Here is a 57469-nt window from a genome sequence, read left to right on the forward strand (position 1 = left end):
GGTGGTCGTTGTCCTTGCAGGTGATCGGAGCGGCTTCCTTGCGAGCGGTGATGGTCAACAGACCGCCGGATACCTTGACGTTCTCCGGACGATCCACCAAGCAGGCGACTTCTTTGTTTCCGTCGCCGTAGGTGGACCTGTCGTCGACATTCCAGGCGTCACGGTTGATCACTGTTCCGTTGAACTCGTCCGACCGGGCCAGGTTCCAGCCGGCAGGCGCTCCGGCTGGCGCTGGGGCGACTGCGGAGGCCGGTTGTGCCGCAGGGGCGACCGCGGATGCCGCAGCGGAGGTTTCGGTCAGGGCCACATCGTCGATGACGATCGAGCTGCGGGGCGCAAGGCTGGCGCCGTCGACGTTCACGTCCAGCGACGTACCTGTCCTGGTTGCTGTGAAGCTGGTGGTGATCTGTCGTGCGCGCCGCAGGGGGGCTTTTCGCCCGTGCGATGGTTTCACGCCGGCCATCCGACCTCAAATCGACACCCCGTTCGGGGTATTTCACAGGTTCACCCGGCCCGTGAACGCCGTCGGAAAACTGAGCGGTGCAGAGCTGAGGCCTAGACCGCAGGCCTTCGATTCGGCAGACTTTGCTCCATGACGCACACCACGGGTGCGATCCGAACACCCGACCACAGGTTGCGAGTCTTCGTCAGCTCCACCCTGAAGGAGCTCGCCCTCGAGAGAAAGTTCGCGCGCCTCGCGATCGAACGTCTCCACCTCGCGCCCGTCATGTTCGAGCTCGGCGCCCGCCCGCATCCGCCGCGAGACCTCTACCGGTCGTACCTGGCACAAAGTGACGTCTTCGTGGGCCTCTACGCGGAACGGTACGGCTGGGTGGCCCCTGGCGAGACGGTCTCCGGCCTCGAAGACGAGTACAACCTGGCATCAGACCTACCGAAACTCATCTACATCCGCGAGCCGGCACTGCAGCGGGAGGACCGGCTCGTCGAACTGCTCAACCGGGTGCGAGACGACGACAAGGCGGCGTTCAAGACGTTCACGACGCCGCAGGAGTTGCGAAAGCTGCTGGAGGCCGACCTTGCCACCCTCCTCGCTGAACGGTTCGACCAGAGCCGGACAGCGCCCATCGACACCACCACGACACCCGTCATCCTTCCCGAGCGCACGACTGCTCTGCCAGCGGCGCTGACGGAACTCATCGGCCGGGATACAGAGCTCGACGCGGTCGACACCCTGTTGAAGAGAGACTCGGTCCGCCTCGTCAGCCTGATCGGGTCCGGTGGGATCGGCAAGACCCGGCTCGCCGTCGAAGTGGCGAACCGGGCAGGAGGAGCAGCGGGTCCCGACCTGGAGATCACCTTCGTCGATCTGTCGTCCGTGCACGATGCCGCGCTCGTGCCCAACGCGATCGCGGAAGCACTCGGGGTGCTCGACACCGGTGATGAGCCCCTACTCGTCAAGCTGAAGACGGCGCTCCGCCAGCGCCGCATGCTCATTGTGATCGACAATTTCGAGCAGGTTCTCGCCGCCGCCCCGACGCTGATCTCGCTCCTGGCTGTCGCACCTGGGGTGAAATTCCTCGTCACCAGTCGCTCACTGCTGCGGGTGACCGGTGAACACGCCGTGGAGGTCGGCTCGCTTGCCCTGCCAGACACGGCGCGCAACCTCGAGACGATGACGGCGATGCAGTCACCATCGGTGGCCCTCTTCGTCGAACGGGCCCGCGCGGTCAAACCGGATTTCGGGGTGACGCCCGAGAACGTCGACGCCATCGCCGCGATCTGCATCGCGCTCGATGGAGTTCCTCTTGCCCTCGAACTCGCTGCGGCGAGAATCCGGATGCTTCCCCCCGCCGCGATCCTTGCCAGACTCGACCGGCGCCTGTCGCTCCTCTCGGGAGGCGCGCGGGATCTGCCGCTCCGCCAGCAGGCGCTGCGCAGCACTATCGAGTGGAGCACGCAACTTCTCGGCGCCGATGAGAAACGGCTGCTGGCACGGTTGGGAGTCTTCGCCGGTGGATTCTCCCTCGACGCCGTGGAGTCGGTGGCGGGTGACGGATCGGATGCCGGCGCAGACACAATGACGGCACTGAGCGTTCTCGTCGACACCAGTCTCGTGCGTGAACTTGACCGCGGCGACCGCCCCTACTATTCGATGCTGGCTACCGTGAGGGAGTATGCGCTCGAACAGCTGGAGGCCTCAGGCGAGCTCGACGCCGCCAGGGCCGCCCACGCCCGTTACTTCCTCGGTCTGGCCGAGTCCATGGAGGACGATCTCGAAGGCTCGGGACAGCACGATGTCATCGCGCTGCTCAACGACGACCGCGACAATCTGCGGGCGACCGCACGCTACTTCCTCGATTCGAACGACATGGTTACCCTCGCCCGATTCACGTGGTGTCTCCTCATCTACTGGTGGGTGGGCGGGCTGCTCGGCGAAGTTCGCGCGTGGATGGACGAGGTGCTCGCATCCCGGGAACCGCTGCCCGAACGCACCAGGGCGATCGCGCTGTACTTCACCCGGTCGATCACGCTCTGGCACGAAGCCAACGACCGAGTGATTCCCGGGCTCACTGAAAGCGTCGAACTCTTCCATCGCATCGATGATCGGGTCGGCGAGGGATTCGCCCTCATCTTTCTTGCCCTGGCTCTGGTGGCCGACCGGCGCCCTGACACCGATCGGGCCGAACAGTTTCTATCCCGAAGCGTGCAGCTGCTGCGGAACGCCGGGTACCGGTGGGGCGAGGCGATGGCGCTCGTCACGCTGGGGCGGCTTGCGCTCATCCAGAACGCCGTCCCGGATGCGATCGAACACTTCGAGCAGAGCCTCACGCTCACCCGGAAAGGGCACGACGACCTCGGAACCACGGTCGCGCTCCAGCACCTGGGATGGGCCCAGTTCGTCAACGGGAAAACCGTCGACTCACGCCAGCTTTTCGAGGAGAGCCTGGCGACGGCCGCTCACATCGGGCACGCCGAAGGCGTCGTCTACGGGCTGGAAGGTCTCACAGCGATCGCAGCGGCCGGGCGCCAGTTGAAGCGTGCAGGACGGCTGCTCCACGCTGCGGACGAACTGCGGAAGCAGACGGGCCTCTACGGCGCCAACCGGTTCTCGTTCCACGAGCGGTACCTGGCTCCGCTTCTCGCCGGGGAAGACCGGGAGGCTCTCGAGAAGGTCCGAAAGGATGGCGACGCCCTCTCAGCTGACGAAGCCGTCGGCTACGCCCTGCACCAAGAGTGACGCGTCTCGTTCCTCGTCGAGCACAGTTCATCGGGCACCACGCCCGCGGAGTCAGCCCCGGATTCAATCAGACGTGGGGTGATGAACTGATTCGAGTTCTCGCTGGTACACCCGCACGTAGTCGACGTGGAACGCCGCAGGGAAAACGGTGTCTTCAGTCGGTGACCCGGGCCAACTGCCACCGACAGCGAGGTTGAGACGCATGTAGAACTTGTCGACGAAGGTTTCGTCGAGCCACGAGGTGGTGGACGAGTTGCGCTCGTACGTCTTCACGCCGTCAACGAACCACGTGATGGAGCCGGGCTCCCACTCGACCGCGTAGCTGTGGAATCCGCCTGCGGTGGTACCGGAAGGCAGGTCATAACCGGTGCTCTGCTTCGGACGCGTTCCCGCATAGTCGTAGTGAATGGTCTGCTTGATGCGATTGGCCTTGAAGGGATCGTCTTTGCCTGTTCCGACGGCTTCGAGGATGTCGATTTCACCGTTACTTCCGCTCGAGGGGCGCAGCCAGAATGCCGGCCAGAGCCCCTTGGAGGTGCCTTGCGTGAGCGGCGTCCTGGCCCTGATCTCGAAGCGGCCGTATTCGAAGTCCACCTTGTTCTTGGTGGTGAGCATGCCAGAGGTGTAGGAACGACCGTCCGGGAAACGCCTGTCGTTGTCCGAGCACGGGTATGGAGTGGCTTCCTCCCTTGCCATGATGCTCAGCACGCCCTCGGAGACTTTGACGTTCTCCGGACGATCCATCAAGCAGGACAGTTCCTCGTTCCCATCGCCGTACGTCGAGTTGTTTTCTACGTTCCACGCGTTCCGGTCGATCGATGTTCCGTTGAACTCGTCCGCCCAGGCCAGATGCCAACCATCGGCTTCCGGGCCCGGTTCTGGAGCAGGCGTCCGTGCCGGAGACCGGCCAGGTGCCGGAGTCGAATCCGCTGCGGGAGCCCGGCCCGATGCTACCGAGGAGGTGTCGACCAGGGTCACATCGTCAACGACGACCCCTTCTCCCGGAGCCAGGCGGGAGCTGACATGAACGTCCAGGGTGGTGCCAGTCCTGGTGGCCGTGTAACGGGTGGTGATTGGCGTCCAGGCGGTGTCTGCTCGCCATTGGAACGACTGCTCGCTGTCGATCACGTGGAAGGAAGCGTCCTCTTCGAGCAGTCGCAGGAGAACTCCCTGGCCGGCTCCTTCGACCTGGACCCAGGCCGTGGCCTCATAAGTGTGCCCCGCTACCAGGGCGGAACCCGAGTTGACGCTGTCGTTGAGCGTCACGGTGGTTGCTGCGCCGGAATCGTTGGTCATTCGAACGCCTTCACTGTTGTTCCGGCCGTCCGGGGTCGCTGCGAGGCGAGCGTTCTTCCCGGTCTGCCAACCCGTCGTTCCCGCAGAGAAGTCCCCATTGACCACCGAGACAGTCGACGGCCGGGTGGTGATCCCGGTCAGCGCCAACCCACCGACGGCACCGACGGCAGCCAGGGCTGCGGCGGCTACGGCGAATCTGACCCTGCGCTTCGCGGCGACATGACGTACTGCCGACATGCATCCTCCTCACCGGGGACGGGCCGGACGCGATCAGGCAAGGTGTGCGTGATCGCCAGGGTAGCGTTGCGGGCACACGCAGGGTAGCCGTCCGGCCGACAAGCTTCATTGCGCTTGTGAGATAATCTCACGTTGACTCCCGGATCCCAAGCGATCCGCTCTTACAGGGCGCTTTTACAGGCGAGAATCCCGGGTGCCATCAACGAAAACCTGGAGCGCGGGGAAACGCGCGGGAGCTACTCGTCGAGCGCGAGTTCCTTCGGGAGTTCGAAGTCGCGGGTGGAGAGCTCTTCGATGTTGACGTCCTTGAATGTCAGCACGCGTACGGACTTCACGAAGCGGTCGGACCGGTAGACGTCCCAGACCCAGACATCGTTCATCGTGATCTCGAAATAGAAGTCGTGCTCCGTGTCGCGACGGACCAGGTCGACTCCGTTGGCGAGGTAGAACCGTCGCTCCGTTTCGATCACATACTTGAACTGCGACACGACGTCGCGGTACTCCCGATACAGGGCAAGCTCGACCTCGCGGTCGTAGTCCTCGAACTCGTCTTCTTCCATGGTGCATCCATCCTACGCGTAGGCGCCGAGCCAGCTTTTCCTGTGCAGGGAGGTCACGCCGAGCGACCTGATGGCTTGCATGTGGACTTCGCTGCCGTAGCCTTTGTTACCGCTCCAGCCGTAACCGGGCGACACCATGTCAGAGGCGATCATCATGTTGTCGCGGTGTACTTTGGCGAGAACGGATGCCGCCGCAACTGACACACAATCCCGGTCCGCTTTGACCCGCGTCCGCACATCGAGCGGACTGGCCAGGAACGGATTGAGATAGTCCGAGTTGCCGTCAAGCAGGATCACACTGGCGGCGATGTCAACGCCCTGCTGATGGAGCAGCCGCAGGGCGCGCTTACCGGCGAGCCCGAGGCAGTGAATGATGCCCAGTTCATCGACCTCGCGCGCGTCGGCGAGCCCGACCGCCGAGGAGAGGACCCACTCACTGACGAGCGGTGCGAGATCGACCCGGCGCTTTTCGCTGAGCAGCTTGGAGTCCCGCAGACCGTCAGGGTGCGGCCCGCAATCCGGAGCGAGAACCGCCATGCCGACGGCGACCGGGCCGGCGAGTGCTCCACGGCCGACCTCGTCGCATCCGATCACGTAACGGGCTCCGGCACCGAAGAACTCGCGTTCGACCGCGTCGGTGGGATCAGACACGGCCATCATTTCACCGGCTCCGCATCGGGCACCCCAGCGAAAACCTCAGGGAAGTTCTCGAGCCAGCCCCAGTGCACCGTCGGCCAGCTGATGACGAAGGCGCGGCCGACGACGTTGTCGACGGGGACGAAGCCGTTACCGGGCTGTTCGCGGTTGTACCTGGAGTCGCGGGAGTTGTAGCGGTTGTCCCCCATCACCCACAGCGAGTTCTCCGGGACGACGACGTCGAACGGATCCTTGGAGACGTCCGTCGTGCCGGGTTGGAGTGTGACGTACGGCTCGGCAAGCGGCACATCGTTGACACTCATCTGGCCAAGAGCGTTACAGCACACCACATGGTCGCCTGGCAGCCCGATCAGCCGCTTGATGAGGTGGTCATCGCTGTCGGAGGCAGACAGTCCGACGAGCGAGAGTACCCAGTCGGCAGCAACGGTGAGCGGAGGAGCGTCGGGTTCGGGGCTCAGCGGCAACCAGCCGCCCGGGTCCCGGAACACGATGACATCGCCGCGCTCGAGCTCGACCAGGTCAGGGACGAGCTCGTTCACGAGGATCCGGTCGTCGACCTGCAGGGTCTCTTCCATCGACGCGGAGGGGATGTAGAACGACCGGACGAGGAAAGTCTTGACGAGGAACGACACGAGAAGCGCCACCACGAAGATGACCAGAATGTCGCGTAGGAAAAGCAGCGCCCCTTTTTGCCGGGAACGCCCTTGGGTGTCAGCGGATACGTCGTCCGCCGGCATTGTTGTTTCTGTCATTTAACCGCCCGAGCTCCCCACCAGTTTATCGGTGGGGAGCTCGGGGTCTGTTCACTTCGAACGGATCTGCGGGACTTAGTTGTCGCGCTTTTCCTTGATCTTGGCCTTCTTGCCGCGCAGTTCGCGGAGGAAGTACAGCTTGGCGCGACGGACATCACCGCGGGTGATGACCTCGATCTGCTCGATCACCGGGGAGTGAACCGGGAACTTACGCTCCACACCCACACCGAAGCTGACCTTGCGGACGGCGAACGTCTCGCGGACACCCTCGCCCTGGCGGCCGATGACGACGCCCTGGAAGATCTGGACACGAGAACGGTTGCCCTCAATGATGTTGACGTGCACCTTGACGGTGTCGCCGGCACGGAATGCGGGGATGTCGGACTTGAGGGATGCTGCATCGACACTGTCGAGGATGTGCATGATAGTTCGCTCTCTGTAACCGCCACAGGTCGACTACGAATTCAGGGATGATGGGGTGTGTCCGTCGCCCCGAGAAATCGAGGCAGTGGCGCTGGCTCCCCTGTGGCAGAGTCTGGCCGCGGCACAATCGTCTATTCTGCCATGAACGGCAGGCCGCACGCAAAAGCGCCCGTTCAGTCCTTCGGCGGAATCTGTGCTTCCTTGATCACGATCAGCTCTTCGCCGTCCCGGGCGAGCGGAGCATTCGGTCGCATGCGCGGCCGGGTGGCGATCCGCTCGAACTCAGCCATGGTCTGCTTCGCACGCTTCTTCGCATCCGTGAAGAACTCCCAGGAGACGACCCAGATCGCGGCAATGCCTGCGAGCACGCCGACGACGGCGAAGAGGTTGGAGGACGGACCGAAGAGCCCGAAGCCGATCACACAGGCCTGCCAGAGGCTGAGCACACCGACGTCGAGCCAGGAAACCGCTTTCGCACGGCGCACCGCCGGTCGCGCCCAGATCAGCCCGGCCACGATGAGCATCGTGACGAAGAGGACCGGCATGACGATCATGAGGACGAGGAACTCCCACCCGCCGCCACCGAAGATGCCCCAGCCGACAAGCGGCCAGATCGGCAGCGCGACCGCCGCGATGAACATCCAGGTGCGAAACGCCCGACGAAGAATCATGGCCCCAGCCTACGACCGGGTGCTGGGAGATTCCCGCTTCTGGCCCGCCTGCTCGAGAAGATCGGGGCGCACGCGCCGGGTTCGTTCCAGTTGCTGCTCATGGCGCCACGCCGCGATGGCGCCATGGTTTCCGCTGAGCAGGATCGGCGGAACGTCGAGGCCGCGCCATGACGACGGTTTGGTGTAGCTCGGCGCCTCAAGCAGCCCGTCCTCGTGCGATTCCTCCACGAGAGAGTGCGGGTTGCCGACGACACCGGGAATCAGGCGGCCGATCGCCTCGACCATCGCCATCACAGCGACCTCTCCCCCATTCAGCACGTAGTCGCCGAGGCTGACGAGTCGCACGCGCGCACGGGTCGCGGTGTGGTCGAACACCCGCTGGTCGATGCCCTCGTACCGTCCACAGCCGAACACGAGATGCGGCTCGGTGGCGAGTTCGCGCGCCATCTCCTGGCTGAAAACCTCGCCGGCTGGAGACGGGAAGATGACCAGGGGTCCGGCATCCGGCTCTGTGCCGGCGTCGAGGATGCCGTCGAGGCTGTCGCCCCATGGCTCAGGCTTCATCACCATGCCCGCGCCCCCGCCGTACGGGGTGTCGTCGACGGTCCGGTGACGGTCCGAGGTGGCGTCTCGCAGGTTGTGCACGCCCAGTTCGATGATCCCGGCCTGTCGCGCCTTGCCGAGCAGCGAGATGTCCAGCACATCGAAGAACTCGGGAAAAATCGTGACGATGTCAATGCGCATGCTAGAAATCCTAGGCGGATGCGCGTGGTCGTCAGACCGACTTCACCACGGTGAGCAACACGACGGAGTCCTCATCTGCCTCGAGGCTGTGGACCGCTTCGGGGATGGTGAGGAGGTCCCCGATCCATCCACCCCAGCTGTCCTTCCCGGCGACCAGCCGGACCCGGCCGACGAGTACCTGGATCGTTGCTTCGCCTGGACTCTCATGCTCGGAGAGCCGCTCGCCAGCTTTCAGCGCGATCAGAGTCTGCCGAAGCGCGTGCTCGTGGCCGCCGTAGATCGTCCGGGAGCTTCGGCCGCTCGACGCGGTCAGCGCCGACTCGAGTTCGGTGCGGGCCAGGGCGGTGAGTGATGTCTTCTGCACGGCGACTCTTTTCTCGTTCCAACCACTCTACGAGACGAAGGGAGCCGGCGATCGGTCAGTCGGCCTTGTCGCTCTCCGGCGACGGGGACTTCTCGTTCACACCGGAATCCGACGCATCCGGCTCGTCGGCGTCGGCGTCGGCGTCGGCGTCGGCGGCGACGCCCGGGTCAGCGGATTCGGGAACCGACACGTCGGCATCCGGCTCTTCGTCTTCCTCCGGGAGCTCTTCGAAGAGCCCGACGGGAGGGGTCACGGTGACGATTCCGCTCTGGATGTCGACAGCGGGAACAATTGCCTTGACGAACGGGACCATCACTTCACCGGTCGCCGTGGCGACGATGAGCAGGTCCTGCGCCGGGAAGTGGTCGACACGTGCGACGGTGCCGACTCTCTCGCCGTCGCGGTGCACAGCCAATCCCACGAGCTGGTGGTCGTACCAGGCGTCCTCTTCAAGGGATGCCTCTGAAGAGTCCTGTTCGATCCACAGGATCGCTTTCACGAGGGTTTCCGCCTGCGATCGGTCGGACACGCCAGCGAAGAATCCCACCGGGTGGCCGTTGTACCAGCGCAACTCGGTCAGGGTGAGGGTTTTCCCGTGCCAGGGCGATCCGGTCGGGACCTGGAGCGTGAAAACGGCCCCTGGCACGAACCGACGTGCCGGGTCGTCGGTGAAAAGCTCGAGTTTGATGGCTCCCTTGAGCCCGTGGGCTTTGGTGAGCCGTCCGACCCGGAGCTGGGTCTTCGGCGTTTCGGCGGTACTCACTTCAGGAATCGGTGTCGACGACGTCGACGCGAACGCGGCGACCATCGGCGAGGGCGGAGACGAGTGTGCGGAGTGCCTTTGCCGTGCGGCCCGAGCGGCCGATCACACGGCCGAGGTCCTCGGGGTTCACGCGAACCTCGAGGACCTCACCGCGTGGTGAGCTCTGCGCTACGACGGTCACGTCGTCCGGATTGTCAACAATCCCCTTGACGAGGTGTTCGAGAGCAGGTGCGAGCAATTGTTACGCCTTGTCTTCTTCAACGGCCGGAGCCGCCTCGGTCTCAGCCGGAGCTTCTTCCTTCACCGCGGGCTTTTCGGCCTTCGGCTTGAGGACGGGCTTCTTCTTCTCGTCTGCAACGAAAGGAACCTTGGGCTCCTTCGACCTGACGGTGGAGACGGCGTCCTTGTCACCCTTGAACTTGCCCCAGTCGCCCGTGAGCTTGAGGATGGCTTCGACCTGCGGGGTCGGCTGGGCGCCGACGGACAGCCAGTACTGTGCACGCTCCGACTTGACCTCGATGAACGAGGGCTCCTCGGTCGGGTGGTACTGGCCGATTTCCTCGATGACGCGGCCGTCACGCTTGGTGCGTGAGTCGGCGACGACGATGCGGTAGTACGGTGCGCGGATCTTGCCCAGGCGCTTCAAACGAATCTTGACAGACACAATTCTCCTGAAAGTTATTTGTTGTGTGATTGTGCTCGTCACCGGCTGCGTGGGGGCACACTCGGTCCGAAAGCTCTTATTGCTGCAGCGCCTGATTAGAGGGTCGGGCAAGTGCAGACTCGACTAACCATTCTGTCAGATAATCAGAGCCCGTGTGACCAGCTCCCGGTACGGATTTCACGACGAGACGCTGTGCCTCCACGCGAGCCACCGACGAACCGCTGCGATGTCTCGGTGCGGACCGCTGAGGCCGAGCGTGAACATGCTCGTGCTGAGCGCAAGCAGTTCCTCGTCAGCTGCCTCTGGTGTGCTCCGCCCAGGTACCGACCATGGTCGACGACTCGAAATGCATCCCGTTACGGTCGCCGCTCAACGGAAAGAAGTGATCCCAGTCGACGGGGATGTCGACACCCAGGTCTTCGCGCTGGGCGACGGTGTCGCGGATGGCTGGGTACGGGGCGTGCTGCGGGGCGATCTGCACGCCGATGCGAACAGGGCGGTTCTGCGCTGACGACGTTGCATCAGCCTGAGCCCGACGTGGAAGGATGAAACAGTGCCGAGCGGATGTCCGGCGGAAGCGGGGAACACGATCATGGGCATCGACTTCGCGAGGTCAGAGCGTTCAACGGTTGGCATCGAGTGGGAGCTCGCCCTCGTGGACCGCGACAGCGGGGACCTCGTGTCCGCGGCCGACGAAGTCCTCACCGCCCTTTGCCAGAGCGACGGATCGCCTCACCCGTACATCACCGGCGAACTGCTGCTGAACACGGTCGAGCTCGTGAGCTCCGTCCACACGACGGTTGCTGGCGCTGTCCGCGACCTCGACGGCCAGTTGCAGGAGTTGCGCGGCGTCACACACGGACGTGGCATCGACATCATCGGCAGCGGATCGCATCCGTTCGGCCAGTGGTACGACCAGCCGGTGGCCAACAAGGAGCGTTACCACAAGCTCATCGAGCGGACGCGGTGGTGGGGCAGGAACATGATGATCTGGGGCGTGCACGTGCACGTCGGCATCGAGGACCGCGACAAGGTCATGCCCATCCTCAACGCAATGCTCAGCTACATCCCGCACCTGCAGGCCCTCTCGGCGTCGAGTCCGTACTGGAGCGGCGTCGACACGGGATACGCGTCGAACCGTTCGCTCATGTTCCAGCAGCTGCCCACCGCCGGCCTGCCGTACCAGCTGCCCGACTGGGCGGCTTTCGAGGATTACGTCGCGGACATGACGAAGCCCGGCATCATCGACGATTACACGGAGGTGCGCTGGGACATCCGCCCGTCGCCACACTGGGGAACCATCGAGGTCCGGTTCTGTGACGGGGCGTCGACGCACCGGGAACTCGCGGCTGTCGCCGCGTTGATTCACTGCCTGGTGGAGCACCTGTCCACGCGAATCGACGAGGGCCAGCCTCTTCTCGTGCTGCAGCCCTGGTACGTGCGGGAGAACAAGTGGAGAGCGGCTCGTTACGGGCTCGACGCGAAAGTCATCCTCGACAACGCAGGCAACGAACGCCCGGTGACCGACGACATCCGGAACCTTCTTGTCACGCTTGCCCCGATCGCCGGGCGGCTGGGTTGCTCCGAGGAACTCGCCTCGATCGGGGAAATCCTCGATGAGGGGGCAAGCTACTCACGACAGCTCCGGGTCGCGGCGGCGAACAGCGGCGACCTCAGTGCGGTCGTGAAGGCGCTTGCCCGGGAACTGCGCGACGGATCGAAAGCCGTCCTCGACCTCTAATCGCGTCGGCCCGACATCCGTCAGCCGGCGATGATCAGCGACCGAGGAACTTCTGCAGGCTGGCGAGTTCTTCCTCGCTCGGCGCTGCGGTGCCTCCGGCACCAGCTGCGCCACCGAGTCCGAACCCGCCGCCGCTCGCGGCACCCGCAGGCTTGACGCCTGACGCCAGCGCCGCGTTCTCGGTGGCCCGCTTCGCCGGGTTGCCCGACTTCGAACCCTTCTTCTTCGGCTGCTGCTTGCGCGAACTGTTGCCGCCTCCACCGCCGGGGATAGGCCCCATGCCCGGAATTTGCGGAACCCCGCCCTTCGCAACGGTCTTCATCATCTTCGCGGCCTGCTCGAACCGGTTCACGAGGGCGTTCACCTCGGTGACCGTCGAACCGGACCCGCGGGCGATGCGCAGGCGCCTCGAACCGTTGAGCAACTTCGAGTTGCGTCGCTCGGCGAGGGTCATCGACTGGATGATCGCCTCGGTGCGGACGATCTCACGCTCGTCGAAGGCGTCGAGCTGCTGCTTCATCTGCCCCATGCCGGGGAGCATGCCCATCATCTTCTTGATGGAGCCCATGTTCCGCAGCTGCTGCATCTGCTTGAGGAAGTCTTCGAGGGTGAAGCTGTCGGTCGAGAACTTCTCGGCCATCGCCATGGCTTCTTCTTCATCGAAAGCGGCCTGGGCCTGCTCGATGAGGGTAAGGATGTCACCGAGGTCGAGGATACGGCTGGCCATCCGGTCGGGGTGGAACGGCTCGAAGTCGTCGAGTCCCTCCCCGGTCGAAGCGAAAATGATGGGACGGCCGGTGACGGATGCCACGGACAGCGCCGCGCCACCGCGGGCGTCACCGTCGAGCTTGGTGAGCACGACACCGGTGAAGTCGACGCCGTCCTGGAACGCCTTCGCCGTGGCGACGGCATCCTGACCGATCATCGCGTCGATGACGAAGAGGACCTCATCAGGGTTCACGGCGTTGCGGATGTTCGACGCCTGCTTCATCAGCTCGGCGTCGACGCCCAGGCGGCCGGCGGTGTCGACGATGACGGTGTCGTATTGCTTCGTGCGGGCGTAGACGATCGAGTCCTTCGCCACACGTACCGGGTCGCCGACACCGTTTCCCGGCTCAGGGGCATACACAGCGACACCGGCCTGCTGGGCGACGACGCTGAGCTGGGTGACGGCGTTGGGGCGCTGAAGGTCGGCGGCGACGAGCAGCGGCGTGTGGCCTTCTTTGGCCAGCCACTTCGCGAGCTTGCCTGCGAGGGTCGTCTTACCTGCACCCTGGAGACCGGCGAGCATGATGACGGTCGGCGGGTTCTTCGCGAACTCGAGCCTGCGCTGCTGCCCGCCGAGGATGGCGACGAGTTCGTCGTTGACGATTTGCACCACCTGCTGCGCCGGGTTGAGTGCTTTGTTGACCTCGTCACCGAGGGCGCGTTCACGGACTTTGCCGGTGAAGTCCTTGACCACGTCGAGCGCGACGTCGGCCTCGAGCAGGGCGCGGCGAATCTCGCGTACGGTCCCGTCGACGTCTGACGCCGACAACGAACCCTTCTTGCGGAGATTCTTGAAGGTCTCGGAGAGCCGGTCTGAGAGGTTTCCAAAAGTAGCCATTTGGTTCCCAGTTTACCGAGGGTTCGGGCGGTGTCGCGCCGAGAGCATCCGACACGCGCAAATGTATTATTGGACTGAGTACAGTTAATACTAAACTTCCTCCATGACCGAAGTTCTCGTCGCCGGATTGGCGCCACAGTATCTGCCGTACATCGATGGATGGGAGCTCCAGAGACGAACCCACCGAAGGGTCGTCGACGGGTCAGGGCCCGACACGTTGATCCTGTGCGAGCACAGCGACGTCTTCACCGCCGGGCGGCGCACCTCAGCGAGCGAACGACCCAGCGACGGCACACCAGTGGTCGACGTCGATCGGGGCGGAAAGATCACCTGGCACGGGCCGGGCCAGCTCACCGGCTACCCGATCGTGCGGCTGCCCGAGCCTGTCGATGTGATCGAACACGTCCGCCGGCTCGAGCAGGTGATGATCGACGTCGTCGGACGCTTCGGCGTCGACGGCAGACGAATCGACGGCCGTTCCGGGGTGTGGGTGAGCGGCCCGGGCGGCGACAACAAGATCGGCGCCGTCGGCGTTCGGGTCGCCGACGGCGTTGCCATGCACGGATTCGCACTGAACTGCAGCAACTCCCTCGATCCGTTCAGTCGGATCGTGCCCTGCGGCATCACTGACGCCGGGGTCACCACTCTCAGCCTCGAAACGGGCAGGGAGATCACACCGGCGGATGTCCTCGACAGCCTCGTCTCGATCTTTCTCGCCGGCGCGATTCCCGTTGAGACCGAGGATGCGGCATGAGTGCCTGTGGCGCCGGCGTTCCCGGCCCGGCGCTCCCCGGCAACGGTCGTAAGTTACTTCGTCTCGAGGTGCGTAATGCGGCGACCCCGATCGAGAAGAAGCCGGATTGGATCAAGACAAAAGCGAGAATGGGCCCGGAGTACGTCCGCCTGCAGAACCTGGTGAAGGACGAAGGACTGCACACCGTCTGCCAGGAGGCTGCCTGCCCCAACATCTACGAATGCTGGGAGGACCGGGAGGCCACCTTCCTCATCGGCGGTTCCCAGTGCACAAGGCGGTGCGACTTCTGCCAGATCGACACTGGCAAGCCAGCCGACTACGACACTGACGAACCGCGGAGGGTCGCGGAATCCGTCGCGGCCATGCAGTTGCGGTACGCCACCGTCACCGGTGTCGCCCGCGACGACCTGCCCGACGAGGGAGCGTGGCTGCACGCCGAGACGGTGCGTCGCATCCACGCCGAGAATCCGGGGACGGGCGTCGAGATCCTCGCCACGGATTTCTCGGGTAACCCCGATCTGCTCGGCGAGGTCTTCTCCTCACGACCTGAGGTGTTCGCCCACAACGTCGAAACTGTGCCGAGGATCTTCAAGCGCATCCGTCCTGCGTTCACCTACGATCGCTCTCTGGGGGTCCTGTCCCAGGCCCGGGCGGCAAAGCTGATCACCAAGTCGAACCTCATCCTCGGCATGGGTGAGACCGAGGACGAGGTCGCTGAGGCGCTGCAAGACCTCCACGACGCCGGAACCGACATCATCACGATCACCCAGTACCTGCGGCCGACGCCGAGACACCTGCCCGTCGCCCGGTGGGTGCGACCGGAGGAGTTCGTCGCTTTCAAGCAGATGGCCGAGGAGATCGGGTTCCTCGGCGTGCTCGCCGGACCACTCGTGCGCTCGTCCTATCGTGCGGGCAGGCTGTGGGCGCAGTCGATGCACCGCAAAGGCCTCTCGCTTCCTGCCGGACTCGAGCATCTGGCGGATCCCGGCCTCGGCTTCGCGCAAGCGGTCAGCTGAGCAGTTCGATCCCGACAGATTCACCGCGCATCGACAGATACACGACGAGGGCGAGGTCAGAGTTGTCGGGGTCGAATGCGAACTCGAACGACGCGAATGGCGCACTCTCTCCCGCCTGGTGCGGCGACACGGCCACGCGGACGAGCTGCAGCGAACGGATGATGTCGACGTCGTTGTCGCCAGAGTGATCGACAAGGAGATCGACCAGGCTGTCGCCCGTCTCCTCGACGGTCTGCTCGATGAACTGGGTGACGTCTGAGTTGCGGTCATCGACGTCGGAGAGCATCGCCTCGCGAGCGCGCAGGTCGAGTCCCTCAAGCGAGCTGATAACGCCGGCCGCGTTGTCGAGGGCATCCGGAGACAGACTCACCCCGCCAGGGGCGCTCAGGGACACGTCGACGGCCTGATCGCCGACTTCGACGGATTCCGACCAGTAAAGGCCTCCGCTCGCATCGGTTTCAATAGCCCCGAAGAAGTCGTGTTCGATCATCAACCAACCAGTTTCTGTGCGAAGACGTGCGGGGTGAAACCGGTGAGGTCATTGATTCCCTCACCCTGGCCGACGAGCTTGATGGGGATGCCCGTGCGCTCTTGAACGGCGAGGACGAAGCCGCCGCGCGCCGATCCGTCGAGCTTCGTGAGCACGAGGCCGGTTACTCCGGCATGCTCGATGAACGCTTCAGCCTGGGCGAGGCCGTTCTGGCCGGTGGTGGCGTCGAGCACGAGGAGCACCTCCGAGATCGGCGCCTGTTTCTCGATGACGCGGCGGATCTTCGAGAGCTCGTCCATCAGTCCGCTCTTGGTCTGCAGCCGGCCGGCGGTATCGATGAGAACGATCTCGATGCCGTTGCGTTTGGCGTAGTCGACGGTCTGGAATGCCACGGATGCCGGGTCCTGGCCATGCTGCTGCGGCCGGATGATGTGCGCTCCCCCGCGTTCCGCCCAGGTGGCGAGTTGCTCGACGGCGGCGGCACGGAAAGTGTCTGCCGCGCCGACGACGACGCTGCGCCCGTATGTGCCGAGGAACTTCGAGAACTTGCCGATCGTCGTGGTCTTGCCGACGCCGTTGACCCCGACGACAAGCACGACGGCCGGGCGTTCGGAGAGCTTGAGCGTCGTGTCGTATTTCGAGAGCCGTTCCTCGATCGATTCGCGGAGCATCCGCTGGAGGTCGCGAGGGTCCGTGGTGCGGTATCGATCGACTTTCGCGTGGAGGTCGGCGAGTGTCGCTTCGGTGACGTCCGGGCCGAAGTCGGCGCTCAACAGGGCGTGTTCGAGGTCGTCCCACGTCGTCTCATCGATGGTGGGCTTCTGAAACATACCTCTGAGGGCGCCGGAGAGTGACCAGGGCGTGCGTTCTGCCATGAGCCCAGACTACCGAGAGTTGGGGCGCCGCTCGTTCAGCCCGCCTTCTCCTCGGGCGCGGCGACGCGCTGCCCCACGACGGCTGACACGCCGTCCTGGCGCATCGAGACGCCGTAGAGGGCGTCCGCGATCTCCATCGTGCGCTTCTGATGAGTGATGACGATGAGCTGGCTGGTGCGGCGCAGATCCTCGAAGATGGTGAGCAGGCGGCCGAGGTTCGCGTCATCGAGCGCCGCCTCCACCTCATCCATGATGTAGAACGGGCTCGGCCGAGCCTTGAAGATGGCGATGAGAAGCGCGACGGCAGCGAGTGACCGTTCCCCGCCCGAGAGCAGGGACAGGCGTTCGATCTTCTTTCCGGCCGGTTTGACGCTGACCTCGATGCCCGTGGTCAGCAGGTCGGCAGGGTTTGTGAGCGAAATACTGCCGGTTCCGCCGGGGAACAGAACGGGAAACACGTCGGCGAATGCGGCTTTCGTGTCGTCGAAGGCCTCGCCGAAGATCACCTGCATCTTCTCGTCGAGCTCCTCGATGATCAACAACAGGTCCTTGCGCGTGTTACTGAGATCGGTGAGTTGCTCGGTGAGGAATACGTGGCGCTGTTCGAGGGCGGCGAATTCCTCGAGGGCGAGAGGGTTCACCCGGCCGAGTTGCGCAAATGTGCGCTCCGCTTTCTCGAGTCTCTTCTGCTGTGCGGCACGGTCATACGGGATGCCGGCGGGTAGGGCCTCCTGGTCGTCGTCCCTGTCGGATGCTGCCGGCGACTCCGCTGGCGCGGCCCCCGGCGTGGCATCGGTGCTGTCGGGAGGGACGGGGACGTCTGGGCCGTACTCGGCGACGAGGACGTCTTCGACGAGCCCGAGTTCGGATCCGGCCCGTTCAAGCAGGCTCGAGAGGTGCAGCTTTTTCTCGTAGATCTGTAGTTCGAGCCCGTGGACGTTCTCCGTGATCGCCTGCAGCCGCTCCCGCAGCGCCGCCTCGTCGCGACGGATGGCGACGAGTTCCGCGTTCTGGCTCGCGCGTTCCTGTTCAGCGCGTTCGAGGACGAGTTTCGCCTCGGCGACTGACCGGTCGACGGATGCGAGAACCGCGGGGAGCACGTCGGCGACCCCGGTGGCAGCGGCGACCTGGCGGGCTCGGATCACCGCACGACGTGCTGCCGCCTCCGCGGCGAGGCGATCTGCTTCCATCTGCTTGACCAGGTTGCTCGTTCGTTGCTCTTCGGCACGGACCCGCTCCCGCGCGGTCTCCAGCTGAAGCCGGGCCTCGAGTTCGCGTTCCCTGGCCACCTCGAGTTCGACGAGGAGGGATTCGCGGGCGGAGAGGTCGAGGATCGGGCGGGGACGCGATTGTGCGGTGTCGAGCTCTGCCCTGGCTTGCGCGGCGGCGGTCTCGGCGGCGGTGACGGCATCCTTCGACAGCGCAAATGCGGCGCTGAGCCGGTCGAACTCCGCGGTCGATGCTTCCACCTGCACGCGCGCGCGGTTGAGCCGCTCTGCCTGGGCTGCGACCTGGGAGTCGAACTCGCGGAGGGCGCTGAGCGTGTTCTTCGATTGCTCCTTGGCCGCGCTGAGCACGCCGCGGTGCTCGGCCAAGTCGAAGCGGACCGCGTCGAGCAGGGTGGTGACATCGGCGAGACGGTCGACGGCGGTGTCGCGCTCCGCGAGAAGTTCGATGCGGCCCTGCTTGCCGCCGGACCCTCCCCGCAGGACGAAATCGGTGAGCACGTCGCCCGCCCGGGTAACGAGGGTGACCGGACCGCCGAGGTCCGCCGCAGTGAGGGTAGGAACGGCTTTGCGGGCCGCGTCGACGTCTTCGGCTATGGCGAGGTGGTTCAGGATGCCCAGGATGCCGTCTGGCGCGGTGACGACGGATGCGGCGCTCTGCACGCCCGGGATTTCCGGCCAGTCGACGTTCGTTCCGGTGGCGTCGGCGATGACGACTTCGACGCGGCCCAGGTCGTTCTCTCGAGCGTGTTCCAGGGCGCGTTCCGCGGCGGCGCGATCTTCGGCGAGCACGGCGTCGGCGAGCGTGCCGAGGGCTGCGGCGATGGCCGTCTCGTACCCGGGCCGGACCTGCACCGAGTCGGCGACGACTCCGCGGATGCCATCCAGCCGGGCGGCGACGAGGTCGCTCGATCCGTCCCGAATGTCGAGGGCGCGGGACAGCGCGCTCGTCTGAGCGGCGAGCGCGTCGCGTTCCCGCTCGTGTCCGTGCAGCAGATCGCGGAGGCGTTCGATCTCTGCCTCCGCTTCGAACACCGCCGCCTGGGCGAGTTCGTAGGCTTCGTCGAGGCCGCTCTCCCCCGCATCGACGTCGCCGGCTGATTCCTCGACCTCGTCGAGCTGCTGCTGGGCCGCGCGGCGGCGATCGGTTGCGGCATCGAGGGCGTTTTCCTGGCGGAGCCGTTCGCCTCGGACAGCGGCGAGGCGGGATGCGGCGGTCTCGGCCTGCCCGGTCAATTTCGTGATCTCGAGGTCGTGACGCGAGACGAGGGCGCTTTGGGCGGCGATCTCCGTGTCGACCGCGTCGAGCCGGCTGCGCGCTGCCGCCGTGCCCGCTTGCGCGCGCTGCCACGCGCTCTCCGCGGTTGCGATCGTCTCTGTGAGCCGCGCCACCTCGGCGTGCGCGTCGTCGACCATCGACCGGGTGACGCTGGGGCCGGCATCCTGCGCATCTCCCTGCGAGCCGAGAAGCGCGAGCCGCTGGTTGGCGAGAGTGAAGAGGTTTCGGAGCCGTTCCTGGGCGGATTCGAGCGCGAAGCTCGTGCGGCGGGCGCTGTCGACGGCGTCGCCGACCTGCGCCTGCTCGATGCGGGCGATGCGGAGCTGTTTCTGCTCGAGTTGCTCCTGCAGCACGATCCGCTCGGTGCGACGTTCGCTCTCGGTCCGGCCGTGGTCGTCGAGCGCACGACGAAGCGCGACGACGTCGTCGGCAAGGATGCGGGCCCGCGCGTCGCGGACGATCGCCGCGATGGTCTGCGCCTCGCGGGCCACCTCCGCCTGACGGCCGAGCGGCTTGAGCTGACGGCGGATCTCACCCGCGAGGTCGCTGAGCCTGGTCAGGTTGGTCTGCATGGCGTCAAGCTTGCGCAGGGTCTTCTCCTTGCGCCGGCGGTGCTTGAGGATTCCGGCCGCTTCCTCGATGAATCCACGGCGTTCCTCGGGGCTGGCGCGCAGTACGGCATCCAGCTGGCCCTGCCCCACGATGACGTGCATCTCACGGCCGAGCCCTGAGTCGCTGAGTAGCTCCTGAACGTCCAGGAGCCGGCAGTTCTCCCCGTTGATCGCGTAGTCACTGCCCCCGTTGCGGAACAATGTTCGCGAGATCGTGACCTCGGTGTAGTCGATCGGAAGCGCCCCGTCGGAGTTGTCGATCGTGAGCAGAACCTGGGCGCGACCGAGCGGTCCGCGCGTCGACGTGCCGGCGAAGATGACGTCTTCCATCTTGCCGCCGCGCAGGGTTTTCGCGCCCTGCTCCCCCATCACCCAGGCGAGCGCGTCGACGACATTGGACTTACCTGAGCCGTTCGGACCGACGACGCAGGTGACGCCGGGTTCGAAGGCGAAGGTGGTCGGTTGCGCGAACGACTTGAAGCCCTTGAGGGTGAGGCTCTTCAAATACACGCGCGGCCTTTCGGACTATCGGGGGTGCCGGCTGGGATGGCGGGGCTCCGCCCCTACGGTACCGGCCATCAGCGACATCCCTTGTTTCGCGCGCCGACGCCACCGAGATCGATAGCAGGTGACGCAACTCCCACTCGCAGAAATGTGAAGGAAAGACCATGGCGAACGTCGTGTTCGTGACCTGGGATGGCGGCGGGAACCTCCCGCCGGCCTTCGGCATCGCCGCTGACCTTGCCGTGCGCGGAGACTTCGTGCAATTCCTGGGAGACGCGGGCCAGCGCCATCCGCACCTCCGACTCGGCAGCACGCGGCGCCGACGCGATTCACCGGCGTGCGGCGGTGTCGCTCGCGTCCTGACGGCGTCGATGGCGGCTGGTCACCGGAGTCTCTCTTTCGCTAAGCTGGTCGGCTGCCCGGATGCGGGAGGCTGACACGATCTCTGGAGCTGCCATGAGCGCCGACTTTGTCGACGGGCTGACCATTCACGAGTTCTCCATCCCGGAGAGCCTCGAGGCCGAGGGCGGCGATGACTTCGCCGAGATGGTGGCCATGCGGAACGCGATCGAGGCCGAGATCCTCGGAACCGATGACCTCGATGCGACGGCGAAGGAATTGCTGCCGTTCTACCAGGACGCCTTCGCACCGAAACGCTTGTTCCTCGCCCGCATCGACGGGAGGATCGTCGGTCGAGGCGTCTACGAATGGCAGTTGGAGGAGGGCGCGCCGGCCGCGTTCATTGAAGTTCAGGTGGCCGAACCCGTTCGACGGCGTGGGGTGGGCACGTCGCTGCTCAGGGTGCTCGAAGCCACCGCCGCGGCTGACGGGTTCCGCGTGATCCAGTCGTGGAGTTCACACCCGCCTGCGGCCACCGACGATGTTCTCGTGCCGCCGACCGGTTTCGGGGCGATCGACAGCAACTCAGCCGCCGCGCGGTTCGCTCGGTCGCACGGGTATCAGCTCGAGCAGGTGGACCGCATATCACGGATCGATTTGCCGGTCGACTCTGCGCTCCTCGCCCGCAGGAAGACGGATGCCGCTTCGCACGCCGCGGGGTACGAAGTCCTCCAGTGGGTGGGCAGTTGCCCCGAGGAATGGCTCAGCGACATGGCGCGATTGCACCAGCGGATGTCGACGGATGCCCCGATGGCCGCCATCGAGTTCGCCGAAGAGCAGTGGGACGAGGCGCGCGTGAGGAACCTCGACGACATGAACGCGGCCGGCGGGAGGGTGAACCTCACCTCCGCCGCACTGCACCGGGAGCCGAACCGGCTCGTGGGGTTCACCGATCTCGCCCTGCCCGAGGTGGAGGGGCGGCCGGCCGGCCAGGGCGACACGCTTGTTCTCAAGGAGCACCGCGGGCACCGCCTCGGCACGCTGCTCAAGGTCGCGAACCTCGAGCTGCTGATGCGCGTCTCACCGGCCACCCCGCGCGTGACGACGTATAACGCGGAGGAGAATCGCCCGATGCTCGACGTCAATGAGGCGGTCGGTTTCGTACCGGTGGGCTATGAGGCAGCGTGGAAGAAGACAGTTTGAGTTCTTGCGGAGCGTTCGTGCAGGTGCACGCGCCCGGTCGCCCCCAGCGGCTCGATTTGCCACAAGAGGCCGCCTCACTCGACGCCTGACGACATTTTGCCCGAACTCAACGCTCCAGTGACCGGGACGACGATGTCTGGCGACTCCCCGCCGCTCAGCGGCGGCGCTGGCAACGCGGGCAGAAGTGCGACGAGCGGTTCATGAACTTCTCCCGCCGGATCGCCGTGCCGCAGCGCATACAGGGCTGGCCCTGCCTGCCGTACGCATTGAGGCTGTGGGCGAAGTACCCGGATACCCCATTCACGTTCACGTACTGCGCGTCGAAGCTCGTACCGCCCTCGGCCAGTGCCTTGGCGAGCACGGCTCGGATCTCCGCGAGCAGCACCACCGCACGGCGACCGGAGAGCGTCGCCGACTGCTGCTCGTAATGGACCTTCGCTGCCCACAGTGCCTCATCGGCGTAAATGTTGCCGATGCCCGAGATGAGGGTCTGATCGAGCAGCGCCCGCTTGATTCCTGTCGCCTTGCGCCCGAGCACCCCAACAAACCGCCCGTCGTCGAACGCCGGATCGAGCGGGTCGCGGGCGATGTGAGCGACCTGGCTGGGTACGAGTGCTGGGCCGACGACGGCGCCGGAGAACCCGCCAGGAAAGCCGTCGCCGGTGGGAAGCATCCTGTCGACGGCCATGCCGCCGAAGATGCGCTGGTCGACGAAGTTGACCAGCAGCTCGCCGTGGTCCGGCGACTCGATACCGATGCGGATCCTCGTCAGCCGGTCGTCCACACCGGGCGCCCGCAACAGCATCTGGCCGCTCATTCCGAGGTGGGTGACGAGTGCTGTGCCGTTCTCGAGCGGGAACCAGAGGAATTTTCCGCGCCGGACGGCAGCGAGAATCCGGCGCCCCTCGAGGACGTCGATGAACGTTCCGGATGCCGCGTCGTGGCGTCTCAGGGAGCGGGAGTCGAGAACATCGACGCCGGTGATGAGGGCGCCGGTCACGGCGGGTTCAAGGCCGGCGCGAACGACCTCGACCTCAGGGAGTTCGGGCACTCAGCTCGGTCCACGCTGTCAGCGCCGCGGCCATCTCGGCATGCTTCTTGCTCGAACCCTGCCCGACGGCGGTCACCAGGTCGCCGACGGTGACCGTGGCGACGAAGACACGGTCGTGGTCGGGTCCTGAGCTCTTCATCGTGTACACGGGCACGGGAGCGTGATGCGCGGCAGCCGCTTCCTGGAGGCTCGTCTTCGGATCCATCGCAGCGCCGAACCGTGCGGGGTCGGCGAGCAGCGGTTCGACCAGCCGCAGTACCAGGGCGCTGGCGGTGTCGAGTCCCTGGTCGAGATACACGGCACCGATCAGCGCTTCCATGGTGTCGGCGAGGATCGAGGCCTTCTCCCGGCCACCGGTGAGTTCCTCGCCGCGGCCAAGACGGAGGTAGCTGCCGAGCCCGATGGTGTGGGCGATCTCGGCCAGCGCCACGGTCGAGACGACACTGGCGCGCATCTTCGCGAGGGCCCCTTCGGGAAGATCCGGATTCTCCCGGTAGAGCTTCTGCGTGACTGACAGGCCGAGCACGGAGTCACCGAGAAACTCGAGGCGCTCGTTGTGCGGAATGCCGCCGTTTTCGTACGCGAAAGAGCGGTGGGTGAGCGCATGCTCAAGCACCGCCGGGTTAAGTGACACACCGAGGGTCGCCAGAAGCGGCCCTCGGTCTGTCGAACTGTCCGCCATCAGTTTCGATGCAGGGTCAGCGACGCCGCAGACTAGACGTCGGCGACCTTGCGGCCCTTGTATTCCATGAAGAGTGCCGTGCCGGCGGAGTCTTCGACAACCTTGGCGCGGTGCGGCAGGCTGTAGGTGGTCTTGCCGTTCTCAACGGTCTTGACCAGGGTCGGGGCTTCGGCCTTCCACTGTGCACGGCGTGCACGGGTAGAGGCTCGTGACATTTTGCGCTTCGGAACAGCCATGTCTTATCTCTCTTCTTTGCTTACAGCATCCGAGTTGTCGGAGCCTGGGTCTGGGGTAAACCCGGCGAGCGCGGACCAGCGAGGATCGACGGTCTCTTGGGGTTTTCTGTCCGGGTTTTCTGCCAGCCGCTCGCCGGTCTCTGGGTCGAGTCCGGGGCAATCTGGCTGGCATACCGGCTGAAACGGCAGCGACAAAACCACTGCGTCTCTGATGAGAGGTTCAAGATCCACGTGGTCATCGTGAACCTCGTAGTCAGAGGCTTCGCTCTCAGAGTACGCGAAAAGTTCCTGAAACTCGACTTGGACACCCTGGGTAATGTCAATAAGGCATCTTCCGCACACGCCGGCGGCGACCGTTTCGATCTCTGCGGTGACGAGGACGCCCTCGTGGACGGACTCCAGCCGGACCCTCTGATGGATCGGAGTGCCTTCGCGGACGGCGACGAGGCCCTCCCCGAACTGCTCGGGGGCGGGAACGACGAGGTCATGTTCGCGCATCTCTCCCGGTCGCCGCACCAGGTCGCGGATATTGACCGCGAACGGCAGCTTCTTGTATTTACTCACACCCACGATTCTATCGCGCACTGAAGGGCGCACCTGCGTACCCGCTGAATCGGCGGGAAAGGCGGATCAGGCCGGCTCGGGAACCCTGCCGCGGTATACCGGGGACAGAACGGATGCAGGTGCGATCGTGGCTCGGACCCGGTCCATGAATCCGGCACGCCGACGCAGTGCGCCGGTCACTGTTTCGGTGTTGGCCGCGAGACTCGGCCCGACCAGTCGAAGGGTGGCCCGGTCCGGATCGGCGAACCTCACGCGTTCGACCGCGTCGAGCAGCGAGGCAAGCGCCTTCTCTTCCTGGGTCGTGAACGCGGATCGGCTGGAAAGGGCGGCGGAGAAAGCCCGCGGCGTGTCGGCCTCGCTGACGGGCATCCCATAATCCTGGGCGGCATCTGATATCTCCCGCCACGCCGTCACCGGTCCCGCCCGGCCCGAGTGCAGCGCACGTGTACGGGAGCGTCTGCGGGACGCTCGGAGGAGTCCAGGCGAACCGAGGAGAAGGAGAAAGAACAGGGCGGCGCTGGTGAGCAGTTCGGCGGGAGGCTCTACCGCTCCTTCTCCTGTGGAGGATGTCGTCGACGGCGGGAGGACAGGCGCCTGGTCTCCCTGTGCGCGTTCGCTCGTCCGTGCGTCCTGCACATTGCGTCCGTCCGCGCCCGAGGACTGGGGGCGCGCATAGTCGGGCACGACGCCGCGGCCAGGAGTGGGCTCGAACGGGACCCAGCCGACACCGCTGAAATACAGTTCGGGCCAGGAGTGCAGGTCGTCTGTTCCGACCGTGTAGGTGAGCCTGGATTCCGCACCGACAACCCGGTCGCCGGGCAGGTAGCCGAGCGAAACGCGGGCGGGGATGCCTGCCATCCGGGACAGGACCGCCATCGCTGAAGCGAAGTGCACACAGTATCCGCTCTTCTTCTCCAGGAACGTCGCGATCACGTCGAACCCGTCGCCGTCGTATCCGTCATCGACAGGCGCCTCGAGCGAATAGAGGAACGGGGAACCCCGGAGGTACTGCTGGATGGCGAACGCCGTGTCATAGGCGTTGTCGGTCTCGGCGGTGATCGCGGCGAGAGTCTCGGTCAGGATCGGGGGGATATCTTCGGGAAGTGCGAGGAAGCGGTCGACGTTCGGAGGGACCTCTGGCTGCGCGGCGATGAGCTGCTCCCGCGTGGGCTGGATCAGGACACTTTCGGCGATGTAGCTCTGGCCACCGGCACCGGACAGCCTGCTCGACAGCGTCAGCCCTTCCATGTCCCACATCCACCGCCCTTCCGCGCCGACGACCCGCACGCTGGGGAACGGCACAGGCAGCCACGGCGCCACCATGCCGTCGACCTGCACGGTGGTCGTCGTCGGCTCGGTCAGAATCTCATCAGAGAGACCGGGCACGTCCATCAGGGTGCCCGGCTCGTTCAGCTCGCGCACCCTGTCGTTTCCTGCCGACCACGTCGTGCCGTTGAACTCGTCAAGAGTCAGCAGCCGGAAGTACAAGGATTCATCGGTGGACGTCGTATAGGAGAACTGCTGGGCGCCGCCCGGGCGGCGAAGATCCTTCCCCAGGTCGACGAGCGGGCTCACTCCTCGGCCGAAAACGGAGCCTCCGCCGGAGGGAATCAGGCTCTCGCCGTTGTACCCAGGCGCCGCAGCAGCGAAGAGAAGCGACCCGATCACCGTGAGAGCGCCGATGCCGAGAACCCCTGACGGCCGTGACGTCGACAACCGCCGCACCCTGGTGTCCGTCCAGAGCACCAGAAGGAACGCAGCTCCGCACAGAGCGAGGGCCACGAGGTTGATGTGGCCGTTCACGAACCCCGGGACGAGGGCGATGGCGACCGCAGGGAAGCCGACAACAGCAGCCATCCGTCCGGCGACAGCTACCGCGTCGAGCAGGAGCGCGAAGGCCCCAGCCCCGATCGCGAGGATGAAACGGATGCCCATGTCCGCTTCGGCGGGTGTGCCCTGTCGCGCGATCGACCGAAGACCGTCCCTACCCAGTTCAACGAACACACCGGGCGTGTCGAAGGTGGGCAGCACGAGCACGAACGATGCGTCCGGGGCGAAGAAGAGGATGAGAAGGCCCAGCCAGACGACGGCGCCCACGATCGTGGCAACCCAGGTGCGCACCCCCAAGGACCGTGCCGCTGCAGCAGACGCGAGCACAACAGTGCCCAGGACCGCGATGCCGAGCCACCAGGACGCCCCGGCGAGAAGCGGGCTGAGGGTCGAGACCGTGACGAGGTAAAGGAGGATCAATGCCCAGCTCATCGGCCAGAGGCGGTGTGCGCGGGAGCGGCGTTCGGCGTGGTCGCCGCCAACGGGTGCCGCGGTGCCGCTGCGGGACGTCACGTCTGGTCGAGGCGGGCTAAGAACGGACATGAGACTCCGGCTTTCCTACCGCGGCCGATTTCCTGAAGGCGACGCGGGTCCACGCCGACTCGACACTCGTTTGCTCGTCGGTGAGCGCGGTGCGCCAGCCGGCATCCGCGAGCGTGCGTACCTCGTCGAAGTTGGGACGGGCCGTGGAACCGCCCGTTCTGGTGAGGAACACGACCGCGGGATCGGCGTTGACCTTGGTAGCGACGAGACCGCGCGCGCCGAGCGGTGAAAGCCGTCCAAGGATCGCGAAGACCGGCATGACGCTGCCTGTACGCCGGATCACGGGGTGCAGCCCTGCGCTGACGTCGTAGAGGTCCGGGACGCTGAACCGTTCGGTCTGGGCGAGGATGTCGAGCAACCCGCCCGGGTCACTCGACGCGATGCGGGAAATCCGGTAAGGCACCGTCCCGTCGGCGGAGGGGGCGGCATCCGTCGCACTTTCGATGAGGGAGACCGCATACCCGGCGTCGAGCAGATGGATGCCAAGCGAGGCGGCAAGTTCGACCATACGCTCGAAGTGCGCTGGCGAAGTCGCGCCAACCGCCTGGTTCTTCACCGCGAACGACGTGTCGAGGAGCAATGCCGCTTCGGGGTCACCCTCCTGCTCCTCCTGTCGCACCATGAGCTCTCCACGCCGCGCTGTCTGCCTCCAGTGCACCCGGCGGAGCGGGTCACCCGCGCGGTACTCGCGGGCGATCAGTTCGTCGGCGCGTTGCGTGGTGAGCATATTGAGGTCATGCTGCGCACCGTCGCCGCTCGACGACCGGAGACCGGCGTCTGCGAGCACCGTGACCCGGGGAGTGACGGTCAGCGGCTGGGGGCCGGCGATCCGTCGTTCGGTGGTGACGAGCCCGAACGGGTCACCGTGAGTGACCCGCAGTGGTCCGATGAGGAAGCGCCCGCGGTGAGCCGACCGGAGTTCGTACTCGAGCAGGGCGCGATAGCCGCGGACACTTCCCGGCAACTTACGTGGCAGTTCGCCCCTCGGCACTCGCGCGAACACGGGCGGCACGTCATCACGCCAGGACGCGATCGCGGAGATGTCGTCATCCCGCGTCTCGACGATGGTCCGCACAAGAGCCGGTTCACCCACGGAGACGGAAGCGGGCGAGAACGTGCGGGTGGCCATGAGGCGGGGGCGGTGCGTGCGCACGTAGACGGCAGACCCGGTGAACAGCAGAATCAGGAACAGGAAGAGAAAAAGACCTTCGCGTCTGTCGATGACCGTGGCCGCAACGAGAACAGCCGTTGCCACGATCAACACGCCCCAGCCTCGCGCGGTTGGATGAACGGCGCGGAATCGGCCTGGCTGGGCGGCGCGCATGGTTACCTCGTGTTCGACGGCGGGACTACCGCTGTTTCGAGGATGCCGCGAATCAGGTCGGCGATGAGGTCATCGCTGCGCTGGTGGTGACCGAGTGCCCTGCTGGTCGGCATGAGGCGGTGACCGAGCACGGGAAGGGCGAGTTCATCGATGTCGTCCGGAAGCACAAAATCGCGTCCCGACACGAGCGAAAGCGCCTTGGCCGCCCGCACGAGTTGCAGCGTCGCCCGTGGGCTCGCCCCGAGACGGAGATCCGGGTGTGAACGGGTGGCGCGGACGATACCGACTGCGTACTCTTTCACGCTCGCCGAGACGTACACGTTGCGCACCGAAATCATCATGCGCTGGAGCGACGCCCCGGAGACGACCGGTTCGAGAGTCGACAACGGGTTGGACGTGTCGCGGGTGGTGAGCATGCTCAGCTCAGAGGTTTCGTCTGGGTACCCCATGGAGATCCGTGCCATGAACCGGTCGCGCTGGGCTTCGGGCAGCGCGTACGTGCCTTCCATCTCGATGGGGTTCTGCGTCGCGATGACCGTGAACGGGCTGGACAACGGATATGTGGAACCGTCGACGGTGACCTGGCGTTCCTCCATGCACTCCAGGAGAGCAGACTGGGTCTTCGGCGATGCCCGGTTGATCTCGTCGCCGATGACGATATTCGCGAAGACAGCGCCTGGCTTGAATTCGAAACGACGGTCAGCCTGGTTGTAGACGGAAATTCCTGTGACGTCGCTCGGCAGCAGGTCCGGGGTGAACTGGATCCGGCTCACCGTCGCGTGAATGCTCCTCGCCAGTGCCTTGGCGAGCATCGTCTTTCCGACACCGGGGACGTCCTCGATGAGGAGGTGTCCTTCGGCAAGCAGGACGGTCAGTGCGGTCCGCACCGCACCATGTTTGCCGTCGATCACCGACTCGACGTTACGGACGATGTCGCCGGCGAGCCGGTGTGCCTCAGCGGTGGGCAGCCCCACCGCATCGTCGACGAAGCCGGATGAGCCGTCCGTCGGGGCATGGGTGGGCAGGCTGGTCATGATCTCTTGAGGAAGTCGGCCACAGCGGCGGGAACATAGGGGCTGACGTCGCCGCCCAGACCGGACACCTGCCGCACGAGCGAACTGGACACGTGGGCGTGGGCAGGATCAGGCAGCATGAAGATCGTCTCGACGCCGGCCAGGTGCCTGTTCACGATCGCCATCGGTGTTTCGTAGGCGACGTCGACCTGCGAACGGATCCCCTTCACCAGAACGGAAGCTCCGACGTCTGTCGCGTAGTCCACAAGGAGCCCCACGCTCCACGAGGCGACGACGATGTTGCCTGGAGAACCGGCATCCTGAATCGACGTCTCCAGAAGGGAGACTCGCTCGGCGATCGGCAGCAGCGCCGTCTTGGCCGGGTTGTGCACGACCAGGACGTGAAGTTCGTCGAACATTCCAGCGGCGCGAACGATGACGTCCAGATGACCCAGGGTGACAGGGTCAAATGAGCCCGGAACGACGGCGATCCTTTGCATTCCTCAAGCCTAGCGGGCGCATCAATCACGAAGCCATGACAGACAGAAAACGGTCAGGCTCTGCTGGACGCCCGTTCGGGTGTGATGGGAACTCAGTTTTTTGACAGAGCTGCGCGAGCGGATGCATCGACACGGTGCTCGAGCGCCGCACGAAGTGCTGGGTGCTCGGACAGTGCGGGGTCGGAATCGAGCACAGCTGCCGCCTCGGAGCGTGCCAGGCTGATGAGATCGCCGTCGTGGGCGACGCGGAGTAGTTTGAGCGAAGAACGACCGCCGGACTGGGCGCTGCCGAGAACGTCGCCCTCCTGCCGGAGTTCGAGGTCGACCTGCGCGAGCTCGAAGCCGTCGAGGGTGGCGGCGACGGCATCCACACGTTCACGCGCGATGCTGCCGGGCTCGGCGGCTGTGACGAGCAGGCACAGCCCGGGCAGGCTGCCCCGCCCGACCCGGCCGCGCAGCTGGTGCAGTTGTGATACCCCGAACCGGTCAGCATCCAGGACGACCATCGCCGCCGCGTTCGGCACGTCGACACCCACCTCGATCACCGTGGTGGCCACCAGGATGTCGATACCGCCTGCCGCGAACTGCCGCATGATCGAATCCTTCTCATCGCTCGGCATCCGGCCGTGAAGCGACGCCAGCCGGAGGGAACGGGTCGCCTCGATCGACGAGAGTTCCGTAAGAGTGCCGACGACGGTGGCGCGGGGCCGCTCCGGCGATTCCGGGGTCGCGACCGTTTCGCCCTCTACGGGTGGCTCACCGTCGTCTTCCGGCTCACCCACGTCGATGGCCGGACAGACGACGAAGGCCTGCCTGCCCGCGGCCACCTCCTCGGAGAGCCGGGCCCACGCCCGGGAAATCCACGCCGGATGATCGACGAGCCCGACCACGAACGTCTCGATCCCCGCCCGGCCTGCGGGCAGCTCGCGGATGGTACTCACGTCGAGATCGCCGAACACCGTCATCGCGACGGTGCGCGGAATGGGCGTGGCCGTCAGGACGAGCACGTGCGGAGGCCGGGTGCCCTTCTGCCGAAGCGTCTCCCGCTGCTCGACGCCGAAACGGTGCTGCTCGTCGACCACGATGAGGCCGAGATCGTAGAAGGTCACGCTTTCGCTCAGCAGCGCGTGGGTACCGATGACGATCTTCGCCTGGCCACTCACGATCCTCAACATGGCACGCCTGCGCTCGGCGACGGGCATCTGCCCGGTGAGCAGGGTCGGCATGAGACGGGCCGCGAGGTCGGGGCCGAGCGACTTCACGATCGACCGGAGGTGCTGGCCTGCGAGGACTTCCGTCGGCGCGAGGATTGCTGCCTGGCCGCCCGATTCGGCGACGGTCAGCATGGCCCGCAGCGCGACGAGCGTCTTCCCTGAGCCGACCTCGCCCTGTACCAGACGGTTCATCGGCACCGATTGCCCCAGATCCCGGGCGATCTCAGCGCCCACCAGCTTCTGATCACCCGTGAGAGTGAACGGCAGGGCTGCGTCGAAGCGTTCGAGCAGGCCATCCGGTGCCGCGATCCTCGGGGTGGTTTCCTCGAGTTTCGCGAGCTGTCGTTGTTGGAGCAGCGCGGCTTGCAGGAGGAACGCCTCCCGATGACGGAGGGTGTCACGGGCGACGTGCGCGTCGGCATCCGTTTTGGGGCGATGGATTCGTTCAAGCGCTTCGCCGTAGCTGAGGAGGTTCTCGCGGGTACGGACCTCGTCTGGGATCGGGTCCGGAAGCGGCCCGAGCCCATCAAGCACGACTGCCATGGCCTTCGCCACCTGCCAGCTCGCGACACTCGCGGTGGCCGGGTAGATCGGAATCGGCGTCATCGCCCAGGAACGGGCGGCGTCGGCGCTCGTGCTCTTCTCGGCGGCTTCGAAGAGTTCATAATCGGGGTGGGCGAGCTGGAGCACGCCTTTGTAATCGCCCACCTTGCCTGCGAAGATGCCGCGAACGCCGGGCGCGAGTTCCTTCGATCGCCAGGTCTGGTTGAAGAAGGTGAGGACGAGGATTCCCTGGCCGTCGGTGATCCGGACTTCGAGGATCGACCCGCGCCGTGCCTTCATCGGCCGTTCCTGCACGGTGAGAACCTCAGCAACGATGGTGACGCTCTCGCCGACCGGGATCCGGTTCAGCGCTGTCAGTTCGCCGCGTTTCGCATAGCGGCGCGGGTAATGCTCGAGGAAGTCGCCGACAGTCACCACGCCGAATGCCCGCTTGAACGCGGCGGCGGTCCGCCCTCCGAGCACACCGTCGAGCTTGGTGGCGGTGGGGTCGGTCGGCATACGTCGAGTCTAAGCATCACCACCGACGGGTCGAGCCGATGACCGGTCCCCTTCACGGCGCGCCTCGGGGCCGTCGTTGCACCGGTACTGTTGGGCGGGTGACGAGAATCGTGTCCGGGTTCGCCGGGTCCCTGGCCCTGAAAGTGCCGAAGTCCGGAACCCGGCCGACAAGCGACCACGTGCGTGAGGCGATGTTCTCAGCGCTCGAGGCTCGGGATGCGGTGGACGGCGCGCAGGTTCTCGACCTGTACGCCGGTTCGGGAGCTCTCGGTCTCGAAGCTGCGAGCCGCGGGGCCTCTGAGGTGGTCCTCGTAGAACGGGCGGCGAGCGCTGCCGCGGTGTGCCGCAGCAACGCGCTCGCGGTACAGAAGGCGTCGCCGGGCAAGCTGACCGTGACGGTGGCCGCACGCTCCGTGCAGAGCTACCTCGACTCAGCCGTCGGCACCTTCGACCTCGTTTTTCTGGACCCGCCGTACGACCTTCCCGACGCCGAGCTCACGACGAACCTGGCGACGCTTCCCCGCATCCTGTCGCAGGACGCCCTCGTGGTCGTCGAACGGAGCTCCAGGACGCCAGAGCCAGCCTGGCCGGCCACGCTCACTCCAGTGCGTTCGAAGAAATACGGCGAGACCATGGTGTGGTGGGCGGTGCCGGCCGCCGAATAGCGCTCCTGTTAGCTCGGACCACGGACGCGCTTGCCCTCGTGCGCAGAACTCCGCCAATCCCAGGGCTCAGCGGCCCCGAACCGGCTGTGCTCCCCCACCCCGCCTGACACCCCGGCCGATCCGGCGGAGTTACGCGCACCGCTCAACCGGTGCGGCCGTCCCAGCCGACGTACGGGTCCCATCCGAGCACTCCGCCGACGGCTTGCCCGTCGAGCGACACGCCGCTTCCGGCGAGGACCCTGCCGATCAGCCTGAACCCGTCGGGAAGCTCGGTGTCCGGTCCGAAGGTGGCGAGCAGAGCGTGGTCTTCTCCCCCGCGCAGTGCCGATTCCGCATCCTCGCCGAGCGCGTCCCGGTGCAGGTCGATGCGGACAGCGCTGGCACGGGCGATCCGGGCTGCGTCGAGCGCGAGGCCGTCCGAGACGTCGAGCATGGCGGTGGCACCGGCGACGGCCGCGTCCACCCCCGAGGAGATCGGCGGTGTCGGAGCCAGTTGCATTCCCACGAGGCGCGGTTCGCGGGCGCGCAGGGCAGCAGCCGCAGCCGCATCCGGGTTGCCGTTCACGTCGACCCCCTCCTCGAACAGCAGGCGTAGCCCGGCGGCGGCGACGCCCGCGTTCCCGGCGAGGGCGACGACATCACCGACCCTCGCTCCGCTCCGCAGCACGGGAGACCGACCCTCGAGATCCCCGAACGCGGTCACCACGAGGGTGAGGGTGTCCGAGACGGACATGTCTCCCCCGACGACTCCGCAGCCCGGCGCCAGGAGCGCGCAGGCGTCGCGCAGACCCGCCGAAATGCCTTCGAGGACGCTGACCGGAGTATTCGGGGTCGCGGCGATGGCCACGACGAGGCCCGTCGGCCTCGCACCCATGGCGGCTACGTCGGCAAGGTTCGACGCGGCAGCTTTCCAGCCGAGGTCGTGCGGCTGCGACCAGGCCAGCCGGAAGTCCGGGCCGTGGACCATCATGTCCGTCGTGACGACGAAGCGTCCATCAGGGGCAGCGAGCACTGCGGCATCATCCCCCGGGCCGAGAAGCTGGCTGTCGGCGACGGGGAGCAGCGGAAAGATGCGGTCGAGCACCGCCAACTCGTGCAGATCGCCCACCGTGTCGAATTCGGGGCGCCGTTCAGGCTTCTCAGGGCTCTCGATCATGCGTTCAACGGTAGCCTGAGAGTGATGTCCTCCCGCACCGCGCTTCGCTCCCTCGCCCGCACCACAGTTCTCGTCGCCCTCGCGACGACGCTGCTTACGGGTTGTGTCCAGGCCGTGCCGCTCCAGCCGGCCGATAATGCGAACGACCCGGCATGCGCCGATGTGATCGTGCGCCTGCCCGACACGGTCGCTGACAAGCCCAAGCGTGAAACAACAGCCCAGGCGACCGGTGCCTGGGGCGATCCGGCTGCTGTTCTTCTGCACTGCGGTGTTACCGTTCCTGGTCCGACGACCGATACCTGCATCGCCCTCAACGGCGTCGACTGGATCGCCGACGAGTCCGAGGCGGCCGAGGACACCTACCGATACACGACCTACGGGCGTGACCCAGCCGTCGAGGTGGTCATCAACGCGGATCCCGACACGGGCGGCGTCTCCGGCACGACCGCACTGATCGACCTCACGTCGGCGGTCCAGGTGGTCCCGGCCACGTCGGCGTGCCTTGCGCCGGGAGACGTCATCGAATAGTTCCCGCTCGCCACCGGTTGAGCACACGAATCCACCCGCTGCGGTCGCACTCACCCGGCGCACCGGATGAACCGGTCCGGAACGCGTGAACCGGCCGCGAACGGCTCAGGCGCCCCGCCGCGCCGCAGCCACGTCGAGCAGCTCGGTGATGAGGTCGGAGTAGCTGAGCCCTGACCGGATCCAGCAGGTGGGGAACATCGAGATCGGCGTGAAGCCGGGCATCGTGTTGACCTCGTTGACGATGACGCCGCCGTCTGCGGGCAGGAAGAAGTCGACCCGAGCGAGTCCCTCAGCCCCGATCGCTTCGAACGCCCGGATGGCGACGCGCTGCAGTTCGGCAAGTTCCTCGTCGGTCAGTTCCGCCGGGCAGACCAGGTCGATGCCCGGGGCGTCGAGGTATTTGGCATCGAAGTCGTAGAACTCCCGGCCGGACAACACGATCTCCCCCGCGACGGATGCCCGTGCGGGCTCCCCCGGACGACCGCCGAGAACGGCGATCTCCAGTTCCCGACCCGGTACACCGGCTTCGACGAGAACCTTCCAGTCCTCGGCGAACGCGGTCGCCATGGCGGCATCGAGTTCTGCGGCGTCGGAGACGCGGCTCACCCCGACGCTGGACCCGGCCCGAGCGGGTTTGACGAAGACCGGCGACCCGAGCGCTTCGAGCGCCTCTGCCGCGACGGCGGGGCGCGCCCGGTAGTCCTCGGCGGTGACTGTTCGCCACGGCGCCACGGCGATACCGGCGTGTTCGAGCACCGTCTTGGTGAAGTGTTTGTCCATCCCGAGTGCCGATGCGAGCACGCCGCTGCCGACATAGGGGTACCCGACGAGCTCCAGCATGCCCTGCAGCGTGCCGTCCTCGCCGAACGGGCCGTGCAGGATCGGGAACACGATGTCCGGGCTGCCGAGCGACCGCTCAGCGCCATCCGCCGTCGTCACCCGCAGTTCGCGGGAACGGATGCTGTCGGGCCAGCACACGCGCGACCCGTTGTCGACGACCTCCGGCAGGTGAGCCGGATCGAGGGCGAACTTCGCCGGGTCGTCCTCCTCGAGCACGAAAGCGCCGTCGCGGGTGATTCCGACCGGGATCACCTCGAACAGGTCGCGGTCAATCGCGTTGAGGACTCCGCCCGCCGTCGCGCAGCTGATTGAATGCTCGCTTGACCGACCTCCAAACAACACCACCACCAGGCGCTTCTGCGTCATCGTTCGTCCTTTCGCCCTGGGGCTCGTCGCTGTCTGTCGTGAGGTGAGGTGCAATGTCTTTGGGGTCCAGTGTGCCGTCGAGAACCTGCTTGACCTGTTCGACGATCGGCATCTCCACACCGATGGACCTCGCAAGTTCCAGAATGGGGGCGACCGAGGCGAGGCCTTCAGCCGTCTGCTGCATCTGCTTGACGACAGCGGAGAAGCTGTACCCCTGCCCGAGCAGGCGGCCGGCGGTGTTGTTGCGGGACAGCGGTGACTGGCAGGTCGCGATCAGGTCGCCAAGGCCAGCAAGCCCGGAGAGGGTTTCGGCCTGCGCCCCCTGCGCTACCGCGAAGTCCGTCATCTCGACGAGGCCACGGGTGATGATGGATGCTTTGGTGTTCTCGCCGTAGCCGACGCCATCGACGATGCCTATCGCAACGGCGATGAGGTTCTTGAGGACGCCGCCGAATTCGGTGCCGATGACATCCGTGTTGACGAAGGTGCGAAAGTACCGGTTGCGGGCGAGCAGCGCGACGGCCTGCGCGGTCTCCAGGCTCACCGATGAGATGACGGCAGCGGTCGGCTGTTCGCGCGCGATCTCGAGTGCGAGGTTGGGGCCGGACGCCACGGCGATCCGTGACGGGTCGATGTCTAGACCCTGCCGGAGAACTTCGCTCATCCGCAGTCCTGACCGTTTCTCGACACCCTTCATGAGCGAGATCACGATCGTCTCGGGCTCGAGGTGCGGCCGCACGGCGACGAGGTTGTCCCGCAGCGACTGGCTGGGCACCGCGATGAACACCTGCTGTGCGCCTCGAAGCGCGTCAGCCAGGTTTGAGGTCGCGGTGAGGTTGGCGGGTAGTTGTACGCCGGGCAGGTAGTCGCTGTTGCGGTGCTGCTTCGCGATCTCGCGGGCCAGTTCTGGCCGACGCGCCCACATGGTTACGTCCGCACCGCCGTCGGCGAGGATCTTACCGAACGTGGTGCCCCAACTGCCGGTGCCGAGCACCGCAACCCGGGCCGGATGAGTGAGTCGTCGGCTCAAAATCGCCCCGTGTCCTTCTGGTTGTGCTTGCTCGGATCCCACAGCTCGTCCGGAGCCTTCTCGCCGCGGAGATCCTCCAGCAGCGCGGTGATCTCCTTCATGACGACCGCTGTCGCCTCGGCGAGAGTGGCGGCGTCGAGCGGACGGCCCGCAAACGCCGACAGGTCGACCGGGTCTCCGACCTTGACGTCGATGGGCTTCGCCGGAAAGAGGTTGATCTTGCGCGAGTAGCGAGCCATCACCTTGTCTGTGCCCCAGTGCGCGATCGGGATGATCGGGATGCCGTTGGTCAACGCCACCCGGACCGCTCCGGTTTTGCCGCGCATCGGCCACAGGTCGGGATCGCGGGTGAGCGATCCCTCCGGGTAGATGACGACGCCCTGACCCTTCTCCACCAGGAGGCCGCCGGCCTGCACCGGATCGCTGTCTCTGGTCGACCCTGCACGCTTCACAGGAATCTGGCCGGATTTTGTCAGCAGCCAGCCGACGACGGGGACCGTGAAGAGTCCGGCCTTCGCCATGAACCGAGGCGCGCGGCCCATCTTCCAAACGGCGATACCGATGACGATCGGGTCGATCTCACTGAAGTGGTTCGGGGCGAGGACGAAGGGTCCGGAAACGGGCAGCTTGTGCCTGTCCTGGATGCGGATCTTCATCATCAGCCGGGCTGGAGGCAGAGCGATGCACGCCAGCAGCCAATAGATCGACGGCCGGGTCTTCTCCGGGCTCGCTCGCCGGCGCTTTTCGGTCTCCGACACGGCCATCAGCCTTCGAGAACGAAATCTGCTCCCAGCTGTTCCAGCTTGGCGATGAAGTTCTCGTAGCCGCGGCTGATGATGCCGACGTTCGAAACCCTGGACGTTCCCTCCGCACTCAGGGCCGCGATGAGGTGGGAGAAGCCGCCGCGAAGGTCGGGCACGACGATGTCGGCGCCGCGAAGGTGCGTCGGGCCTGAGATGACGGCTGAGTGGTTGAAGTTCCTCTGACCGAACCGGCAGGCCTGTCCGCCCAGGCACTCCTTGTGGACCTGGATGGTCGCGCCCATTTCAACCAGCGCGTCGACAAAGCCGAACCGCTGCTCGTAAACGGTCTCGTGAACAATCGACACACCCTTCGCCTTGGTCAGAGCGACGACGAGAGGCTGCTGCCAGTCGGTCATGAAACCAGGGTGCACGTCGGTCTCGATGATGACCGGGTTGAGCTGGGTTCCCGGGTGGTAGAACCGGATGCCATCATCAGCGATGTCGAACTTGCCACCGACCTTGCGGAAGACGTTGAGGAAGGTGAGCATCTCGGCCTGGCGTGCGCCGCCGACGAAGATGTCACCCTCGGTGGCGAGTGCCGCTGCTGCCCAGCTGGCGGCCTCGTTGCGGTCGAAGAGGGCCGTGTGCGAGTACCCGTCGAGGCGGTCGACACCCTCGATGCGGATGACCCGGTCGGTGTCGACCGTGATGATCGCACCCATCTTCTGCAGGATGTTGATCAGGTCCATGATCTCGGGCTCGATCGCCGCGCCGCGAAGCTCGGTGATCCCTTCGGCACGAACGGCGGTGAGGAGCACCTGTTCGGTGGCGCCGACGCTCGGGTACGGAAGGTGAACTTTGGTGCCCTTGAGACCGTTGGGCGCAGACATCCGGATGCCGCTCGGCTGCTTCTCGACGACGGCTCCGAACTGGCGGAGAACTTCGAGGTGGTAGTCGATCGGGCGGTCGCCGATGCGGCATCCGCCGAGGTCGGGGATGAACGCCTCGCCGAGCCGGTGCAGCAGCGGGCCGCAGAACAGGATCGGGATCCTGCTCGAGCCGGCGTGCGCGTCGATGTCGGCCATGTGGGCGCTCTCGACGTTGGAGGGGTCGAGGTGGAGCACGCCCTCCTCGTCGCTTGTGACTTTGACGCCGTGGACGTCGAGCAGTCCCCGGACGACGCGCACATCGCTGATGTCAGGAACGTCGCGCAACACGCTCGGGGTCTCCCCAAGGATCGCAGCAACCATCGCCTTGGTGACGAGGTTCTTTGCTCCTTTGAGTTCGATGCGGCCGCGGAGCGGACGTCCACCGTGGATGGTGATTGTGTCGCCTTTGAGGCCCACGCTGGCTCCCGCCCGTGATGCGTCCTGAAGAAGTGAACTCAAATGTATTACCTGCGCTGCCTTACTTGATCGGAAGAGTCTTGGGTCGCCATGACTCTCTTGAAGCCTCGAACTGGGTGATCTGTGCTTCGTTGCGCAGGGTGAGGCCGATGTCGTCCAACCCTTCGAGGAGCCGCCACCTAGTGTAATCATCGATCTCGAACGAAACCGTGAGGTCACCGATAGCAACTGTCTGTGCAACCAGATCGACGGTTATCTCTATTCCCGGCTGGGCATCTATCAGCGCCCAGATCTTCTTCGTGTCGTCCTCGGAGATCTGCGCGGCCAGCAATCCTTGTTTGCCTGAGTTGCCACGGAATATGTCTCCGAAGCGCGGGCTGAGGATGACCTGGAACCCGAAGTCGCGAAGCGCCCACACAGCGTGCTCGCGGGAGGAACCGGTGCCGAAATCCGACCCGGCGACAAGGACCTTCGCGCCTTGGAATGCCGGCTGGTTGAGCACGAAGGCAGGGTCCTGCCGCCAGGCCGCGAAGAGTGCGTCCTCAAAACCGGTCTTGGTGACTCGCTTCAGATAGGCCGCAGGGATGATCTGGTCGGTGTCGACGTTGGATCTGGTGAGCGGCGCGGCGATACCGGTGACTGTGGTGAATTTCTCCATGGTCAGTTCGCTCCTTCGAGGTCGGCGGGGCTGGACAGGGTGCCGCGGATAGCGGTCGCCGCTGCGACGAGCGGCGACACCAGGTGGGTGCGACCGCCTTTGCCCTGGCGTCCCTCGAAGTTGCGGTTGCTTGTCGATGCGCAACGCTCACCAGGCGCGAGCTGGTCCGGGTTCATACCCAGGCACATCGAACAGCCGGCGAAGCGCCATTCAGCGCCGAAGTCGGTGATGATCTTGTCGAGACCTTCGGCCTCCGCTTCGATCCGGACCCGGGCTGAACCGGGGACGACCATGACACGGACGCCGTCTGCTTTCTTCTTTCCTTCGATGACGGATGCGAAAGCACGGAGGTCTTCGATTCGGCTGTTCGTGCACGAGCCCATGAAGACCGCGTCGACGGGGATCTGCTTCATCGGCGTTCCTGCCGCGAGGTCCATGTATTCGAGGGCGCGTTCGGCCGCTGCGCGCTCGTTCGGGTCTGTGATGGAATGCGGGTCCGGCACGGTGTCGCTCAGCGAAACACCCTGGCCAGGGTTCGTACCCCAGGTCACGAAGGGATCAAGCGTGTCCGCATCGAGGTGCACCTCGGCGTCGAACACGGCACCCTCGTCGGTGGGCAGCGTGTTCCAGTACGCGACAGCGGCATCCCAGTCGGCACCCTCCGGGGCATGTGGGCGACCTTTGAGATAGGCGTATGTCGTCTCATCCGGTGCGACCATGCCTGCACGCGCGCCGGCTTCGATCGACATGTTGCAGATCGTCATCCGGCCCTCCATCGAGAGCGCGCGAATCGCGGAGCCACGGTACTCGAGCACATACCCCTGGCCGCCGCCTGTGCCGATCTTGGCGATCACGGCGAGAATGATGTCCTTCGCAGTGACTCCGGGGCGGAGGGTTCCCTCGACGTTGATGGCCATCGTCTTGAACGCCTTGAGCGGCAGTGTCTGGGTGGCGAGCACATGCTCCACTTCGCTCGTGCCTATTCCGAACGCCATCGCCCCGAATGCGCCGTGCGTCGATGTGTGCGAATCACCACACACGACCGTGATCCCGGGCATGGTCAGCCCAAGCTGCGGTCCGACGACGTGGACGATGCCCTGTTCGATGTCGCCGAGAGAGTGCAGTCGCACGCCGAATTCAGCGGCGTTCTTGCGCAGGGTTTCGATCTGCGTGCGGCTCGTGAGATCGGCGATGGGCTTGTCGATGGCGAGCGTGGGGGTGTTGTGGTCTTCGGTCGCAATCGTCAGGTCCGGACGGCGCACCGGCCGCCCGGCGAGACGGAGCCCGTCGAACGCCTGCGGGCTCGTCACTTCGTGGAGGAGGTGAAGGTCGATGTAGATGAGGTCGGGTGTTCCGTCCTCCCCCTTGGCGACGAGGTGGTCTTCCCAGATCTTTTCCGCAAGGGTTCGCGGCTGCGGCGACGGGGCGGCATGTTTGGGATGGCCGGTGCGCGTGCCGGTTGCTGGCACGACTTCTTCGACTGGGACGGTGTTCTGCTGCATCAGTTTCCTCGCAAGAAAGGTTGGATCAGGCAGGACAAACCCCGCGACGGGGCGGCCTGGATGTTAGGCCCCGTCGCGGCAACTAAGAAGCAGCCTGAACAGCACGCACTCAGAATATCACTCGCGCACGCTGTACCCCTCGATCAACAGTCATAGTGACCTGGCGCGCCGCGTCCCGATGTCGGTGGTTGGTGGTGGACCGAGCGCACGAACAACATTCCCCAGCACCCTGTGCCCGAGCTCCGGGTGGGGTCGCGGACGCACGGCAAAGGCCCTGACTCCAGCGTTGCTGAAGTCAGGGCCTCTTCTTGAACCGTTCGCCTGCCTGGCGGCCAGGCAGGCATCCGTCAGCCGATGGAGATGGATTCCTTCTTGCGTTCGTCCCTGCTGGACTTGACCAGGCTCGCGACGGTGGACACGATCATCGCGCCGACGATCACCGCGAGCGAGGTCCAAGTGTTGATCTCAGGCGCCCAAAGGATGCCCTCGCCGTTGTTGATGAACGGGAGTTCGTTCGTGTGCATGGCGTGAAGCACGAGCTTCACACCGATGAAGGCGAGGATGAACGCGATGCCGTACTTGAGGTAGTGGAGTCGCTCGAGCAACCCACCGAGCATGAAGTACAACTGGCGGAGACCCATCAGCGCGAAGATGTTGGCCGTGAAGACGATGAACGGGCTCTGCGTGATCCCGAAGATGGCCGGGATCGAGTCGAGGGCGAACATCACGTCGGTGGTGCCGATCGCGATGAACACGATGAGCATCGGGGTCCAGACCTTCTTGCCGTCGATCACCGTACGCAGCTTGGAGTCGTGGTAGTCAGGCGAAACGCTGATGTGACGCTTCATGTAGGTGATGAGCGCCGTTTCGCCGTCCTCAGCATCCTCGTTGTGGCCGAACGCCTGCTTCCACGCCGTGTAGAGGAGGAAGGCACCGAAGATGTAGAACACCCAGCTGAAGCTTTCGATCAGCTGCGCGCCGAGCACGATGAACACGCCGCGGAAGATGAGCGCGATGATGATGCCCACCATCAGCACTTCCTGCTGCAGACGTTTCGGCACCGAGAACCTGGCCATGATGATGACGAAGACGAAGAGGTTGTCGATCGACAGGCTGTACTCCGTGAGCCAGCCCGCGAGGAACTGGCCGGCGAACTCGCCGCCGGAGATGAGGAACATCAGCCCGGCGAAGACGAGCGCCAGCGTGACGTAGAAGACGACCCACAGGGTGGATTCCTTCATCGACGGGATGTGGGGTCTCTTGACCACGAGAAGAAGGTCGGCGAGAAGGATGAGGCCGAGCACGACATAGGAGCCGATTTCGAACCAGAGGGGCAGAACCGGGTGCATCCGGATCCTTTCGGTGAGAGTGAGAGTGGGTACGTGAAACCCCCGAAAGTCTCTCCCGCATCGACCACATGGTCGTGCCACGACGCCCGGGGTCTCATCGATGCGACCCGTGTTGACGGATGCCGTGCTGAGGGATACTCCCCTTCGCTGGATTCACTTTAGCCGATCAACGGACCGCTCATTGCCGGACGGGAACCCACCAGCGGCGCAGGTACCCGGCCGGGCCATTTCCCGCGGAGAGGGTCATGTTGTGATAGCAGGTGGCACACTGAATCCGTGGCCATGGGAATCGAAGACTATGCGCTGATCAGCGACTGTTACACGGCGGCACTGGTCGCCAAAGACGGCAGCATCGACTGGCTGTGCATGCCGAGGTACGACTCCCCGTCGATGTTCGGTGCCCTGCTCGGCACAGAGGATCATGGGCGATGGCAACTCGCGCCGTCTGACGCACGGGCGACCAGCACTCGGCGTTACGACGGAGACTGCTTCACCCTGATCACCACCTGGACGACGCGGACCGGTGTCGTCGAAGTCACCGATATGATGCCGCGTGGCGACCACCGTGCCGACGTGGTCCGCCGGATCCGAGGCATTTCGGGTTGGGTCGAGATGCACCAGCGACTCCGGATCCGCTTCGGTTATTCAGCGGCGATGCCCTGGGTGCGGAAGCTCCATGATGAGTACGGAACCTCGCTCCTCGCCGTCGCTGGACCCGACGCCGTCATCCTGCGCGGTCCTGAACTGTTCGCAAGAGACCACGAACACACAGGCACGTTCACCGTCCCCGCCGGTGAAACCGTCGACGTGACCATGACCTGGTTCCCCTCCCACCGGGAACCACCCAGCCCGCTCCACATCGACGAGCAACTGGCCCTGACCGAGCGGTGGTGGCACAACTGGGCTTCGATCCTCGAACAGCACGGTGCGTACGCCGACGAGGTGTCCAGATCGTTGCTCGTGATGCGAGCGCTCACTCACGAGGAGACCGGCGGCATCGTGGCTGCGGCCACCACGTCGCTTCCGGAGAACTTCGGCGGAAGCCGCAACTGGGATTACCGCTACGTCTGGTTACGCGACGCGTCCCTTGCTGTGACGGCGCTGGTCTCCTGCGGCATCACCGAAGGGGTGGACCGCTGGCGGCTGTGGCTGCTCCGGGCCATCGCCGGAGACCCGAAGGACGTGCAGATCATGTACGGGATCGGCGGCGAACGCGACCTGCCCGAACGGGAGCTTCCTGCGTTTCCCGGATATCGCGATTCCACGCCGGTGCGAATCGGCAACGCCGCGGCGCTTCAGTTCCAGTCGGATGTGATCGGCGAGGTGATGGTTGCCTTGCACGAGGCTCGCGTCGCCGGCGTCGCCGAAACAGGATCCTCCTGGGCTCTTCAGCGTGCGCTCGTCAGCTTCATGGAAACGCACTGGCAGTCGCCCGACCAGGGAATCTGGGAGATCCGGGGCGTCCCCCGCCGCTTCACCCACTCCCGCGTCATGATGTGGGCGGCGTTCGACCGCGCGATCAAGGCGGTCACCGAGTTCGGCCTCGACGGGCCCGTCGACCGCTGGATCGAACTGCGGGCGCTCATCCGTGAGGAAATCGACACGGAAGGCTTCGACACGGAGCGCAACACATATGTCCAGTACTACGGCACAACCGAGGTGGATGCCTCCCTGCTCCAGCTTGTCGATGTCGGGTACTGCCGCGCGGATTCACCTCGGATGCTCGGAACCGTCGCGGCCATCGAGTCGGATCTGTTGAGGGACGGCCTGCTGTTGCGGTACCGCACGCAGGCGGGCGTCGATGGGCTGCCGGGCGACGAGCATCCGTTCCTCGCCTGCTCATTCTGGCTGGTGTGTCAGTATGCCCGCACCGGACGACGGGAGGAGGCTCACGCGCTGATGGACCGGCTGGTCGGCTTCTCGAACGATGTCGGTCTTCTCAGCGAAGAGTACGACGTCATCCACGGGAGACAGGTCGGGAACACGCCGCAGGCGTTCTCCCACCTGGCTTTGGTCATGGCTGCGAAGGCGATTCGCGCCGCTGAGGCTGGTGAGTACGAGTAGTCCGACGCTTCAACGTTTACCTGCTAACGCGGTCAGCAGCCTTTCGAGTGGGCCACGACCGAGGAAGTATCGCCACAGGCTCGCCCCGAGCAGGGAGGCAACGGCGAGTCCGATCAGCAGGGGCCAGCCGGGGTATTCCGGCCCCCCGGACTCCTGCGCTCCCGCCACCATGGCCAACATGAATATCTGCGCCGTGTACACCGTGAGCGCGAGGGCGCCGGCCGCGCCGAGCGGCCAGAGAACGGCCCGGGCAGTGTCACCCAAGCGCCCTGCGGTCGTCACAAGACCGAGCAGCCCGATAACGGCGAACGCCGTTCCGCCTGAGCCGAGGATCTCTGCCGTCGAGCCCGAGTGCGCCTCCGCGCTGACGCCGGGAATCAGTATGCTGCTGCCGTACCCGGCGACCGCGGCTGCGATGCCTCCAGCGAGAAGCCAGACCTGGGTGCGGCGGCGTGCGAGCCCAGACCTGGCGGCAACCAGGCCGGTGAGAAGAATCGGCAACCACACGAGCGCGGGGTACCACCCGGTGAGGAGATACTCGCGGCCGATATCGAACGCGGATGCCGGCGGCCGGTTCCCGGGATCCATAAGTCGTGCAAGGGCCGGTGCCACGAAAAGCAAGACCGCGGCCGCCGTGGTGAGGATCACCCGTCGGGTGAAGAGCAGGGGAAGCACGAGCAGGAACATCACCGCGTAATAGTCGAGGATGATGGCGATGTTGCTGCCGAGTGCCGCCAGAAGCACCCCGAGCAGGAACACGAAGAGGGCTCGCACGAGCACAACCCGCCTTATCGCCGATCGGGCTCCTCGCGGCGGCGGCTCGGTTCCCCCGGAGAGCAACCCGAGCGAGACGCCGGCCAGCGCGGCGAACAGGATCGACGAGCGCCCGTCCACAAGGAGTTCACCGTCATCCGCCCGTGGCATCGTATGCGCCACGAACATGCCGAGGATGGCGAGTCCCCTGGCGATGTCCACCGCGGGGATGCGTGGCGGCGCCAGCTTCTCCGGGGCTGACACCATGTTCATTCGAGCCGGCTCAGGCGCTGGGCTCTGAGGATCGCAGGTCGGCGAGGACACGCCGGCGTTTGATGTCGACGACGGCGTACAGGAGCGACGAGGGCCCATCGGGATCGGCGATCGCAAGCTGGCGGTCGAACGAGAACTTCAGCTCCGGTGAGGTCAGTTCGCTTCCGTCGGCCCAGGTCAGGCCTTCCTTGAGCTTCACCGTGAACTGGGTAGGTGTTGTGAACTCCGCCGACTCGGCGATGTCCGGGGCGGCATCCGGGCTGCGGTGACCGTCACGATTCGCCTGGCGTTGGTGGGTGGGGATGCCATATCCGTCTCCCCTTCTGTGCATGTGCGGACACAAATCGTGCGCAGATCATGTGCTGCGGCTCCAAAGCGCTTGGTGTGTTCCTTTATTAGCACAGGAGCATGCAGAGATGAGGATTTCTCGCTGGATTGCGGGATTCACACATTCGCAACAATCGGGCGCAGATACTGCGGAAAACGCGACCGCCACGGCGATGGCTGCGGCTCGCTCACCGAACGGCGATTCTGGCGCCTCGACCTCGGGTTAATGCACGAAACCCTCGCAACAGGAACCTGCTGCGAGGGTTTGTGTGAGTTGTGACCCCAACGGGATTTGAACCCGTGCTGCCGCCGTGAGAGGGCGGTGTCCTAGGCCGCTAAACGATGGGGCCGGAAACAACGTGTTTGAGTATGGCACACGAATCGACGTCGATCAAATCAGCACGTGGAGGGCCGCTGGGAGGATCTCGATGTCAATCGGAAGGGGACCGATTCGCTCACCATCCGCGTAGGCGACGATGCCTGGCGCGTCGATCCGAACCGTGCGGAGTGTCCGGAAGGCGACCAGGTCGAGCGTCGTATGCGTTCCGGAGAATACTTTGGGGAAGAACCGCAGCAGACGCAGCCTTCCGAGCGGGGCCACGGTGAACAGATCGAGGACGCCGTCGTCCACTCGAGCATGGGGGACGATCCTCATCCCCCCTCCCAACGAGCCATTGTTGGCGACGGAAAGGAGTACGGCATCGACTGAGAACGATGTACCGTCGACGCTCAGCTCGTACCGGCGCGGGGCAAGGGAGATCAGTTCACGGAGCAGGGCGAGGGTGTACCTGCTCTTTCCTCGGGGTCGGCGCCAGGCGTTGGCTCTCTCGTTGACGAGGGCGTCGAATCCGGCCGAGACGATGCCCGCGAACCTGGTCTCTGAGCCCCCGTGGCGCACCACTCCCACGTCGATGACCCGGCGTGGAGCGTCGAGGGCAGCGAGAAGCGTCCGGATGGCGGCGGCGGGATCGCCGAGAGGAATCCCGAGTCCGCGTGCTGTGTCGTTGCCCGTGCCGCTGGGTACGATACCGAGGGGAATCCTGGTGTCGGCCAGTTCGTTGACGGCAAGGCTGACCATGCCGTCTCCCCCGACGACGACCAGCGCGTCCGGGCGCTCGGCCAGGGCACGGCGGAGCGAGAGGCGCAGCAGATCGACGCTCGATTCCTGGAGAGCTGTGACATCGCATCCGGCGCTCGAAAGCGCTGCAACGACCACCCGTCCCGCATTCTGGTTGCGGCCGAATGAGGCGTCCGGGTTGATGGCAACGAGGATGCGGCGGGGGGTCGGGCTCACGGTGCACAGTATGGCAGTGCCGTTTCCCTGCGCGCCCGCTTGAAAGCACCGGGCGGAGGGTATTAGCTCGGGGTATGCGACTGACCAAGCTCGAACATGCGTCCCTGATCCTTGAAGACTCCGGCAAGAAGCTCTTTCTCGACCCGGGCTCGTTCACCACAGCGATCACCGAAGCGGCCCAGACGGTCGCCATCGTGATAACCCATGAGCACCCGGACCACTGGACCCCCGAACAGATCGACCGCATACTCGCGAAGAACCCCGATGCTCGGATCTTCGGGCCTGCCGGTGTCCAGGCGGCGGCCGGTGCTCTGCCTGTGGAGGTCGTGAAGGCCGGAGACGAAGTCGAGGTGGGGCCGTTCACCCTGCAATTCTTCGGCGAGAAGCATGCGGTCATCCACCAGTCCATCCCCGTCGTCGACAACGTGGGTGTCCTCGTGAACGGGTCCCTGTATTACGGCGGCGACTCCTACACGGTCCCGGAGGGCGTCGACGTCGATGTCCACGCAGTTCCCGCCGGCGCCCCGTGGCTCAAGATCGGTGACGTCATGGACTTCGTATTCGCAGTGAAACCGCGAAGGAGCTTCCCCACCCACGAGATGACGCTCTCGAAGGCGGGGAAGGACATGTCCAATGCCCGCATCAAATGGGCGACCGAGCAAGGCGGCGGCGAGTTCTTCCCGCTTGTGCCTGGCGACACACTCGACATCTAGACCGCAGCGGCAACCGCCCCGTTCTGTGGCAACCGGAGCGTGAACACCGTTCCCTGCCCTTCTAACTCTCCAGCACCCGCTCCACCTGCGCGCGGGCGAATGGTTTCGGCAGGACATCGTCAGAATCGGGGAACTCGGTGGGGTCGAGCACGTTGGTCACGACGACGACACAGCCTGGTGTTCCTCTCGCAGTCGGGCGATGAGGGTCGCCCCATCCATGCCGGGCAGGAGGAGATCGATCACGGCGACGTCCGGGCGGAACTCCCGGTCGGCGACGATCGCGTCCTCCGCGGATTCCGCGAGGACGGCGGTGCAGCCGGAACGTGCGAAGTTCTGTCGGAGCAGGGCCCGCGATTCGCTCACACACCAGCAAGAACCAGATCTGACCCGGGTGGCATGCGGCCCGTGCAGCGCCGTCGCTCAGGTGATCTGTGTGCCGTGTTACACCAAAAAGCCCCCACATACCAAAGTTGCGTCTGCTTTACCGTTCGCTTCCCATTCCGGGGCATACTCGTGCTACCGAGTGCGGGAGTTTTGGACCGTTTCCCGCGCTGGTCGGAACAGAGGAGCGCGACAGGATGACCGACGAACCCGAGATCGAGCCGATCGAGATCACCTATGACGAGGATCTCTATCCGGCGCGACCCAAGCGGCTTCGGCCTCGCTCGAACCTGCGGGCCAGCAAGATCCGCCGTTCGTTCTCGGATCCCCGGTCAGCCGACGCGTCGAACCCCTCCTATGTCGAATGGCTGACGCGCCAATCGATGTTGCGCGATGCCGAAGTACTCGGCAGGGGGCTCTCGGGGCAGCCCAGCATGTGGCGGCACCCCTATGCCCGGCCTGACGCCAGGCGAGCGATCCGCACGGCGTCCGTGTGGTTCACGGCATACCCGATCTCGCTGATCACCGCCCCAGGGCAGTCCTACCTGGCGGCGCTGGGGGAAGATGCGCTCTGGGAAGCGTTCGAGAAGATCGGAATCACTGCGGTGCACACCGGGCCGGTCAAACTGGCCGGCGGGATCACCGGCTGGACGAGTACGGCGAGCGTCGACGGCCACTTCGACCGGATCAGCACCCAGATCGACCCGGCATTCGGGTCGGATGACGAATTCCGGCAGGTATCGGATGCCGCGGATCGCCACGGCGGAAGCGTCATCGACGACATCGTTCCTGGGCACACCGGCAAGGGGGCCGACTTCCGCCTCGCCGAGATGGGTTACAAGGATTACCCCGGGATCTATCACATGATCGAGATCCCGGAGGAGGACTGGCACGAGCTGCCCCCTGTGCCAGACCACCGGGATTCGGTGAACCTTGACGCGGCGACAGAGAAGCGGCTCGCCGATCTCGGCTACATCATCGGTCAGCTGCAGCGGGTCATCTTCTACTCCCCTGGAACGAAGGAGACCAACTGGAGCGTGACGGCGCCTGTCCTCGGAGCCGACGGCAAAACCCGCCGCTGGGTGTACCTGCACTACTTCAAGCAGGGGCAGCCGTCGATCAACTGGCTCGACCCCACCTTCGCGGGCATGCGGCTGGTCATCGGCGATGCACTGCACTCCCTCGGCGACCTGGGCTCCAGCGCCCTGCGGCTTGACGCGAATGGATTTCTCGGTGTCGAGAAGAGCGCGGAGGGCACGCCCGCCTGGTCGGAAGGGCATCCGCTGTCCGAAGCGGCCAACCACCTCATTGCCGGCATGGTGCGCAAGGTCGGCGGGTTCTCCTTCCAGGAGCTCAACCTCACGATCGAAGACATCCGGGACACGGGTCGCGTTGGCGCAGACCTGTCCTATGACTTCATCAACCGCCCGGCGTATCAGCACGCCCTCGCGGTGGGCGACACCGAGTTCCTTCGGCTGACCCTTCGGACGTCCTTGACAACCGGAGTTCAACCGGTCGGCCTCGTGCACGCCCTGCAGAACCATGATGAGCTCACGTATGAGCTCGTCCACTGGGCGACGCTGCACCGGGCAGACCTGTACCCGTTCCGCGATGAGGAGATGACCGGGGCGCAACTGGCCGAAACCATCCGGGCCGACCTCCTGGAGAAGCTCACCGGCGAGGCGGCCGACTACAACCTCGTGTTCACCACGAACGGGATCGCGTGCACAACGGCATCCGTCATTGCCGCCGCTCAGGGTCTGCCGACCCTCGATTCGATCACCGACGACCACATCGACGACATCCAGCGTGCGCATCTTCTGCTCGTCATGTTCAACGCGTGGCAGCCAGGAGTCTTCGCTTTGTCGGCGTGGGACCTGCTGGGGATGCTGCCGTTGCCCTCGAGCGAGGTCCGGGAGCTGATCGCCGAGGGCGACACCCGGTGGGTTCACCGGGGCGCTCATGACCTCATGGACGTCGACACGGGGGCCGTGGCCTCCAGCTCAGGAATGCCACGCGGGCGTTCCCTCTACGGGTCGCTACCCGACCAGCTCGGTCGTGAGGACTCCTTCGCCAGCCAGGTGTCCCGCGTGCTCTCCATCCGTTCGACGCTCGGTATCGATGTCGGGACACAACTGGACATCCCGGACGTCGCCCACCAGGGGATGCTCGTGATGGTTCACCGGCTCGACGATGGGGACCCTTCGATGGAAGACGCCCGGATCCAGGTGACCGTTCTCAACTTCACCGGCGAGACGATCGAGGGTACGGTTCGATCCGAGGCGTTGACCCCCCGTCGCACCGTGTACGACGCGACGACCGGCGAGGAGATCGGGCGGGTCGACGACCTGCAGAGTTTCACGGTACGGCTGGCACCATACGCGGGGCTGTGCCTGCTGGGCCGCGATGCTGAGGAGGAGGAGCCGTCTGACACCGGTTCAGACGACTGACGGCGGATGCTTCTGAGTCTCGGCCGGGAGCACCCGCGCGGCGCGGGCGTCAGAGAGTGACGCCACGTGCCGCCAGGAAGGGCCCGGGGTTGACGAAAACGCTGATCCGGATCTTCAGGTCGAGATGGCAGCCGGTCACGACACCCGTCGCACCGACCTTCGCGATGGCAGTTCCTGCCTTCACCAGTTGGCCGACCGAGACGTTGAGCGACCCTGTCTGCGCGTGGCCGTAGAGGGACTCGACACCGCTGCCGTGGTCGATGATCACGCGCTCCCCGAACGAGCCCGCGTTGCCGGCGAACGTCACCCGCCCGGGCGAGATCGCTTTGATCGGAGTGCCACACGCAGAACCGAAGTCGACGCCGTCGTGGAAGGTGTTCGAGCATCCGACGGTGTTGCAGATGACTCTCCGGGGGCCGTACGGCGACGTGACTTTTGCGGTCACCGGTCGAATCCAGGGGGCGTTGGCGTCATGCATGTAGTTGCCGCCTCTGCCTGCGGGGCCGGCGTTCTGGGATGGGCTCTCGCTTGCGGCGACAGCGGCCCCTGGCAGTGCGGTGCCGGCTCCGTGCGCCGGGACAGCAACGGTTCCGACCAGAGCGGGCACGGCGATGACGATCACGAGCAGGGATCGGAGAGAGCCGAGCCTTCGTCGCCTCGGGGCTCGCGGAACGGGAATCTGCGTCCCGTCGCGGAGAGGCATGGTCAGGTGGATCATTGGCTTTGTCCTGTCCGGTCACGGAGGTCACGTCGAAATCATCAGCGAGAAGCCAGTGTGGAACGAAAAGCAACCTCGCCCTCGACGTGAAGACCGTGCTCGCGGTCCCCCCAAGCGCCGCAACCTGATCGTACCGTTCAACCTGCGCGCTCATGGCGATTGACGTCGAACGAATTTATCCGGCCGCCTATAGTCTGGCACTTCCTGCAGGAATTGAGGGAGACCCCGTCGCGAGGTTGCGAATCTCGCGATTGTTATGGCGCGGTCGCCTGCCCCGTCGACGACCTCTGCTTTTCCGTGGTTTAGGATTGCCTTACCTTCCCACAACGGACTGAAAGGTCCTCATGCTTCCACGCTCGCGCCTCGCTCTTCTCGCCCCGGTCACGATCGGCGCGTTGCTCCTTGCCGGTTGCACCGCTGTCGGTTCCGGTGCAGAGGACAGCTCGACCTCGGACGACGCTCTCGTTGTCTACAACGCGCAGCACGAGGAACTCACGGCAGAGTGGGCGGATGCGTTCACCGAGCAAACAGGGATCGAGGTGGTGCTCCGAAACGGCGACGACAGCGAACTCGGCAACCAACTCGTTCAGGAGGGGTCCGCGTCGAAAGCCGACGTGTTCCTCACCGAGAACTCACCCGCGATGTCTCTCGTCGAGCAGGCCGGTCTCCTGGCCCCGGTCGATGAGGCCACTCTCGCTCTCGTGCCTGAGCAGTATCGGCCTGTGTCCGGCGAGTGGACCGGCATTGCCGCCCGGTCGACAGTGCTCGTCTACAACCCGGAGCTCATCTCTGAGGCCGAGCTGCCCGCCTCGCTCCTTGACCTTGCCGAGCCGGAGTGGAAGGGGCGCTGGGGGGCAGCCCCGGCAAAGGCCGACTTCCAGGCCATCGTCTCAGCAGTGGTCGAGACGCAGGGTGAGCACGGCGCGCGCGAATGGCTTGAGGGGATGGCGACGAATGCCACCGAGTACCGAAACAACATCGTCACCATGAAGGCCGTCAACGCCGGTGAGGTACCGGTCGGCATCATCTACCACTACTACTGGTACCGCGATCAGGACCGCGCTGCTGAAGACAGCGGCAACACGAAACTGCATTATTTCGGCAATCAGGATCCGGGTGCCTTCGTGAGCGTATCGGGCGGGGGCGTGCTCAAGAACGCGCCGCACGCCGATGAGGCGCAGCAGTTCCTTGCCTTCATCAACGGTGAGCAGGGCCAGAAGATCCTCGGCGATGGCTACAGCTTCGAGTACCCGGTCGCGTCCGGCGTTGCGGCGAAATCCGAGCTGCCACCGCTCGACGGTCTGAACGCACCAGCGATCGACCCATCCACGCTCAACGGCCCGAAGGTCATCGAGCTCATGACGGAAGCCGGCCTGCTCTGACCACACTGACCGCAAGGCCACCGCGGAACACGACGCACGGGCGTCGTGCTCCCGCGGCTCTCGTCGCGCTTGTCGCCGTGCTCGCGCTCGGCGCGCTCGTGCCGATCGGTTTCGTTCTGCAGGCTGCGATCGCCATGGGCTGGGATGAGCTCTCGGCACTGGTCTTCCGGCCGAAAGTCGGTGAGTTGCTCGTCAACACGGTGTCGCTCGTCGTGATCGGTGTGCCGGCATCCGCCGTGCTCGGCGTCGGCGGCGCCTGGCTCGTCGAACGCACCGCGCTGCCGGGCCGCCGACTGTTCGCGGTGGCGTTCGCAGCGCCGCTTGCGATACCCGCTTTCGTCGCCAGTTACGGATGGGCCAGCGCGGTGCCATCGATCAGCGGGCTCTGGGGCGGCGTGCTCGTAGCGGTGACAGCGTATTTCCCGCTCGTCTACCTGCCAGCCCTGGCAGCGATCCGCGGGTTGGACCCTGGGCTCGAGGAGTCGGCGCGGTCGCTCGGCATGGGTTCGGTGGCGGTTTTCTTTCGCGTCGTGTTGCCGCAGCTGCGCCTGGCAGTGCTGGGCGGCGGACTGGTCGTCGCACTCCACCTACTCGCTGAGTACGGCGCATTCGCCTTCCTGCGGTTCGACACGTTTACCACCGCTATCGTCGTCGCCTATCAGGCGACCTTCGCCGGGCCCAATGCGGCTGCACTCGGGCTGGTGTTGCTGCTGCTGTGCTTCGCGCTGCTCACCGTCGAGTCCCTCGCCAGGGGCAACGCACGGTACGCCAGGGTCGGCGGCGGTTCGCCGCATCCGCCCGTGCGGCTGCCCCTCGGGCGTCTTGCCCCGCTCGCGGTTTTCGGGGCGGTCTGTGTGGTCGCGGCGTCGACCATCGTGCCGCTCGCGAGTGTCGTGCGCTGGCTGTTCCGAGCCGACGCCACCGACCTGGGAGCCCTCGCATCGGCGACGGGCCAGACTTTGGCTCTCTCCCTCGCGGGAGCAGTCTGCGCGATCGCCGTTGCACTCGCATTCGCCTGGTTGTCGGTTCGGTACCCCGGGCGGCTCTCGCGCCTGCTCGAGGGTGCTGCGTTCCTCACCAGCAGCCTCCCGGCGATCATCGTCGCCCTCGCGCTCGTCGCGACGACACTGGCGTTCGCCCCAGGTCTCTACCAGACTGCCTTCACGGTGATCGCGGCCTACGTCGTCATCTTCCTCCCTCGCGCGCTGGTACCGCTGCGAGCGGGGCTCGCGCAAGTACCTGAGTCATTGGAAGAGGCGGCTCGGTCGCTGGGGATCGCACCGCTCCTCGCCCGGTTGCGAGTGACCGTGCCGCTCCTTGTGCCTGCGGTGTGCGCCGGCGGCGCCCTTGTCGCTCTCGGCGCGGCGAACGAGCTCACCGCGACGCTGCTGCTCGCACCGACCGGGACCCGAACCGTCGCGACGAGCTTCTGGTCTGCGGCGTCCTCGCTCGACTACCCGACGGCAGCTCCATACGCGATCGTGCTGGTGCTCCTCTCGTGCCCGGCGGTTGCTCTCATGTTTGCACACGCGACCGGACGGAACCTTCGATGACCCTGAGCCTCAGCGGCCTCTCAAAATCGTTCGGCACCACCCGGGTGCTCCGCGATGTCACCCTCGAGGTGCCTGAAGGCACCCGGATTGCTCTCGTGGGGTCGTCCGGAAGCGGCAAGAGCACACTGCTGCGGCTGATCGCTGGTTTCGAACGACCTGACGCCGGGACCATCGCTCTCGGCGACCGCGAGCTCGCGGGTCCGCGGTCGACGGTTCCGGCGCATCGGCGGGGCATCGGCTACGTCGCACAGGACGGGGCCTTGTTCCCGCACCTCTCGGTCGCGCGCAACATCGCCTTCGGGATGCCGCGGGGGGCACGCCACGTTGCGCGCGTTCACGAGTTGATGGAGCTGGCCTCACTCGACCAGACTCTGGCTGATCGCATGCCGCACGAGCTCTCGGGCGGGCAGCAGCAGCGGGTCGCCCTTGCTCGGGCCCTGACACAGCAGCCGAAGGTGATCCTGCTCGACGAACCGTTCAGTGCGCTGGACACCGGCCTTCGTGCCCAGACGCGGCAGGCCGTGGTCGACATGCTCGAGCGCAGCGGCGTGACCGCCATGCTCGTTACTCACGACCGGGATGAGGCCCTCTCCTTCGGCCAGCAGGTCGGCGTGCTGGCCGGTGGCCGGCTTGTGCAGGCGGGCGCCCCGACCGGGGTATTCGATGCGCCCATCGATGTGCGCGTCGCCGAGTTCCTCGGCGACGTCATGCTCGTGTCGGCACGCTCAGCAGGCACCGACGCCGTCGATTGCGCGTTCGGACGACTCCCCGTGCGGCACGACCGCAGCGGTGGCGCCGCCAGGGTCCGTGCAATGGTGCGGCCGGAGCAGGTGCGACTTGCACCGGCGGTCGACGGCGGTAATGCGACGGTGGTCAGCATCCGCTCAACCGGTGCGGGCGCCGATCTCACACTGCGGTTCGGCGGGGGGAGCTTCCCGGCAGAGGCGACCCACCGGGTGCCGCTGCACGCGGCGGCACGGTTCCAGGCTGGATGCCAGGTGCAGATCACCGTCGACGGCGGTGTGGTGCTCTACCCGCGCCACGAATAGCCGGCATCCGTCAACCCGAGTGCGCTGGTGCCGCCGCGGTGGCGGGCCCGGCGGGGTGACCTTCAGCCTCTGATTCCCGCGTCGACGCCGCGCGCGTACGCATCCTGCCAACGGCGCCGGCGACACGGTCACTCGCCAGCGTGTAGACCCGCCAGACGATCACCCCGACCGTGAGTGAGAGCAGTGTGCCGAGCCACGGTGCGCTCTGCTCCAACGGCGGGTACACCTGCCAATGGGTGAGGTAGATGAACATCGACGCCCCGGCGATTGCGGCAACGGGGGGCACCAGTACCTGCGGCACGCGAACTGCGGGAATCCAGATCAGTGCGAGCACACCTCCTGCGACGATCGCCTCCCGCAGTGGATCGCCGAAGAATCCGAGACAACTCGCCACCGCGATTGCCGACACCAGAAGACGCCGGGCGGTGGTGTCGGAGCGCGCGACGAGCCAACCCAGCGCGATCAGCCACACGACGACTGGAAGGGTATAGCGCTCGACATACTCGGCGTGCGGGCCGGCGATCGCGAAGCGCGCGATGAGGGCGATGGCTGAGCCGACCAGGGCGAAACCGAACGGCGATCGTCGTTCGAGCCGGTCAACGGCGCGTATGGCGAACAAGGCGGCGAGTCCCACGATGGTCCAGAGCATCGCCTCGAGGAACCAGAACTGCCACTGGTCGTTCCAACGTCCGTCGCCGGGAACGACGTTGTTCACGAGCAGCACCGTGGTCGGCCGGTACTGGCCGCTCAGGAGCGCTACCGCGCCGATCCAGAGCACCGCCGGCACAGCGAGCTGGGCAGCGCTGCGCCCGAGCGACCGGACTCTCGACAGCCCGGGAACGGATGCCAGTTGGAAGCGGGCCAGGTTGTAGCCCGCCACGGCGAGGAGCAGGTGCGCACCACCTTGCAGCACGAACAGGTCGGCGTGGGTGCCGACGATGAGCACGATCGCGACCGCCCGCAGCGCTGCCGGCGTTTCGAGGCGCGCGAGAAGGGGAACACGGGAACGCTTGCGCGCACCGACGGGTGTCTGCGCGGCATCCGCCGGCCCCGTCGCGACCGCAATCGATTCACCGTCGGCCGCTTCTGTGGCGAACGCCGCTAACTCCCGCACGGACCGAGTCGGCCAGTCGCGGGGCAAGGTTCCGAGCATCGCCTCAAGCCGAAGTGACACCTCGATGTAGCTCAGCGAATCGCCTCCGAGCCCTGCGAACGAGTCGTTCAGGCTTACCTCAGGGCGGGAGAGCAGGGCCGAGAAGAGCTCGCTGACCGCTTCCGCCGACGCTCCGGCCGCCTGAGCCGCCGACTCACCGGGCGTCTGGCGCTGCACGGGGGCGGCGCGATCCTGAAGTGCGGCGAACCGCACAAGCGCCGCGGTGTCCGGCTTCCCGCTGGAAGTTCGTGGAAACTCCTGCACCGCATACGTGCCGATGGCGTGCACCGGCAAGCCAAGAAGCGCGGCGGCGCGTTCCTGTGCCCGTCGCGCTGTGCGATCGGAGGTGGCGAAAAGGAGCAGGCGTTCATCCGCGTTCGCGACGCGTACGGCGATGCCCTCGTCGGCGAGGAGCCGCTCAACGCGGTCGAGGTCGACCCGCAACCCGAAGATCTTGACGAAGCGACTCATCCGACCGACGATCTCGTACAGCCCATCATCCCGGCGCCGAGCAAGATCCCCGGTCCGCAATTCGTGAACGGTGCGACCGAGTTCGAAATCCGCAGGTGTCTCGGCGTAGCCGAGCATCACATTCGGTCCCTGATAGACGAGTTCACCGTGACTTCCGTCCGGAGCATCCGTACCGCGCACGTCGATGCGGAAGCGGCCACCGGGAATGGGTCGGCCGATGGCCCCGGCAGAGGTGGCGATCCGCTCAGGAGGCAAGTACGCCATCCGCGCTGTGGCCTCCGTCTGGCCATACATGACGAAAAATTCGAATCCGCGTTCCCGGCCGATCCGGGCGAAACGATGCACGGTTTCGGGAGCAAGGCGCCCGCCCGCCTGGGTCACGTAACGCAGGCTCGGGACGGGGTGATCGGCGAAGCCGCTCGCCTCGAGCAGTTCGAAGGTGTGGGGTACACCGGCGAACGAGGTGACCCGATGGGCGGATGCTTCGTGCCAGAATTCCTCGTCGGTGACCGACCGCTCGGTCAGCATGACGCTGGCACCGGAGAGTAGGTGACTGTTCACCACCGACAGTCCGTAGCAGTACTGCAGCGGCAACGTGGTCGCCGCCCGGTCGCCGGGTTCGAGGCGCAGATATTCCGCGATGGATGCGGCGTTGCTGCGCAGGTTGTCGAAGGAGAGGCGCACGAGTTTTGGGGACCCGGTCGACCCAGAC

General features: G+C 65.7%; 52 protein-coding genes, 1 tRNA gene and 2 pseudogenes (1 of these 55 cut by a window edge). 14 read left to right on the plus strand and 41 right to left on the minus strand.

All coding sequences use genetic code 11. The features are described 5' to 3' along the window. A pseudogene (locus tag JWP90_RS11580) lies at positions 1 to 454 on the minus strand (hypothetical protein); the annotation flags it as partial. Positions 455 to 592: 138 nt separating this feature from the next. Here JWP90_RS11580 and JWP90_RS11585 point away from each other — a divergent pair. Beyond that, on the plus strand, positions 593 to 3199 hold the full coding sequence (locus JWP90_RS11585; protein ID WP_297364196.1) for a DUF4062 domain-containing protein: 2607 nt from the start codon (positions 593 to 595) through the stop codon (positions 3197 to 3199). 63 nt (positions 3200 to 3262) lie between these two features. Here the strand turns inward: JWP90_RS11585 and JWP90_RS11590 are convergent, their stop codons facing one another. The 12 genes from JWP90_RS11590 to JWP90_RS11645 all read right to left on the minus strand — a co-directional run bounded on the left by JWP90_RS11590 (position 3263) and on the right by JWP90_RS11645 (position 10811). Next, positions 3263 to 4732: a family 16 glycosylhydrolase gene (locus tag JWP90_RS11590; RefSeq protein ID WP_297364199.1), complete on the minus strand. Its 1470-nt coding sequence runs from the start codon at positions 4730 to 4732 to the stop codon at positions 3263 to 3265. A gap of 236 nt (positions 4733 to 4968) precedes the next feature. Further along, positions 4969 to 5292, minus strand: coding sequence for a DUF2469 domain-containing protein (locus JWP90_RS11595; protein WP_090709364.1), 324 nt, complete (start codon positions 5290 to 5292; stop codon positions 4969 to 4971). A 12-nt stretch (positions 5293 to 5304) separates the two neighbouring features. After that, entirely contained in the window at positions 5305 to 5949 is a 645-nt protein-coding gene (locus JWP90_RS11600; RefSeq protein ID WP_297364341.1) for a ribonuclease HII, read from the minus strand. Then, complete coding sequence (gene lepB, locus JWP90_RS11605) at positions 5949 to 6701, minus strand: signal peptidase I (protein WP_297364206.1); 753 nt, start codon at positions 6699 to 6701, stop codon at positions 5949 to 5951. Before lepB ends, JWP90_RS11600 begins: the two co-directional genes overlap by 1 nt. Before the next feature lie 75 nt (positions 6702 to 6776). Beyond that, positions 6777 to 7124 carry a 50S ribosomal protein L19 gene (gene rplS / locus JWP90_RS11610; RefSeq protein ID WP_297364208.1) on the minus strand — a complete coding sequence of 116 codons (348 nt, stop codon included), beginning with the start codon at positions 7122 to 7124 and terminating at the stop codon, positions 6777 to 6779. A 173-nt stretch (positions 7125 to 7297) separates the two neighbouring features. Then, positions 7298 to 7795 (minus strand): hypothetical protein, encoded by a 498-nt coding sequence (locus JWP90_RS11615; protein ID WP_297364211.1) that lies wholly within the window; start codon positions 7793 to 7795, stop codon positions 7298 to 7300. A gap of 9 nt (positions 7796 to 7804) precedes the next feature. Next, positions 7805 to 8539, minus strand: coding sequence for a tRNA (guanosine(37)-N1)-methyltransferase TrmD (gene trmD / locus JWP90_RS11620; RefSeq protein ID WP_297364214.1), 735 nt, complete (start codon positions 8537 to 8539; stop codon positions 7805 to 7807). 31 nt (positions 8540 to 8570) lie between these two features. Then, on the minus strand, positions 8571 to 8903 hold the full coding sequence (locus JWP90_RS11625; RefSeq protein ID WP_297364217.1) for a cupin domain-containing protein: 333 nt from the start codon (positions 8901 to 8903) through the stop codon (positions 8571 to 8573). A 55-nt stretch (positions 8904 to 8958) separates the two neighbouring features. Further along, positions 8959 to 9711, minus strand: coding sequence for a ribosome maturation factor RimM (gene rimM / locus JWP90_RS11630; protein WP_297364220.1), 753 nt, complete (start codon positions 9709 to 9711; stop codon positions 8959 to 8961). Continuing rightward, positions 9668 to 9904: an RNA-binding protein gene (locus JWP90_RS11635; RefSeq protein ID WP_090709355.1), complete on the minus strand. Its 237-nt coding sequence runs from the start codon at positions 9902 to 9904 to the stop codon at positions 9668 to 9670. The genes rimM and JWP90_RS11635 overlap by 44 nt, the downstream gene beginning before the upstream one ends. Before the next feature lie 3 nt (positions 9905 to 9907). Further along, the gene (rpsP, locus tag JWP90_RS11640) at positions 9908 to 10330 is read right to left on the minus strand and encodes a 30S ribosomal protein S16 (protein WP_297364229.1); all 423 of its coding nucleotides are present in this window, start codon (positions 10328 to 10330) and stop codon (positions 9908 to 9910) included. Positions 10331 to 10622: 292 nt separating this feature from the next. Then, positions 10623 to 10811: a hypothetical protein gene (locus JWP90_RS11645; protein WP_367182719.1), complete on the minus strand. Its 189-nt coding sequence runs from the start codon at positions 10809 to 10811 to the stop codon at positions 10623 to 10625. 111 nt (positions 10812 to 10922) lie between these two features. On the opposite strand from JWP90_RS11645, the gene JWP90_RS11650 reads away from it, so the two are divergent. Then, positions 10923 to 12071, plus strand: coding sequence for a glutamate--cysteine ligase (locus JWP90_RS11650; RefSeq protein WP_297364343.1), 1149 nt, complete (start codon positions 10923 to 10925; stop codon positions 12069 to 12071). A gap of 34 nt (positions 12072 to 12105) precedes the next feature. On the opposite strand, the gene ffh is transcribed toward JWP90_RS11650, so the two are convergent. Continuing rightward, the gene (ffh, locus tag JWP90_RS11655) at positions 12106 to 13677 is read right to left on the minus strand and encodes a signal recognition particle protein (protein ID WP_297364231.1); all 1572 of its coding nucleotides are present in this window, start codon (positions 13675 to 13677) and stop codon (positions 12106 to 12108) included. Positions 13678 to 13780: 103 nt separating this feature from the next. Between ffh and lipB the strand changes: the two genes are divergently transcribed. After that, positions 13781 to 14431 (plus strand): lipoyl(octanoyl) transferase LipB, encoded by a 651-nt coding sequence (lipB, locus tag JWP90_RS11660; RefSeq protein ID WP_297364234.1) that lies wholly within the window; start codon positions 13781 to 13783, stop codon positions 14429 to 14431. After that, entirely contained in the window at positions 14428 to 15447 is a 1020-nt protein-coding gene (gene lipA / locus JWP90_RS11665; RefSeq protein WP_297364238.1) for a lipoyl synthase, read from the plus strand. The genes lipB and lipA overlap by 4 nt, the downstream gene beginning before the upstream one ends. Here lipA and JWP90_RS11670 read toward each other — a convergent pair. From JWP90_RS11670 to smc, 3 genes are read right to left on the minus strand one after another with little or no spacing between them, the layout of a single operon-like run. Then, entirely contained in the window at positions 15440 to 15937 is a 498-nt protein-coding gene (locus tag JWP90_RS11670; protein WP_297364241.1) for a DUF2004 domain-containing protein, read from the minus strand. The two genes, lipA and JWP90_RS11670, sit on opposite strands and share 8 nt — an antisense overlap. Further along, the gene (gene ftsY, locus JWP90_RS11675; protein WP_297364244.1) at positions 15937 to 16812 is read right to left on the minus strand and encodes a signal recognition particle-docking protein FtsY; all 876 of its coding nucleotides are present in this window, start codon (positions 16810 to 16812) and stop codon (positions 15937 to 15939) included. Before ftsY ends, JWP90_RS11670 begins: the two co-directional genes overlap by 1 nt. Positions 16813 to 16847: 35 nt before the next feature. Then, on the minus strand, positions 16848 to 20438 hold the full coding sequence (gene smc, locus JWP90_RS11680; RefSeq protein ID WP_297364247.1) for a chromosome segregation protein SMC: 3591 nt from the start codon (positions 20436 to 20438) through the stop codon (positions 16848 to 16850). 158 nt (positions 20439 to 20596) lie between these two features. On the opposite strand from smc, the gene JWP90_RS11685 reads away from it, so the two are divergent. Further along, a complete protein-coding gene (locus JWP90_RS11685) occupies positions 20597 to 20869 on the plus strand; it encodes a hypothetical protein (protein ID WP_297364250.1) in 273 nt (90 codons plus the stop codon). Between the two features lie 19 nt (positions 20870 to 20888). Next, on the plus strand, positions 20889 to 21974 hold the full coding sequence (locus tag JWP90_RS11690) for a GNAT family N-acetyltransferase (RefSeq protein ID WP_297364253.1): 1086 nt from the start codon (positions 20889 to 20891) through the stop codon (positions 21972 to 21974). Positions 21975 to 22128: 154 nt separating this feature from the next. Here the strand turns inward: JWP90_RS11690 and mutM are convergent, their stop codons facing one another. From mutM to JWP90_RS11735, 9 genes are all read right to left on the minus strand, one after another. Then, entirely contained in the window at positions 22129 to 23025 is an 897-nt protein-coding gene (gene mutM, locus JWP90_RS11695) for a bifunctional DNA-formamidopyrimidine glycosylase/DNA-(apurinic or apyrimidinic site) lyase (protein ID WP_297364256.1), read from the minus strand. Next, the gene (gene rnc, locus JWP90_RS11700) at positions 23009 to 23707 is read right to left on the minus strand and encodes a ribonuclease III (RefSeq protein WP_297364259.1); all 699 of its coding nucleotides are present in this window, start codon (positions 23705 to 23707) and stop codon (positions 23009 to 23011) included. Before rnc ends, mutM begins: the two co-directional genes overlap by 17 nt. A 32-nt stretch (positions 23708 to 23739) precedes the next feature. Further along, entirely contained in the window at positions 23740 to 23943 is a 204-nt protein-coding gene (rpmF, locus tag JWP90_RS11705) for a 50S ribosomal protein L32 (RefSeq protein WP_090709330.1), read from the minus strand. A gap of 3 nt (positions 23944 to 23946) precedes the next feature. Then, a complete protein-coding gene (locus JWP90_RS11710; protein ID WP_297364346.1) occupies positions 23947 to 24441 on the minus strand; it encodes a DUF177 domain-containing protein in 495 nt (164 codons plus the stop codon). A gap of 132 nt (positions 24442 to 24573) precedes the next feature. Continuing rightward, the gene (locus JWP90_RS11715; RefSeq protein WP_297364263.1) at positions 24574 to 26850 is read right to left on the minus strand and encodes a DUF3488 and transglutaminase-like domain-containing protein; all 2277 of its coding nucleotides are present in this window, start codon (positions 26848 to 26850) and stop codon (positions 24574 to 24576) included. Between the two features lie 16 nt (positions 26851 to 26866). After that, on the minus strand, positions 26867 to 28144 hold the full coding sequence (locus tag JWP90_RS11720) for a DUF58 domain-containing protein (protein ID WP_297364268.1): 1278 nt from the start codon (positions 28142 to 28144) through the stop codon (positions 26867 to 26869). A gap of 62 nt (positions 28145 to 28206) precedes the next feature. Next, entirely contained in the window at positions 28207 to 29238 is a 1032-nt protein-coding gene (locus JWP90_RS11725; RefSeq protein ID WP_297364271.1) for a MoxR family ATPase, read from the minus strand. After that, positions 29235 to 29717: a pantetheine-phosphate adenylyltransferase gene (coaD, locus tag JWP90_RS11730; protein WP_297364274.1), complete on the minus strand. Its 483-nt coding sequence runs from the start codon at positions 29715 to 29717 to the stop codon at positions 29235 to 29237. Before coaD ends, JWP90_RS11725 begins: the two co-directional genes overlap by 4 nt. Before the next feature lie 92 nt (positions 29718 to 29809). Continuing rightward, entirely contained in the window at positions 29810 to 31993 is a 2184-nt protein-coding gene (locus JWP90_RS11735; protein WP_297364277.1) for an ATP-dependent DNA helicase RecG, read from the minus strand. 98 nt (positions 31994 to 32091) lie between these two features. Here JWP90_RS11735 and rsmD point away from each other — a divergent pair, with 98 nt between their 5' ends. After that, positions 32092 to 32658, plus strand: a complete 567-nt coding sequence (rsmD, locus tag JWP90_RS11740) for a 16S rRNA (guanine(966)-N(2))-methyltransferase RsmD (RefSeq protein ID WP_297364280.1) — start codon at positions 32092 to 32094, stop codon at positions 32656 to 32658. 142 nt (positions 32659 to 32800) lie between these two features. Here the strand turns inward: rsmD and thiL are convergent, their stop codons facing one another. Further along, a complete protein-coding gene (thiL, locus tag JWP90_RS11745) occupies positions 32801 to 33814 on the minus strand; it encodes a thiamine-phosphate kinase (protein ID WP_297364283.1) in 1014 nt (337 codons plus the stop codon). 24 nt (positions 33815 to 33838) lie between these two features. Here thiL and JWP90_RS11750 point away from each other — a divergent pair, with 24 nt between their 5' ends. Then, a complete protein-coding gene (locus tag JWP90_RS11750; protein WP_297364286.1) occupies positions 33839 to 34342 on the plus strand; it encodes a DUF3515 family protein in 504 nt (167 codons plus the stop codon). Between the two features lie 105 nt (positions 34343 to 34447). On the opposite strand, the gene JWP90_RS11755 is transcribed toward JWP90_RS11750, so the two are convergent. The 7 genes from JWP90_RS11755 to JWP90_RS11785 all read right to left on the minus strand — a co-directional run bounded on the left by JWP90_RS11755 (position 34448) and on the right by JWP90_RS11785 (position 42176). Next, positions 34448 to 35548 (minus strand): D-alanine--D-alanine ligase family protein, encoded by a 1101-nt coding sequence (locus tag JWP90_RS11755; RefSeq protein WP_297364289.1) that lies wholly within the window; start codon positions 35546 to 35548, stop codon positions 34448 to 34450. After that, entirely contained in the window at positions 35451 to 36578 is a 1128-nt protein-coding gene (locus JWP90_RS11760) for an NAD(P)H-dependent glycerol-3-phosphate dehydrogenase (protein WP_297364292.1), read from the minus strand. Before JWP90_RS11760 ends, JWP90_RS11755 begins: the two co-directional genes overlap by 98 nt. Further along, entirely contained in the window at positions 36575 to 37336 is a 762-nt protein-coding gene (locus tag JWP90_RS11765; protein ID WP_297364295.1) for a 1-acyl-sn-glycerol-3-phosphate acyltransferase, read from the minus strand. Before JWP90_RS11765 ends, JWP90_RS11760 begins: the two co-directional genes overlap by 4 nt. A gap of 5 nt (positions 37337 to 37341) precedes the next feature. Continuing rightward, positions 37342 to 38709: a UDP-N-acetylglucosamine 1-carboxyvinyltransferase gene (gene murA / locus JWP90_RS11770; RefSeq protein ID WP_297364298.1), complete on the minus strand. Its 1368-nt coding sequence runs from the start codon at positions 38707 to 38709 to the stop codon at positions 37342 to 37344. A 19-nt stretch (positions 38710 to 38728) separates the two neighbouring features. Beyond that, positions 38729 to 39325 (minus strand): 3-isopropylmalate dehydratase small subunit, encoded by a 597-nt coding sequence (gene leuD, locus JWP90_RS11775; protein WP_297364301.1) that lies wholly within the window; start codon positions 39323 to 39325, stop codon positions 38729 to 38731. 2 nt (positions 39326 to 39327) lie between these two features. Further along, entirely contained in the window at positions 39328 to 40827 is a 1500-nt protein-coding gene (leuC, locus tag JWP90_RS11780; protein WP_297364304.1) for a 3-isopropylmalate dehydratase large subunit, read from the minus strand. Positions 40828 to 41174: 347 nt separating this feature from the next. Further along, positions 41175 to 42176, minus strand: a complete 1002-nt coding sequence (locus JWP90_RS11785) for a TerC family protein (protein ID WP_297364307.1) — start codon at positions 42174 to 42176, stop codon at positions 41175 to 41177. Between the two features lie 180 nt (positions 42177 to 42356). Between JWP90_RS11785 and JWP90_RS11790 the strand changes: the two genes are divergently transcribed. Further along, on the plus strand, positions 42357 to 44240 hold the full coding sequence (locus tag JWP90_RS11790) for a glycoside hydrolase family 15 protein (protein WP_297364349.1): 1884 nt from the start codon (positions 42357 to 42359) through the stop codon (positions 44238 to 44240). A gap of 9 nt (positions 44241 to 44249) precedes the next feature. Here JWP90_RS11790 and JWP90_RS11795 read toward each other — a convergent pair whose 3' ends face one another. The 4 genes and pseudogenes from JWP90_RS11795 to JWP90_RS11810 all read right to left on the minus strand — a co-directional run bounded on the left by JWP90_RS11795 (position 44250) and on the right by JWP90_RS11810 (position 46887). Beyond that, positions 44250 to 45266 (minus strand): DUF418 domain-containing protein, encoded by a 1017-nt coding sequence (locus JWP90_RS11795; protein WP_297364310.1) that lies wholly within the window; start codon positions 45264 to 45266, stop codon positions 44250 to 44252. 76 nt (positions 45267 to 45342) lie between these two features. Beyond that, positions 45343 to 45528, minus strand: a pseudogene (locus tag JWP90_RS11800) (ABC transporter substrate-binding protein); the annotation flags it as partial. A gap of 342 nt (positions 45529 to 45870) precedes the next feature. Further along, a tRNA-Glu gene (locus JWP90_RS11805) sits at positions 45871 to 45943 on the minus strand. 41 nt (positions 45944 to 45984) lie between these two features. Then, a complete protein-coding gene (locus JWP90_RS11810) occupies positions 45985 to 46887 on the minus strand; it encodes a diacylglycerol kinase family protein (RefSeq protein WP_297364314.1) in 903 nt (300 codons plus the stop codon). A 74-nt stretch (positions 46888 to 46961) separates the two neighbouring features. Here JWP90_RS11810 and JWP90_RS11815 point away from each other — a divergent pair, with 74 nt between their 5' ends. Then, positions 46962 to 47600 carry an MBL fold metallo-hydrolase gene (locus tag JWP90_RS11815; RefSeq protein WP_297364317.1) on the plus strand — a complete coding sequence of 213 codons (639 nt, stop codon included), beginning with the start codon at positions 46962 to 46964 and terminating at the stop codon, positions 47598 to 47600. Positions 47601 to 47756: 156 nt separating this feature from the next. Here JWP90_RS11815 and JWP90_RS11820 read toward each other — a convergent pair whose 3' ends face one another. Further along, positions 47757 to 47963: a response regulator gene (locus JWP90_RS11820; protein ID WP_297364320.1), complete on the minus strand. Its 207-nt coding sequence runs from the start codon at positions 47961 to 47963 to the stop codon at positions 47757 to 47759. A 215-nt stretch (positions 47964 to 48178) separates the two neighbouring features. Here JWP90_RS11820 and treS point away from each other — a divergent pair, with 215 nt between their 5' ends. Continuing rightward, positions 48179 to 50431 (plus strand): maltose alpha-D-glucosyltransferase, encoded by a 2253-nt coding sequence (gene treS / locus JWP90_RS11825; protein WP_297364323.1) that lies wholly within the window; start codon positions 48179 to 48181, stop codon positions 50429 to 50431. Positions 50432 to 50480: 49 nt separating this feature from the next. Here treS and JWP90_RS11830 read toward each other — a convergent pair whose 3' ends face one another. After that, positions 50481 to 51149: a M23 family metallopeptidase gene (locus JWP90_RS11830; RefSeq protein WP_297364326.1), complete on the minus strand. Its 669-nt coding sequence runs from the start codon at positions 51147 to 51149 to the stop codon at positions 50481 to 50483. 344 nt (positions 51150 to 51493) lie between these two features. Here JWP90_RS11830 and JWP90_RS11835 point away from each other — a divergent pair, with 344 nt between their 5' ends. The 3 genes from JWP90_RS11835 to JWP90_RS11845 all read left to right on the plus strand — a co-directional run bounded on the left by JWP90_RS11835 (position 51494) and on the right by JWP90_RS11845 (position 55133). Further along, positions 51494 to 52531, plus strand: coding sequence for an iron ABC transporter substrate-binding protein (locus JWP90_RS11835; RefSeq protein WP_297364329.1), 1038 nt, complete (start codon positions 51494 to 51496; stop codon positions 52529 to 52531). Between the two features lie 77 nt (positions 52532 to 52608). Then, a complete protein-coding gene (locus JWP90_RS11840) occupies positions 52609 to 54084 on the plus strand; it encodes an iron ABC transporter permease (protein WP_297364332.1) in 1476 nt (491 codons plus the stop codon). Next, the gene (locus JWP90_RS11845; protein WP_297364335.1) at positions 54081 to 55133 is read left to right on the plus strand and encodes an ABC transporter ATP-binding protein; all 1053 of its coding nucleotides are present in this window, start codon (positions 54081 to 54083) and stop codon (positions 55131 to 55133) included. Before JWP90_RS11840 ends, JWP90_RS11845 begins: the two co-directional genes overlap by 4 nt. 10 nt (positions 55134 to 55143) lie before the next feature. Here JWP90_RS11845 and JWP90_RS11850 read toward each other — a convergent pair whose 3' ends face one another. Then, positions 55144 to 57469, minus strand: the 3' portion of a protein-coding gene (locus tag JWP90_RS11850) for an AMP-binding protein (RefSeq protein WP_297364338.1). The gene runs 401 nt beyond the window's last position; the window shows 2326 of its 2727 coding nt (coding positions 402-2727); its start codon lies off the right edge, out of view; its stop codon occupies positions 55144 to 55146.

This window comes from Mycetocola sp. (assembly GCF_025464835.1).
Lineage (GTDB): Bacteria > Actinomycetota > Actinomycetes > Actinomycetales > Microbacteriaceae > Mycetocola_A.

Coding starts and splice junctions, on each gene's coding strand:
- JWP90_RS11585 (WP_297364196.1), top strand. CDS start 593: ATGACGCACACCACGGGTGCGATCCGAACACCCGACCACAGGTTGCGA.
- JWP90_RS11590 (WP_297364199.1), bottom strand. CDS start 4,732: ATGTCGGCAGTACGTCATGTCGCCGCGAAGCGCAGGGTCAGATTCGCC.
- JWP90_RS11595 (WP_090709364.1), bottom strand. CDS start 5,292: ATGGAAGAAGACGAGTTCGAGGACTACGACCGCGAGGTCGAGCTTGCC.
- JWP90_RS11600 (WP_297364341.1), bottom strand. CDS start 5,949: ATGGCCGTGTCTGATCCCACCGACGCGGTCGAACGCGAGTTCTTCGGT.
- lepB (WP_297364206.1), bottom strand. CDS start 6,701: ATGACAGAAACAACAATGCCGGCGGACGACGTATCCGCTGACACCCAA.
- rplS (WP_297364208.1), bottom strand. CDS start 7,124: ATGCACATCCTCGACAGTGTCGATGCAGCATCCCTCAAGTCCGACATC.
- JWP90_RS11615 (WP_297364211.1), bottom strand. CDS start 7,795: ATGATTCTTCGTCGGGCGTTTCGCACCTGGATGTTCATCGCGGCGGTC.
- trmD (WP_297364214.1), bottom strand. CDS start 8,539: ATGCGCATTGACATCGTCACGATTTTTCCCGAGTTCTTCGATGTGCTG.
- rimM (WP_297364220.1), bottom strand. CDS start 9,711: ATGGTCGCCGCGTTCGCGTCGACGTCGTCGACACCGATTCCTGAAGTG.
- JWP90_RS11650 (WP_297364343.1), top strand. CDS start 10,923: ATGGGCATCGACTTCGCGAGGTCAGAGCGTTCAACGGTTGGCATCGAG.
- ffh (WP_297364231.1), bottom strand. CDS start 13,677: ATGGCTACTTTTGGAAACCTCTCAGACCGGCTCTCCGAGACCTTCAAG.
- lipB (WP_297364234.1), top strand. CDS start 13,781: ATGACCGAAGTTCTCGTCGCCGGATTGGCGCCACAGTATCTGCCGTAC.
- lipA (WP_297364238.1), top strand. CDS start 14,428: ATGAGTGCCTGTGGCGCCGGCGTTCCCGGCCCGGCGCTCCCCGGCAAC.
- JWP90_RS11670 (WP_297364241.1), bottom strand. CDS start 15,937: ATGATCGAACACGACTTCTTCGGGGCTATTGAAACCGATGCGAGCGGA.
- ftsY (WP_297364244.1), bottom strand. CDS start 16,812: ATGGCAGAACGCACGCCCTGGTCACTCTCCGGCGCCCTCAGAGGTATG.
- JWP90_RS11685 (WP_297364250.1), top strand. CDS start 20,597: ATGGCGAACGTCGTGTTCGTGACCTGGGATGGCGGCGGGAACCTCCCG.
- JWP90_RS11690 (WP_297364253.1), top strand. CDS start 20,889: ATGAGCGCCGACTTTGTCGACGGGCTGACCATTCACGAGTTCTCCATC.
- rnc (WP_297364259.1), bottom strand. CDS start 23,707: ATGGCGGACAGTTCGACAGACCGAGGGCCGCTTCTGGCGACCCTCGGT.
- rpmF (WP_090709330.1), bottom strand. CDS start 23,943: ATGGCTGTTCCGAAGCGCAAAATGTCACGAGCCTCTACCCGTGCACGC.
- JWP90_RS11710 (WP_297364346.1), bottom strand. CDS start 24,441: ATGCGCGAACATGACCTCGTCGTTCCCGCCCCCGAGCAGTTCGGGGAG.
- JWP90_RS11725 (WP_297364271.1), bottom strand. CDS start 29,238: ATGACCAGCCTGCCCACCCATGCCCCGACGGACGGCTCATCCGGCTTC.
- coaD (WP_297364274.1), bottom strand. CDS start 29,717: ATGCAAAGGATCGCCGTCGTTCCGGGCTCATTTGACCCTGTCACCCTG.
- JWP90_RS11735 (WP_297364277.1), bottom strand. CDS start 31,993: ATGCCGACCGACCCCACCGCCACCAAGCTCGACGGTGTGCTCGGAGGG.
- thiL (WP_297364283.1), bottom strand. CDS start 33,814: ATGATCGAGAGCCCTGAGAAGCCTGAACGGCGCCCCGAATTCGACACG.
- JWP90_RS11750 (WP_297364286.1), top strand. CDS start 33,839: ATGTCCTCCCGCACCGCGCTTCGCTCCCTCGCCCGCACCACAGTTCTC.
- JWP90_RS11755 (WP_297364289.1), bottom strand. CDS start 35,548: ATGACGCAGAAGCGCCTGGTGGTGGTGTTGTTTGGAGGTCGGTCAAGC.
- leuD (WP_297364301.1), bottom strand. CDS start 39,325: ATGGAGAAATTCACCACAGTCACCGGTATCGCCGCGCCGCTCACCAGA.
- leuC (WP_297364304.1), bottom strand. CDS start 40,827: ATGCAGCAGAACACCGTCCCAGTCGAAGAAGTCGTGCCAGCAACCGGC.
- JWP90_RS11785 (WP_297364307.1), bottom strand. CDS start 42,176: ATGCACCCGGTTCTGCCCCTCTGGTTCGAAATCGGCTCCTATGTCGTG.
- JWP90_RS11795 (WP_297364310.1), bottom strand. CDS start 45,266: ATGAACATGGTGTCAGCCCCGGAGAAGCTGGCGCCGCCACGCATCCCC.
- JWP90_RS11815 (WP_297364317.1), top strand. CDS start 46,962: ATGCGACTGACCAAGCTCGAACATGCGTCCCTGATCCTTGAAGACTCC.
- treS (WP_297364323.1), top strand. CDS start 48,179: ATGACCGACGAACCCGAGATCGAGCCGATCGAGATCACCTATGACGAG.
- JWP90_RS11830 (WP_297364326.1), bottom strand. CDS start 51,149: ATGATCCACCTGACCATGCCTCTCCGCGACGGGACGCAGATTCCCGTT.
- JWP90_RS11835 (WP_297364329.1), top strand. CDS start 51,494: ATGCTTCCACGCTCGCGCCTCGCTCTTCTCGCCCCGGTCACGATCGGC.
- JWP90_RS11845 (WP_297364335.1), top strand. CDS start 54,081: ATGACCCTGAGCCTCAGCGGCCTCTCAAAATCGTTCGGCACCACCCGG.